This window comes from Streptomyces sp. NPDC047072 (assembly GCF_040643855.1).
In the GTDB taxonomy this organism is placed as follows: Bacteria; Actinomycetota; Actinomycetes; order Streptomycetales; family Streptomycetaceae; genus Streptomyces.
In genome coordinates, this window is the sequence record NZ_JBEYVC010000085.1 from 1 (window position 1) to 42,424 (window position 42,424).

Here is a 42,424-nt window from a genome sequence, read left to right on the forward strand (position 1 = left end):
CATAGCTCTTCCTCCGCAGGCTTCGCGAGCGGCAGCCGGAGCCGGACCTCGTCGGGCGCGCTCGTGGTGGACACGGTGCCTCTCATGTCTCAGATCCCGCGACGCGGACCGGGCGGCAGCGCCGCCGGGACGTGGTGCATCCCGGTGTGCTGCTGCCCGATGTGGCCCACCCGCTGCCACTGCGACTGCTGGCGGCCGCTGAACGCCCCCGCGCTGTAGGCGCTGTACGAGCTGCTGAACGAGCCCGAGCCGTGCGGAATGTTCCCGAAGGCGGTGAAGCCCAGCTCCTCCTCGCCGCTGCGGTCACCCGGCAGCGACCGGAAGGTCTTGACGTACTCGGAGTAGAGCGCGTCGTAGATCGGCGTGGCCGATGGTCCGCCGGGGAACCGGCGCGGAGCGTCGTATGTGTGCACGTCTGTCCAAACGACACCGGGACTTCAGGGATGCGGGTGCGCCCTCACGTCCCCGCGAGGGGCATCGCGGCCGCGACCAGCTTGCCATTGGCCGCCGCCTTGTCCAGCGCGTCCCGCAGCAGGTCCTCGCGGGGCTGGCGGCCGATCGAGCCCACCGGCGCGGCGAACATCAGCACCTGCTGGTGCTTGTTCGCGGCCGCCCGCCAGCTCTCCGTGACCTGGAGCGGCTGGTGCGCCTGCCACCAGGCCACCGGCTGCCCGCCGTTCGCCGAGGGCTGGAGCACGGCGTGCAGCTGGCCGACCGCGAGCAGCACCGACCAGCCGTGCAGCACCGACGGCACCTCGGTCAGCTCGGTGACCGGCATGAAGCCCTGCTCGATCAGCAGCGGCAAGAAGTCGTCGCCGGCTCCCGTCGCCCCGGGGCGCGCGATCGGCCCGGTCGGCTCGACGACCAACGCCGGGTGCAACTCCCCGGCGATCAGCACGAGTCCGCTGGTCACACCGAGCACCGCCTGCTCGGGTACGGACTTCTCCGACTCCAGATCGGCGGAGTCGCCGGTGATGGACTTGACCGCGCCCTGGAGCTGCTCCTCGGTGACCTGGACGACCTGCGAGGGCAGACAGGTGGCGTGGGCGAAGGCCAGCACGGCCGTCTCGTCGCCGATGAACAGGACGGTGCTGGTGCGCTCCTGCCCGGAGTCGCCCGGCGTGCGGCAGGACGTGCAGTCGTAACTGCCGGGGGCGTTGTCTCCGGCGAGCAGCCGGTCGGCTTCTTCGTCGCCGATCTCGGCGCGTACGTCGTCGCTGACGTCGAGCATGCGCGGCACGGGTGGCTCCCTCGGGATGTGGCGCCCGGGTGGGTCCCGGGCTCATGAAGGACTCAACGGCCGATCTGTGGCGGGAGTCACGCCCGACGGCGAACGGAATCGAACCATCCACAGCGCAGGGTCACAGGTGGTGCGGAATCGGGCACTCACCGTCAATTACTGGGAAATCCAAGGAAGTTGGTTGCGTGAAGTGAGTCACAGGCCGAGCCGGGCCGAGGTCGACAAATCAGGAAATCAGCGAATGAAGTGGGTGGCCGGATTTCGCCGCTACCTGCGGTAATGGCGAACTGGCCTGGAATGACAAGGAGTTGGTTGATGACGACCGGACGCCCTCTCTAGATTCCTCCGCCGTGTGCAACGAGCACCGCTCGGGTACGTCCGCCGGCCGCACCAGCCAGCAGCACCGCACCACTGCGGCGGACGGGGCGGAGCGCGACGACCCTGCCCCTGTGCGGGGAGCGCGCCCCGCCTTGGGGGACCCCGGGTGTTCCGAGAGGGAATCACATGTCCGAATGTGCCGATACCACGCGCGACACCGCTCGTAAGACCCGTACCACCGCGGCCCTCGCCGGGGCCGCCCTGCTCGCTCCGCTCGGACTGCTGGCCGCGGCCGGCAACGCGGCGGCCGCGGACAGCGGAGTGTGGGACCGCATCGCCCAGTGCGAGAGCGGCGGGAACTGGCACATCAACACCGGCAACGGCTACTACGGCGGACTGCAGTTCTCCGCCGGCACCTGGCGCGCCTACGGCGGCGGGGCCTACGCGGCCACCGCGGACCAGGCGTCCAAGTCCCAGCAGATCGCCGTCGCGGCGAAGGTCCAGCGCGCCCAGGGGTGGGGTGCGTGGCCGACCTGCTCGGCGCGGGCCGGGGCCTACGGGAGCGCTCCCGGCGCGTCGTCCGGCGCCGCCGCCTCCTCCGGCTCGGCCACCACCAAGTCCTCAAAGGCGCCGGTTCGTTCACCGGAGCGCACGGACCGCAGCGCGTCCCGTGGCGACTACACCGTCCGCACGGGCGACACGCTGGGCGAGATCGCCGCCCGGAACGGGACCACCTGGCAGAAGCTCTACGCCGCCAACAAGGCCGTCATCGGCGGCGATCCCGACCTGATCGTGCCCGGACAGCGCCTCGAGATCTGAGAGCTCCCCCGGTTCCGGGCACCGGGCCCCGCCTGCTTCGGCTCACCTTCGCCGAACGGGCGGGGCCCCGCCGCGTCAAGGGCTTCTCCTACGGCGGTCCCGGGCCGTTTCCGCGCGGAGTTCGGTCGCCTCGCCGCTGAACACGACCTCGCCGCGGCGCAGTTCGTACACCAGGGTGCGGCGGTCGGGGAGCGCGGGCGGCAGGCGTTGCTCGGCCACGATCACGCAGGCGTCGAGGGCGCCGAGGAGTCCGTACGTGCGGGTCGCGACCGGCGGTGACATGCCCTGCGTGGGCTCGTCGACGAGGACCACGCGCGCGCGTGCCAGCAGGGCGCGGGAGAGGGCGAGCATGCGCTGCTCGCCGCCGGAGAGGGTGCCGGCGCGGCGTTCCAGGAGGCGCTTCAGCTCGGGATAGGCGTCCAGGGCGGGATCGGGGCTCCCGGCTGTGAGTTCGAGGTTCTCGCGGACGGTGAGGGAGCCGAAGACCGCCTGGCGTTCGGGGACCAGGCACAGGCCCCTGCGGGCGCGTTCGTGGGCGGGCACGCGGGTCACGTCCTCGCCGTCCCACACGACCGTGCCCGCGGACAGGTTCGCCGTTCCGGCGAGGGCGCGCAGTGTCGTCGTACGGCCTGATCCGTTGCGGCCCAGCAGGACGGTCAGGCCGGGGGACGGGGCGGCGAGGGTGATGCCGTGCAGGGCCTCCAACGGGCCGTGGCGCACGCGCGCGTTGCGCAGGGCGATGACGGGGGTCATACGGCGGGTTCCCGGGCGGCGAGTGTGTCCAGTACGTGGTCCGGTGGGCCGGAGGCGATGATCCGGCCGGCGGACATGACGTGCACGACGTCGGCGAGGTCGGCGACCAGGTCCAGGTCGTGCTCCACGACGAGCAGTGCGGTGCCGGTCTCTGCGAGGGCCTTGAGGACGTGGGTCAGGGTCTCGATTTCCTTGGTGTCCAGGCCTGCCGCGGGTTCGTCCAGGAGGAGGACGTGGGGGGATCCGGCGACTGCTCTTGCGAGTTCGACGCGTCTGAGGGTGCCGGTGGGGAGGTCTGCGGCGGGGAGGTCTTGTTGCGCGTCGTCCAGGGCTAGGAGTTTCAGGGCTCGGGCTGTGGCTGTGGGGTCTTTGAGTCTGCCCTGTTCTGCGCCGAGTTGGACGTTCTCCTTGATGGTCAGGGTGGGGAAGACGGCGAGTTGCTGGAAGGTGCGGGTCAGGCCGAGGCGGGTTCTTGTGTGGGTGGGGAGGTGGGTGATGTCTCTGGTGCCCAGGCGGACTTGGCCGGTTGTGGGGCGGTGGGTGCCGGCGAGGCAGTGGAACAGAGTGGTCTTGCCTGCGCCGTTGGGGCCGATGATCGCTGTGATGCGGCCGGGGGTGAGGGTGAGGTCGATGCCGTCGAGGACGGTGAAGGTCTCGTAGCGGGCTGTCAGGTTGTGGGTGGTGAGACCGACCCGGCCTCCGGCCGGGTCGTTGTTCCCACCCGGACCGCCCGTGCTGCTTTCGTGGTCGGGTGCGGGTGGCCCCTGTGGGGCGTATTCGCCATCGGCGGCCGCGGGGTTGTGGGGGTGCGGCGGGGGTGTGCGGGGTTCCGTGGCGAGTGCGGGTGGCCCTGGTGGGGGTTCGGCGCCGTCGGCGGCCGCAGGGGCAACGCCGTGGGCGCGCCGGGTGTTCGGTGCGGGTTTCAGCGGGGGTGCTTGGGGTGGTTTCCGCTTCTGGGCTGTCTGGTCGGCCAGTTGACGCAGGCGCCTTCGTGCACTCTTCCCCCTCTCCGTCAGCGTCGGCCTTCGGCGCATGCTCCCCGTCGCCCTGCGCAGCGCCTCGTAAGGGCCCCCGGGGAACCGGCCCACCAGCACCGCCAGTACGCCGATCAGGGCCGCCGCCACACCGCCCCGGGCTCCCGCGTCCAGGCCCACCAGGAGGGCCGCCGCGGTCAGGGCGCCCAGGGTGCTGTCGGCGCCCAGGACGACCGCCGCGGCGAACCAGAGGAGGCTGCGGACGGGGTCGTAGGACGTGGGGTCGAAGGCGCGCAGGCCCATCGTCAGCATGCCGCCGCCGAGGGCGGCGAGGGCCGCTCCCGTCACGAAGGCCAGGAGTTTGAGGGACGGGACACGGACGCCGGAGGCCGCCGCTCCCTGTTCGTGGTCGCGCATGGCCGCCAGGGCGCGGCCGAGGCGGCCGGTGCGCAGGCCGTGGGTGAGGAGGAGCGCCGCTGTCAGGAGGGCCAGTTCCAGGACGTAGTACGCGCGGTCGCCGTCGAAGCCCGCCGGGCGCGTCACGGTCAGGCCCGATGTCGCGTACGGCTGGGCGAAGACGAAGCGGCTCACGCCGACGCCCACCGCGAAGGTCGCGAGGGCGAGGGCCAGGCCCCGGCGGGTGATCGCGGGCCAGCCGGTCAGCAGGCCCAGGGGCGCCACCAGCAGCACCGCCACCGCGAGGGCCGCCAGTTCCGGCAGGCGCGGGACGCCCGGGAAGCGGCCTGCCGACAGCAGCGCCGTGAACAGGGCGCCCAGGCCCGCGTACGCCGCCTGCCCGAGCGAGATCTGGCCACCCCGGCCGGTCACGACGACCAGGGAGAGGAGGACGACCCCCAGCGCGGGCACCTGCACGGAGGTGTGCAGGTCCGAGCCCGCGAAGCCGAGCGGCAGCAGGAACAGCACTCCCGCCACGATCCAGGCGCCCGGAGGCGTCGGCACGCGCGCGGTGGCCGTGCGCGGCAGCGCGTCCCGGGCGCCGACGCGGGGCAGGGCGAGGGCCGCGACCAGCAGCGCCACGACGAACAGGTTCGCGCCGACCGCCTGGAGCAGCGGTTCCGCCCAGCCGGACGGGTGCAGCCGGGTCAGCTGGCTCTGGGCGACCCCGATCGCCAGCGCGGTCACCACGGCCACCGGCAGGCTCCGCATCCGCGCGGCCACCGCCACCGCGACCACCTCCATGACGAGCAGCGGGAGGCCGTACGGGTCGAGGCGGACGTAAGGGGCCAGCAGGACGCCCGTCAGGCCCGCCGTGAACGAGCCGAACGCCCAGCCGGCCGCCGCCACCCGGTCCGCGTCGATCCCGCCCAGCACGGCCAGCCCGCGGTCGTCCACGACCGCCCGCAGCTCCCGGCCGAAGCGCGTCCAGCGGGTCACCGCGCCCACGCAGAGGGCCAGGAGAAGCACCACGGCCAGCTGTCCCCACGGATCCGCCGACAGCAGTTCGGGTACGTCGTCCCGCGCGCCCTGCCCCCACAGCAGCGCCGCCCCGCCCACCAGCAGCACGAACACCCCGATGGAGGCCACCAGGGTCTGCGCCGGATCGCCGCCGAGGACGGACAGCGGACGGAAGACGAAACGCTCCAGCACCACGCCCAGCGCCGGTGCCAGGACCAGCAGGGTCGCCGCCGCCCCGGCCCACAGCGGCCAGCCCCACTCGACCACGCACTGCCGCAGCACGTACGCGCACACCATCGCGACCGCGCCGTGCGCGAAGTTGAGGACCCCGGTCGCGCGGTACGTCACGATCAGGCCGATTCCGGTGAGCGCGGCGGCGCTGCCGACCGACAGCCCCGCGAGGGTGAGGTCCCAGGTCAGCGAGGACATCAGTCGGTTTCCTCGACGGGGTCGCAGATCGGGCAGGGACCCAGGTCGCCGCCGGTCAGCAGCTTGGTGTCCACCGGCACCGCCTCCACCTTCCCGGCGACCAGCGGGCAGTCCGCCCGGTGCCAGAGCGTGCCGCCCGGCACCATCAGCAGGTCCCCGCTGACCGCGAACGGGATGGTGGGGGCGGGCTGCGACTCCTCCGCGTCGGCGGGCTCGGCGGCGACCAGCAGGCCGTACAGCTCCTCCACGCGCGCGGCCGCGAGCGCGCTGCGGCCGTGGGTGAGCAGGATCGTCCCGGCCACGATCAGCGCGGCCCCGGGCACCGTGCAGGAGGCCAGGTAGGGCAGCTGGCGCTCGGCCCAGCGCTCACCGGAGACGCCGTACCAGCCCAGGACGCACAGGACCGCGCCGGCGGCCAGCGCGGCCCACCCGGCCCAGACGACGGGGTGCACGGTCCGAGGTGTCCGCATTTATGGCTCCCCATGTCGCGTGCCTGTGCATGTCAGCCAATCGCTTGCACTATGCCTTCTTGAAGCTGACCCTGAAAGCACCGGGCACCCGTGGCCCGGACCGACACCCGGTGGTGAGCCAGATGGTTCTCGGGAGCGACCGCACGTGGGGGAACGGCAGCCGGGGGCTGGTGGCGGCGGCGGTGTTCGTCCTCGCCTCGGCACTCACGGCATGCAGCGACGACAGCGGCGGCGGCAGCGACAGCCCGCCTCCCACACCCTCGGTGGAACAGCCCTCCACTCAAGCGCCCTCCAGCCCCGCGGCGAGCGGACCGGCCGACGAGGCGGCCGCCAGGAAGCAGATCGAGCAGAACTGGGAGAAGTTCTTCGACCCGAAGGTCCCCGCCAAGCAGAAGCAGGCCGTCCTGGAGGACGGTGACGCGATGGGACCGGTGCTCCAGGCCTTCAGCGGCGACCAGCGCGGCGGACAGGTCAAGGCGGAGGTCACCAAGGTGGAGTTCACCAAGCCGAAGGCGGCGACCGTGACGTACACCCTGCTGCTGAACGGCGCCACCGCCCTGCCGGACGCCAAGGGCACCGCGGTCGACGAGGGCGGCACCTGGAAGGTGTCCGTCACCACGCTGTGCGCGCTGGTCCAGCTGAGCGGCAATGCCACGGCCTCGGCGCTGCCGGGCTGCTGAGGCCGCCGCCGCGGTCCTGCTGCTCGCGGCGGTCACGGCGTGCGGCAGCCGGCTGCCGGAGAGCGACTTCGAGCACCGGGAGCGGACCACCGCCCCCGCGAGGGACGGCACCCCGATCCGGGTCGGCATCGTCACCAGCGCCACCAGCCCGGTCGGCGGCGACGCCTTCACCGGCCCCCGCGACGGCGCAAAGGCCTTCTTCGACCGGCTCAACGCGCGCGGGGGCATCGACGGACGCCGTATCGAGGTGCGGGAGTGCGACGACGGCGGCAGCGGTGTCGGCAACAACACCTGTGTGCATCAACTGATCGACGAGGACGAGGTGGTCGCCCTGGTCGCGACCACCTCCCTCGACTACGCGGGCGCCTCCCGGGTCTCCCACGCGCGCGTGCCCGACATCGGCGGCCAGCCCATCGGCGCCGCATACGATACCTGGCCGCACCTGTACGGCGTCTACGGCAGCCTCGCGCCCCGCGACGGCACCACCGGCTGGGACGGGCGGCAGATCGGCGGCACCGAGGTCTACCGGTACTTCAAGCGCGAGCAGGGGGCCCGTACGGCCGCCGTCGTGTCGTACAACCAGGCCGCGTCCGCCGCCTACGGGCGGCTCGTCGAGCGGGGTCTGAAGGCCGAGGGGTACCGGGTGGTCACCGAGCAGGTCGACTTCGCGCTGCCCAACTTCCGTGCGGTGGCGGCCGATCTGAAGCAACAGGGCGTCGACCTGGTCTTCGACGCCATCGACAGCCATGGCAACGCCCAGCTGTGCGAGGCGATGGACCGGGCGGGCGTCCGGGTGACCGCCAAGGTCACCAACGTGCAGAACTGGACGTCCGCCGTCCCGGACGACTACAAGGACGCCCCGCGCTGCCGCAACGCCCTGTGGGCGACCGGATCCAGCCGGAACTACGAGGACACGGACCACAAGGCCGTACGGGAGTTCCGGGACGCCACCAAGGGCCTCAAGACGCACTCCCAGTGGCAGCTGGAGGGCTGGGCGGCCGCCATGTGGTTCACGGACGCGGCGCAGTCGTGCACGAAAGCGGCGGAGGGCATCACGCGCGCGTGCGTCGACGCCTACATGAACCGCAGCGAGGGGTTCACCGCGGACGGTCTACTGGTCCCGGTCCGGTTCGAACGGCTGGCCGAGCCGCCCGCCTCCCGCCGGACCTGTCTGTCCGTGGCCCGCTGGGAGGACGGCCGGGGCTGGGTGACCCAGGGGGACATGGACGGCACCTGTTTCGACGTGCCGCAGCTGCCGTATCAGCAATGACATCCGGGAGAGAGGCAACCAAAAGACTCTTACCGTGGTCTAACCGGACACCAGGAACCACGGGAGGACCATGCCCGCCGTGCGCGACGTACCGCTGCGCGCCGACTGCGTCGCCGACTCCGCGGGCGGACTGACCTTCGACGTCACCGCCGGAGGGGCGAGCAGCACGGCCCACCTGGTGCTGCGCCGGCGCGAGGGGCACGAGGAGGTCGGCCTGCCGCTGGCCCCCGTCGCCGACGGACGCCTGCGGGCCGCCCTGCCGAGCACCGTCGCCCTCCCGGAGGGCCGCTGGGACGCGTACGCGCGCGTGACCGACGACGAACCGCTGCGCCTCGCACCCGGCACCACCGACCTGCGCGCGCTCACCGCCCGCACCCCGAGCGGCTCCCTGGGCCATGTCGCCGTCCGCATTCCCTACGCGACCCGCAAGGGCGCCCTCGCCGTCCGCAGCTGGCTGCGCGCCCCGCACGCCGAGGCGGGCGAGCTGTGCGTCGAGGACGCCGGACTGACCGTCCGGGGGCGGCTGTACGGCACCTGCTTCGCGCCGGACGCCTGCGCCGAGGTGCGCTCCCGGCACTCCCCGGGCCCCGCCCGCCGTACCGCGGTCGCCGTCGACCAGGCGGAGTTCGGCTTCTCGGTGGCGTACGCGCACCTCGGACCCGGTGTCTGGGACCTGTGGCTCAGGCCGCACGGCGAGAGCGGGCCGCGCGTGCGGATCGCGCGGCTGCTCGACGACGTGGCCGACAAGAACCCGGTGTTCACCTACCCACGCGCGCGCGTGGAGACGGCGTACGGCCCGGTGGAGGCCGGGCCGTACTACACGCGGGACAACGACCTGTCGGTGGCCGTCACCGCGACGGGCTGAAGAACTCCCGTACGTCGGCGGCGAGCAGCTCGGGGACCTCCAGGGCCGCGAAGTGGCCGCCGCGGTCGAACTCCGTCCAGCGCGCGATGGTGTTGGCCCGCTCGGCCCAGCGCCGGATCGCCACGTCCTCGCCGAAGTTGGCCACCGCGGTCGGCACCCCGGAGCTCGCCGTCGGGAACCAGTCCGGGACATGGCTGTTCTCGTAGTACATCCGGGCCGCGGAACCTGCCGTGCCGGTCAGCCAGTACAGCATCACGTTGGTGAGCAGGGTGTCCCGGTCGACCGCGTCCTCCGGCAGCGCGGCCGAGGAGTGCGTCCACGCCTGGAACTTCTCCATGATCCAGGCGAGTTGACCGACGGGGGAGTCGGTGAGGCCGTAGGAGAGGGTCTGCGGGCGGGTCGACTGGAGGAGGTTGTAGCCGAAGCCGTCCGTGGTGAACTCGGCGATGTCCGCGAGGCTCCGCAGCTCGCGCTCGTCGAGTCCCTCCCGCTCCTCCTCGGAGACCGGGCCCAGCGGGATGAAGCCGACCGACGCGGCGTTCACATGGACACCGACGACGGCCTCGGGGGCGATCCGGGCCAGCGCGGGGGAGATCAGCGCGCCGAGGTCGCCGCCCTGGGCGCCGTAGCGCTCGTAGCCGAGCCTGCGCATCAGCTCCGCCCACGCGCGGGCGACCCGGTTGACGTTCCAGCCCTTGTCGCGGGTGGGGCCGGAGAAGCCGAAGCCGGGGATCGACGGGATCACCAGGTGGAAGTCCCTGAGCAGGTCGATCACACCGAGGAACTCCACGACCGAGCCCGGCCAGCCGTGGGTGAGGATCAGCGGCAGGGCGTCCGGGCGGTCGGAGCGGAGGTGCAGGAAGTGCACCCGGGCGCCGTCGATCTTGGTGACGTACTGCGGGAGTTCGTTGAGGGCGGCCTCGTGCTTTCGCCAGTCGTAGCCGCCCCGCCAGTAGCCGGCCAGGTCGCGGAGATACGGCAGGGAGGCGCCGTACTCCCAGCCCGCGTCCGGGAGTTCGTCCGGCCAGCGGGTGAGGTCCAGGCGGGTGTGCAGGTCGTCGAGGTGCGCCTGCGGGATGTCGATCCGGTGGCTGTGCACGCTGTTGTCTGCCATGAGCCCAAGGTAGGAGGACTTGCGGACAGCTACTGTCCGCGATGACTGGCAGACTCGGCATCATGTTGGAGACCTCGGCACGACTCCTGCGCCTGCTCTCGCTCCTCCAGGCCCACCGCGACTGGTCCGGCGCCGACCTCGCCGACCGCCTCGGCGTCACCCCGCGCACCGTGCGCCGGGACGTGGACCGGCTGCGGGAGCTGGGCTACCCCGTCAACGCCAGCCCCGGCACCGGCGGCGGCTACCAGCTGGGTGCGGGCGCCGAGCTGCCCCCGCTGCTCCTGGACGACGACGAGGCCGTCGCGGTCGCCGTCGGGCTGCGCACGGCCGCGGGACAGGGCGTCGAGGGCATCGGCGAGACCTCGGTACGGGCCCTCGCCAAGCTGGAGCAGGTCCTGCCGAGCCGGCTGCGCCGCCGGGTGGGCGCCCTGAACGCCTTCACCGTGCCGATGCTGCGCGGGCCGCAGCCGGACGCCGTCGACCCGGCCGTCCTGACCGAACTGGCCAACCTCTGCCGGGACGGCGAGCGCCTGCGCTTCGAGTACAGCGACCACGGGGGCGCCACGAGCCGCCGTATCGTCGAACCGCACCGCCTGGTGTGCAGCGAGCGGCGCTGGTACCTGGTCGCCTGGGACCTCGACCGCGACGACTGGCGCACCTTCCGCGCCGACCGGATCACCCCCAGGCCGCCCCACGGGCCCCGGTTCGCGCCGCGCACCCCGCCCGCCGAGGATCTCGCCGCCTACGTCTCGCGAGGCGTCTCCACGCGCGCGTACGCCTCGCACGCGGTCGTCCGGCTGCTGGTGCCCGTCCACGAGGCGGCCGAGCGGATCTCCCCGTCGGCGGGCACCCTCGAACCGGACGGCGAGGCGGCCTGCATCCTGCGTACCGGCGCCGCCAGCCTGGACGTGATGGTGATCCACGTGATGATGACGGGCTTCGAGTTCGAGGTGCTGGAGCCCGCCGAGCTGACCGAGGCGATCAGGACGGCCCGCGACCGGCTTGCTCGCTCCTTGGCTCGGGCTGCGGAGCCAGCGCCGCGTACTCCGGATGGTGCAGGTCGAACGCCGGGGACTCGGAGCGGATCCGCGGCAGCGTCGTGAAGTTGTGCCGCGGCGGCGGGCAGGAGGTCGCCCACTCCAGCGAGCGGCCGAAGCCCCACGGGTCGTCGGTGTCGACCGGCACGCCGTACTTGGCGGTCTTCCAGACGTTGTAGAGGAACGGCAGTGTCGAGGCGCCGAGAAGGAAGGCGCCGATCGTGGAGATGGTGTTGAGCGCGGTGAAGCCGTCCGCGGCCAGGTAGTCGGCGTACCGGCGGGGCATGCCCTCGGCGCCCAGCCAGTGCTGCACCAGGAACGTCGTGTGGAAGCCGACGAACAGCGTCCAGAACTGGATCTTGCCGAGCCGCTCGTCGAGCATCTTCCCGGTGAACTTCGGCCACCAGAAGTACAGCCCGCCGAAGATCGCGAAGACGACCGTGCCGAAGACGACGTAGTGGAAGTGCGCCACCACGAAATAGGTGTCCGACACATGGAAGTCAAGCGGCGGCGACGCCAGCAGCACCCCGGTCAGACCGCCGAACAGGAAGGTCACCAGGAATCCCGTCGCCCACAGCATCGGCGTCTCGAAGGAGAGCGAGCCCTTGAGCATCGTCCCGGTCCAGTTGAAGAACTTCACTCCGGTCGGCACGGCGATCAGGAAGCTCATGAACGAGAAGTACGGCAGCAACACCGCGCCGGTGACGAACATGTGGTGCGCCCACACCACCACGGAGAGGCCGGTGATCGACATCGTCGCCGCGACCAGCGTCAGATAGCCGAAGATCGGCTTGCGGCTGAAGACCGGGATGATCTCCGTGATGATGCCGAAGAACGGCAGCGCGATGATGTAGACCTCGGGATGGCCGAAGAACCAGAACAGGTGCTGCCACAGGATCGCCCCGCCGTTGTCCGCGTCGAAGACCTGTGAGCCGAAGCGCCGGTCCGCCTCCAGGACCAGCAGGGCCGCCGCGAGGACCGGGAACGCCAGCAGGATCAGGATCGACGTGAAGAGCGTGTTCCAGGTGAAGATCGGCATCCGGAACATCGTCATGCCGGGCGCGCGCATCCCGATGATCGTGGTGATGAAGTTGACCGCGCCGAGGATCGTGCCGAAGCCGGCCAGCGCGAGCCCCATGATCCACAGGTCGGGGCCGATGCCGGGAGAGTGCACCGAGTCGTTGAGCGGGGCGTAGGCGAACCAGCCGAAGGCCGCGGGACCGGACGGCACCAGCAGCGAGCCCAGCACGATCAGGCCGCCGAAGAGGAAGAACCAGTACGACAGCATGTTCAGCCGCGGGAAGGCCACATCAGGGGCGCCGATCTGGAGCGGCATCAGCTCGTTGGCGAAGCCCGCGAAGCTCGGGGTCGCGAAGAGCAGCAGCATGATCGTGCCGTGCATCGTGAACAGCTGGTTGAACTGCTGGTTGTCCACGATCTGGAGCCCCGGCCGGGCGAGCTCGGCGCGCATCAGCAGCGCCATCACCCCGCCGACCAGGAAGAACAGGAAGGACGTGATCAGGTAGAGATGGCCGATCTTCTTGTGGTCCGTGGTGGTCAGCCAGTCGACGACCAGACGTCCGTGCCGGTTGGTCCGCACCGGTCGCGCTGTCGGCTGAACGGTCTGCGTCCCCATCGCTCGCCCGCCCCTTCGCTCGGCTCACGCCATGATGCTCGCGCCATGTGCACGGCGACAGAGGGCGTACGGGGGTTGTGTGTCGGAAGCGTGCATTTCCTATGCGGTGTCAGCTTCCGTGGTACCGCCAGGAATCGGCCGGAGAAAGGCGCGGACGGCGGTTCCCGGGGAACTCTCTCGCGGCGCATTGCGGGCGGAGGGGCGACACGCGGGAATTGCGTTCGAATACCCGCGGAAGGGCTGGAGAACCGCCCGTCCGTGTGACGGAGTGCAGCCAAAACCGGTGTCTTGATCCTGTGACAGAAGTGTGACCGGAGGCGTACCGGAGACCGACTTCCCCCGGCTGTGGGACAGCGCCTAGCGTGGGCCGTATGGCACCCATTCCGACACCGTCCGCCGAACCCGACGACAGCCCCGACACCTATGTCGGCCTCGACTCCGCCGCGGCCGAACGGCTCGCGCGCGAGCGGGGCTGGACGACGGTGCGCTCGCTGCCGCCGGGGGCGATCATCACCATGGAGTACCGCAGCGGCCGCCTGAACTTCGAGGTCAAGGACGGCCTCGTGGCGCGCGCCTGGAAAGGCTGAGCGGCGCACTTGTACGACGACGAAGGCCCCGGTTCCCTCGCGGAACCGGGGCCTTCGTGCGGGCGGTGTACGTCAGCCGCCGGCCAGGGGGCGGGTGGCCGGGGCGGGCGTGCCGCGCACGATGCGCTCCGTCTGCGGCGGGCGGCGGCTGCCGGTCGGGGTGACCGGGGTGCGCTCCGAGCGGCTGGTGTGCGGGCCCGGGGCGAGGTGGAGGGGCGTCCGGCCGCCGCGGGTCGGCCCGATGGCCTCGCGGGCCGCCGTCTCGTTCTGCGGGGCCGTGAGCGGTTTGAGGCGGGCGGGGGCCGGGACCGGGGTGACCGGCGCCGGAGCCTTGGCCGAGGCGCCCTCGCGGGACCGCCAGCGGTCGCGCAGCGAGAAGGCGTAGGCCTCGGTACGGGCGATCAGCGTCTCGAACCAGGGGAGCGCGAGCAGGATCAGCAGACCCGCGGTCCAGCCCAGCAGGACGTCGCTCAGCCAGTGCGTGCCGAGGTAGACGGTGGCCATGCCGACGCCCAGGGAGGTCACCGCGGAGACCGCGGACAGCCAGCGGCGGGCGCGCGGGGTGGAGGCCAGATAGGCCAGGATTCCCCAGGTCACCACGGCGTTCGCGGTGTGGCCGCTGGGAAATATATCGCCGCCCATGCCCATCTCGTTCGAGCCGATGACGGTCGCGTAGTGCGGGCCGAGCCGGCCCATGCCGTACTTGGCCGCGCCGACCGTGATGTTCAGCAGCAGCAGGGCGGTGGCCAGGGTCAGCAGCGGGCGGACGGTGTGCTGGCGCCAGGAACGCCAGCCCAGCCAGGCCGCCACCATCACGGCGGTCGGGCCACGCTGGCCCAGCACGACGTAGTAGTCCACGAACCAGTGGATCGAGGCCCACTGCTGGTACGGCCGGAAGAACATGACCTGCCAGTCGAGGCGGACCAGCCAGGAGGTGGTCACCACGAGCCACACGATCGCCAGGTAGAACGCCAGAGCGCCGCTGAACAGCGCGATCCGGTGCCGGCTCATCCTCGGCACGTTGAGATGAGCCGGTCGTTCCGGCTCACGGTCCAGCCTGGCGAACACCCGGTCCAGACGGGTGGGCTCTCGTTCGGTACGCACCCAATCGACGTTACAGCGAGTGAGCTCTGTTCCCTGTCGAATCAGCGGCTTTGTGATGACGATGTGATGTGGGATTGCTCTCAGGAGGGGGTTTATTCCGAGGAATCCGCAAAGTCGGACCGCCGCGTCCTTCAATTCCTTTGATCATTCCGGGTTCTGGTTTATTGGCCCTTATGAATTCGTTCACCGAATCATGGGGTGGAATTCTCCGGACGGTCAGGGCGGGCCCGAGCCGTTCAGCCAGAACGCGCCGTAGACGGCGGACGCCACGGCGATCACCGTGACGACGGTCGCCGACCTGGAGGTACGTGCCCTGGCCAGCGCGAGGGCGAGCGGCAGCAGCAGGGGGAAGGCCGGCATCAGCAGGCGCGGTTTCGAGCCGAAGTAGCTCGACGCGCACAGGGCGAGCGCGGTCACGACACCCGCGTACACCAGGAGGGGCGCCGGCTGGCCCTGCCGGACGCAGACGACGTACAGCCACACCACCAGCCCGACCCCGACGATCAGCCCGACGCCGGCCAGGGCCCCCGGGAACGACGTGAACTTGTCCCCGACGAACCGGACGAACGCGTAGCCCCCGTCGAAGCCGTTGCGCCACCCGGCCTGGACGTCGAGATAGCCGAAGGGGCCCTTGCCGGTGCGGTGGCCGACCCACAGGACGTAGGCGGCGGCGCCGAGGGGGGCGAGGGCCATGGCCAGGGCGAGGCGGAGACGGGCGGTGTGCGGGTGCTCGGCGTTCGCGCCGGGGGCGTGTGTCGGCTCGGGGGCGCTGTCCGGACCGCCGGTGCGCCCGGTGCGGAGAGGGGGCGGGGCGTGTTCCTCGGACTGGGCGCCGTCCGCCCCGGGCGCGCTTCGGGTTCGTGCGAACGAGATGATCGCCGCCGTCCAGACCGCCGCGACCACCGCCAGGCCGACCGGGCGGGTCAGGCCGGCCAGGGCGGCGAGGAGGCCCGCGGTCAGCCAGCGGCCGGTCAGGACGGCGTAGAGGGACCAGGCCGCGAGCGCCGTGAAGAGCGACTCGCTGTACGCCATCGACTGCACGATCCCGACGGGCAGCACGGCCCACAACAGCACGGCGCAGACGCCCGCGCGGCGGCCGTACACATGGTCCGTCACCGCGAAGACGCCCCACGCCGCCGCGAGCGAGGCGAGGAGGGAGACGGTGAAGCCGGCGTCGGCGTAGGACAGAGGCGTGAGCGCGGACAGCAGGCGCTCCAGCCACGGCAGCAGGGGGAAGAACGCCAGGTTGGAGTGGACGTCGCCGTTCGGGAGGCGGACCTCGTAGCCGTATCCCAGCTCCGCGACCCGCGTGTACCAGAGCGCGTCCCAGCGTGCCGTCAGCAAGGTGTACGCGTCCTTGTCGCGCGCCGCGCTCCACGCGGCCAGCACGACCAGGCCCAGGGCGCGTACGGCCGCGTACCCGAGAAGAGCCGGGGCCGCCCGGCGCGCGTGCTGTCCAAGATCGGTCACGGCCCGATTATCGACGGCGCGCCGAACCGGCAGGCCCTCGGGGGCGTGGGAAGAGACAGGGGGAGTGGTGTACGCCACACGTGTTCCGGCACGAGTGTGAGAGGTCCGCCACTGGGCCCGCGCCCGAACTCGCGTACGCTGACGTGTCACCCGCCGTTCGCTGCGCGGGCCGGAGACAGCCGCTCCTCTCCGGCCGAGATCACGGGGAGTCCCCACCCCGTGTGCCCGCCGAACGCCAGGGAACATCTGGGAGGTACGTACATGTCCGGGACGACCACGGCCGCCGCAGCGCTGCGCCGCCGGGCGGCCGGGGCCGGTGCCAACCGCTGGGTCGTCCTCGTCGTCCTCTGTGTCAGCCTGCTCCTGGTCGCCCTCGACGCGACGGTGCTGCACGTGGCGGTGCCCGCCGTCACCGAGGACCTCAAGCCCGGCGCGATAGAGCTGCTCTGGATCGTCGACGTCTATCCCCTGGTCTGCGCCTCGCTGCTGATCCTCTTCGGCACGCTCGGCGACCGCGTCGGCCGCAGACGCGTCCTGCTCCTCGGCTACGGCCTCTTCGGCGTCGCCTCCGGTCTCGCCGCCCTCGCGCAGAGCGCCGAGGTGTTGATCCTGGCGCGGGCGCTGCTCGGCGTCGGCGGCGCGATGATCATGCCCGCCACGCTCTCGATCCTGCGCCAGGTCTTCCCCGACCGGCGCGAACGCGCGCTCGCGATCGGCATCTGGAGCGCGGTCGCCGCGGTCGGCGCGGCGGTCGGCCCGCTGCTCGGCGGGTTCCTCCTGGAGCACTTCTGGTGGGGGTCGGTCTTCCTCGTCAACATCCCGCTGATGCTGGTGAGTCTGCCCGTGGGCCGGCTGCTGCTGCCCGAGTCGAAGGGCGCCGTGCACGGTGCCTGGGACGTCGTCGGCGCGCTGATGGCGGCGGGCGGGCTGTTCGGTCTCGTCCTCGGCGTGAAGCGGCTGGGGGGCGGGGAACTGGACGTCTTCACCGCGGTGCCGCTGGCCGTGGGCGGGGTGCTGCTGGTGCTCTTCGTACGACGGCAGCGGCGGCTCGCGCATCCCCTGGTGGACCTGCGGATGTTCGCCCGCCCCGCGTTCAGCACCTCGGTGTGCTGCATCGTGCTGGCGATGCTCGCCCTGGTCGGCCTGGAGCTGATCGCCGCACAGTATCTGCAACTGGTCCTCGGGCTCTCGCCGTTGGAGACGGGGCTACGGCTGCTGCCGCTGACGGTCGCCGCGATGGCGGCGGGGCTCGCGGGGGCGCGGCTGCTGCGCCGGTTCGGACCGCGCCGGATGGTCAGCGCCGGGTTCTGCCTCACCGCGGCCGCCGTGCTGCTGCTCGGTGTGATGGGCGAGTCGGACAACGCCATGCTGCTCCTTGTCGGGTTCGTACTGCTCGGGTTCGGGCTGGAGACGACGCTCTTCGGGGCGTACGAGTCGATGCTCAGCGAGGCGCCGCCGGAACAGGCGGGCGGGGCCGCGGCGATCGGCGAGACCTCGTACCAGCTGGGCGCGGGGATCGGGATCGCGCTCCTCGGCAGTGTGATGAACGCGGCGTACGCGCCCGGCCTGTCGTCGGTGCCGGGCGTCCCGGCCTCCGCGTCCGCGGCGGCGGGGCACTCGCTGGGCGAGGCGTACGAGGTCGCCGGGCGCCTTGGTGGTTCGGCGGGGGAGGTGCTGCGGCGGACGGCCCGGGACTGCTTCGTGCACGGGCTGCATGTGACGCTGCTGGTGAGCGCGGGGTTGCTGCTGCTGGGCGCGGTGATGGCGCTGCGGCTGCCGCGGACGATGCAGTGCGGGGAGTCGCCGACGGAGGCGGTGGAACTGCCCTCACCTCGGGAAGTCGCCGAGTCCCGGGTGTCGGCGGCACGTCTGGACGTGCGGGAGACTGCGTCGTAACGTCGGCCGGAGAGCCGTAACTAGCGGTGCTAGTTTTCAGATGCCCTCGGAGGATGCGCCCATGCCCCCGTTCGACCCCACCGACCCCCTCGGTATCGACGACCTGCTCGACCCCGAGGACCTGGCGATCCGGGACACCGTGCGGACGTGGGCCGCGGACCGGGTGCTGCCGTACGTCGCCGAGTGGTACGAGTCGGGGGAACTGCCCGTCATCCGGGAACTCGCCCGGGAACTCGGGGAGATCGGCGCCCTCGGGATGTCGCTCAGCGGCTACGGGTGCGCCGGGGCCTCCGCCGTGCAGTACGGCCTCGCCTGTCTGGAGCTGGAGGCCGCCGACTCCGGGATCCGGTCACTGGTCTCCGTGCAGGGCTCGCTCGCGATGTACGCCATGCACCGCTTCGGGAGCGAGGAGCAGAAGCAGGCCTGGCTGCCCCGCATGGCCGCCGGCGAGGTCATCGGCTGCTTCGGGCTCACCGAGCCCGACCACGGCTCCGACCCCGCCGGCATGCGGACGTACGCCAAGAAGGACGGCACCGACTGGGTGCTGAACGGCCGCAAGATGTGGATCACCAACGGCTCGGTCGCCGGGGTCGCCGTGGTGTGGGCGCAGACCGACGACGGGATCCGCGGCTTCGTGGTGCCGACCGACACGCCCGGGTTCAGCGCGCCCGAGATCAAGCACAAGTGGTCGCTGCGGGCCAGCGTCACCAGCGAGCTGGTCCTCGACGACGTACGGCTGCCCGCGGACGCCGTCCTGCCGGAGGTCGTCGGGCTCAAGGGGCCGCTCAGCTGTCTCACCCACGCCCGCTACGGGATCGTGTGGGGATCGATGGGCGCGGCCCGGTCCTCGTTCGAGGCGGCCGTGGACTACGCGAAGACGCGGGAGCAGTTCGGGCGGCCGATCGGGGGCTTCCAGCTCACCCAGGCCAAACTCGCCGACATGGCGGTCGAACTGCACAAGGGGATTCTGCTCGCCCACCATCTGGGGCGGCGCATGGACGCCGGCCGCCTGCGTCCCGAGCAGGTCAGCTTCGGCAAGCTCAACAACGTCCGCGAGGCCATCGAGATCTGCCGTACCGCGCGGACGATCCTCGGTGCCAACGGGATCTCCCTCGAATACCCCGTCATGCGGCACGCGACGAACCTCGAGTCGGTGCTGACGTACGAGGGCACCGTCGAGATGCACCAGCTGGTGCTGGGCAAGGCGCTCACCGGGCTGGATGCCTTCCGGTGAACCCTGCTGGGGGCAGGGCCGGCGAGCGGCCCTGCCTCAGCTCTGGTTGAAGAAGCCGTCCGTGCGGTGCTGCGCCGGGTCGCCGTTCACGATCTCCGTGTTGGCGGGGGTCAGCAGGAACACCCGGGTGGACACACGCTCGATCGAACCGCGCAGTCCGAAGATCAGCCCGGCCGCGAAGTCGACGACCCGCTTGGCGTCGGCGGCCTCCATGGCGGTGAGGTTCATGATGACCGGGACGCCCTCCCGGAACAGCTCGCCGATGGCGCGTGCGTCCCGGAAGCTGTCCGGGGTGACCGTGCCGATCCGGCGGCCCTTCTCCTCGGCGACGTCCGAGGCCACCTTGACCCGGGGGTCGGTGACCCAGGCATCCCCGGGCTCGGTCCCTTCGGAGTATCCGTCGTCGTCGTAGTAACGCTCGTCATCGTTGTCGTCAACGAGGCCCAGCCAGGCACTCGCCTTGCGCACCGATCCCATGGACGCCTCCTCTCACTGCGGTCTGACTTGCTGTCGTATCCCTATGGTCATCCATGATGCGGATCGCGTGCCATGTGGATAGGCGCCGCGCGGGGGGTTTGTGACGGTACTGGTGCACAGCGAATTCGTCGAGAGCCCGCGTTTCCCAAGGGTCGTGTCCCAAACGGCTGCTGACTGTGAGTGAAATATGATTCTTCATGGCGTATGGGTGAGGGCTGGGGCGTACGGGTGAACGGGGGATCAAGGTGTTCGGAATCGTCAGGCCGTGCCGCCATCGGCTCGGGGAAAGCCTCGGGGCCCAGTGGCTGGCCCACTTGTGCGGGCTGTGTCTCGCGCTCCGGGGGGACCACGGCCAGTTCGCGCGGGTGGTGACCAACTACGACGGCTTGCTGATATCGGTTCTGACGGAGGCTCAGGCCGGCCGCACCGAGGAAGGCAGGCGTACGGCGGGCCCGTGCCCGTTGCGTCGTATGCGCACCGCGTCCGTCGCCCGGGGTGAGGGGGCGCGGCTCGCGGCCGCCGTCTCGCTGGTCCTCGCCGCGGCGAAGATGCGTGACCATGTCGCAGACGGGGACGGGCTGCTGGCGCGCAGGCCGGTGGCCCTCGCGGCACGCCGGGTCGCGGCCGGCTGGGGGCGGGCCGGGCAACGGACCGGCTCCGCCGTCGGGTTCGACACCGGCGTGCTCCTTGACGCGGTGGAGCGGCAGCCCGGCGTGGAGGCGCTCGCCGGGCCCGGGACGCCGATCCTCACGGTCACGGAGCCCACCGAGACCGCGACGGCCGCGGCCTTCTCCTATACGGCGGTGCTGGCGGGCCGGCCCGCGAACGCCGAACCGCTCGCCGAGGCGGGGCGGCTGTTCGGGCGGCTCGCGCATCTGCTGGACGCCGTGGAGGACCGGCACGCCGACGCCGAGAACGGGGCGTGGAACCCGCTCACCGCCACCGGGACCTCGCTCCAGGAGGCGCGGCGGCTCGCCGACGACGTGGTGCACGGCGTGCGGCTCGCGCTGCGCGAGGTCGACTTCGCCGACCCGAAGCTCGTCCACGTCCTGCTGGCGCACGAACTGCGCACCTCCGTGGAACGGGCGTTCAGCGCGCCGCCCGAGCCACCCCGGCAGGACCGGCGGGGACTGCTCGCGGGGTGCGCGGTGTGGACGGGGCTGGCCTGTACGGGACAGCTGTGCTGCGGCGAGTACGAGGACCCCTGGAGCCGGGAGCGACGCCAGGCGGGATGCGACTGCGGAGACTGCGGGGATTGCTGTGACTGCTGCAGCTGCTGCGGTGACGGGTGCGACTGCTGCGACTGCGGGTGCGACTGCTGAGCACTTGCCGAGGGGAGGGCGCGTGTGAAGGCGAAGAACGGAAAAACGCGAGAAGGCCCCGGTCAGCAGGGCGCAGTGGGTCGGCTCAACAGGAAGAGGACCACACGCGACCGAAGTCGATGTGGGAGCGCTTGACCAGCCACTGCTGTGGATGCATGGGGTAAGTGGAACAGGCATCCGGTTGTGCGTCAACCGACATGAGACGTAGCGCTCACAGTGTGGACAGCCTTGACAGCGAGGGGAAACAGCCCCGTAGTCTCGACGGACGGCCGTGCTGAGGGGCTCGGCCGTGACGTGTGAAGGCATCACCGTGTTCGACTGACGCCACGGAGCCTTCCCATGCCCTCCCTCTCCGGTAGTTCCGCCGCCTCCAGGCGCTCGATGGTGATCGTCGGGGCCGGGCCGCGCGGGACCGGTCTGATCGAGCGGATCGCCGCCAACGCCTCCGAGCTGTACGACGGTTCCGGTCTCGACATCCATCTCGTCGACCCGCATCCGCCCGGCGCCGGACGGATCTGGCGGGCGGCCCAGTCGCCGCTGCTGTGGATGAACTCGCACGCCGAGGACGTCACCATGTTCACGGACGAGAGCGTGCAGATGGAGGGGCCCGTCCGCCCCGGCCCCACCCTGCACGAGTGGGCCGGCATCGACGGCACCACCTTCGCCGACCGCCGGCTCCAGGGCGCCTATCTGCGCTGGGTGCACGAGGAGGCGGTGGCCGCGCTGCCCCCGGGCGTGACCGTCCACCACCACCCGCGCCGGGCGCTGCGGGTCGGCGGGCCGCCCGGGGGCCGCCAGCAGGTCTGGCTGGAGGGCCGGCCGCGCCCGCTCCTCGCCGACCTCGTGGTCCTCGCCCTCGGCCACCTCGACGCCGAACTCGACGACGAACAGCGGGGGTTGGCGGAGTACGCCCGCACCCACGGCCTGGTCCACCTGCCACCCGACTTCACCGCCGACAGCGACCTGTCCGCCCTCGCTCCCGGCGAGCCGGTCCTGGTGCGCGGGTTCGGGCTCGCCTTCGTCGACCTGATGGTGCTGCTCACCGAGGGCCGGGGCGGGCGCTACGACGGCGACACCTACCTGCCGTCGGGGCGGGAACCGGTGCTGTACGTCGGATCGCGCCGCGGAGTGCCGTACCACTCGAAGATCGGCTACGACTGGACGGGCGAGCGGCCGCCGCTGCCCCGGTTCCTCGGGCCCGCCGAGATCGACGGACTGCTCGCCCGGCCCGGGGGCTTCGACTTCTGGCGGGACGTGTGGCCGCTGATCGTCAAGGAGCTCGGATTCGCGCACTACCACCGGCTGTTCACCGTGCACCCGGAGCGGACGGCGATGGCATGGGCCGACTTCGAGTCGCGGTACGCGGCGGGCGACGAGGAGGAGCGGGCCGCCCTGGTCGCGTCCGCCGTGCCCGATCCGGGCGACCGGCTCGATCTCGCCGCGCTGGACCGGCCGTTGGAGGGGGTGCGGTTCGGGACGCACGAGGAGTTCCAGGAAGGGCTGCGGGCCTATGTCGAAGGCGATCTGAGCCGTCGTCACGATCCGTCGCACAGCCCCGACTTGGCCGTCTTCCTCGGACTCCTCTCCGTCTACGGGCAGTTGGTGCGGCTCGGGGACATCGGGTCGTGGTGGCACGGGTTCTTCAGCTATCTCGCGTCCGGGCCGCCCGGGCCCAGACTCCGGCAGCTGCTCGCGCTGTCCCGGGCCGGAGTGCTCAGGTTCGTCGGGGCGGACATGGCGGTGCGGGCCGAGGACGGGATGTTCCGGGCGTCGAGCCCGACCGTGCCGGGGCATGTGGTCGAGGCGCGGGCGCTGGTCGAGGCCCGGCTGCCCGAGCCGACCGTCCGGCGGGCCCGGGACCCGCTGCTGCGGGCGCTGCACGCCGAGGGCGTCGCCGAGAGCCCGGACGGGCTGTTGCGCGTCGACCGCGCCGACGGACGGGTCCTGGACCGGGCCGGGCGGCCGCACCCACGGCGCTTCGCGCTCGGACCGCACACCGACGGCCGGACACCGGGCGCCTTCACCCGGCCGCGCACCGGCGGTCCCGCGTTCCGGCAGAACGACGCCACCGCACGGTCCGTCCTGCTGTTCCTGAGCGCGCTCTCCGACCGCGCGGCCGCCTGACGCCCCTGATTCCACAAGGAGTTCGCCGATGACCTTGTTTCCGAAGGTGCCGTGATGCTGCATCTGTCCGCCGCCGTCGACCAGCCCTCCGCCTACGACGCCGACTCCTACGTGGCCCTCGTGCGGCTCGCCGAGCGCGGCGGGCTCGACTTCGTCACGCTGGACGACGGCTTCGCCCGGCCCGGCCCCGACGCCCTCGCCGTGCTCTCTCGCGTCGCGCCCGCCACCACCAGGATCGGCCTGGTGCCCACCGTCACCACCACCCACACCGAGCCCTTCCACGTCCAGGCGGCTGTCGCCACCCTCGACTGGGTCAGCCGGGGCCGGGCCGGCTGGCGGATCGACGTGTCGGCCACCGAGGGCGAGGCCCGTCTCTTCGGCCGCCGACACGCGGCCCCCGCCGACGCGCTGTGGCGGGAGGCCGGTGAAGTCGCCGACGTGGCCGCGCGGTTGTGGGACAGCTGGGAGGACGACGCCGAGATCCGGGACGAGGAGACCGGGCGCTTCATCGACCGGGACAAGCTGCACTACGTCGACTTCGCGGGCGCGTCCTTCTCCGTCAAGGGCCCCTCGATCGTGCCGCGGCCGCCGCAGGGCCACCCGGTCCGGGTCGTCGACGCCACCGACGGACACGCCAGGCGCACCGCCGCCCGGTACGCCGACGTGGCCCTGGTGCGGGCCGCGAGCGCCGCGCAGGCCGCCGCCGTACGGGAACAACTGCGGGCGGAGGCCGCCGGGTTCGGGCGGGACCCCGACGAACTGCGGGTCTTCGCCAGTCTGTTGGTCGACCTCGGGGACGGGGAGCACGCGGCCGAGCCGGGGCACGGCGGGGGCGGGCCCCGGCAGACCGCGCAGGGGCCGCTGTACCGGGGAGGTCCCGTCGACCTCGCCGAGCTGATCGCCGGCTGGTACACCGAGGGGACCGTCGACGGCTTCCACCTCACCCCCACCGAACCGTTCCGTGACCTGGAGCGGCTGGTCAACGGCACGGTGGCGCTGCTCCAGCACCGCGGGCTGTTCCGCACCTTCTATCCGGGCAGCACGCTCAGGGAGCACCTCGGGCTCGCCCGGCCCGCCAACCGGTACGCCGTGACAGGGGGCGCGTCATGAGCCGTCGACAGATGCATCTGGCGGCCCACTTCCCGGGCGTCAACAACACCACCGTGTGGGCCGATCCGCGCTCCCGGTCGCAGATCGAGTTCTCGTCCTTCGAGCATCTGGCGCGCACCGCCGAGCGGGGGCTCTTCGACTTCTTCTTCCTCGCCGAGGGGCTCCGGCTGCGTGAACACAAGGGCCGTATCCACGACTTGGACGTGGTCGGGCGACCCGAGTCGATCACCGTACTGAACGCGCTCGCGGCCGTCACCGAGCGGCTCGGGCTCGCCGCCACCGTCAACGCGACCTTCAACGAGCCCTACGAACTCGCCCGCAGATTCGCCACCTTGGACCATCTCAGCGGTGGCCGGGCCGCGTGGAACGTGGTGACCTCCTCCGACGCCTTCACCGGGGAGAACTTCCGGCGCGGCGGCTTCCTGGACCGGGCCGACCGGTACACGCGGGCCGCCGAATTCCTCTCCGTGACACGGGAGTTGTGGGACTCCTGGACGCCGGAAGGGGTCTCGCGGCCGTTCGCGCACCAGGGGAAGCACTTCGACATCGCGGGCGAGTTCACCGTGCCGCGCTCACCGCAGGGGCACCCCGTCGTCATCCAGGCCGGGGACTCCGACGAGGGACGGGAGTTCGCCGCGTCGAGCGCCGACGTGGTCTTCACCCGGCAGAGTTCGCTGGAGGCGGGGCGTGCCTTCTACGCCGATGTGAAGCGGCGGCTCGCGAAGTACGGCCGTGCGCCCGGGGACTTGAAGATCATGCCGGGCGTCGGGGTCGTCCTCGGCGACACCGCGGCCGAGGCGCAGGAGAGGGCCGCCGAGATCCGGCGGCAGCAGACCTCCCCACAGACCGCGCTCCTCACGCTGGAGCAGATCTGGGGCGTCGACCTGTCCGGCTACGACCCGGACGGCCCGCTGCCCGACATCGACCCGGTGGCCGAGCCGACGCTCACCCGGGGGCGCACCCGGCGCGGCGACACCGTCGCGATCGCCGAGAAGTGGCGGGCGCTGTCCCGGGAGAAGGGGCTGTCCATCCGGCAGACCGTGATCGAGGCGGGCGGGCGGCAGTTCTTCGTCGGCACCCCGGAGGCGGTCGCCACCGAACTCGACGAGTTCGTCCAGCGCGAGGCCGCCGACGGCTTCATCCTCGTCCCCCATCTCACCCCGGGCGGGCTCGACGCGTTCGTGGACCGGGTGGTGCCGCTCCTCCAGGAGCGCGGCGCGTTCCGCACGGAGTACCGGGGGACCACCCTGCGCTCCCATCTGGGGCTCGTCGAACCGGTGTCGAAGGGCTGAGCGGAGGGTCGATTTTCGGCGATGCCCTGACGGAGTGCGGGGACTGGCGTTTCCGCAGGGCGACGTGATCCGAGCGAGGCGGGTTCCACCGGAACCGCAAAGGAGTTTCAAAGGTTGACGGCCGAAAGGCGCCCTTGCGGCGACCGGTCGTTCGGCCGAATACTCCCCCTCAGCGCTTGTCAGGGGCACGGCGTGTTCGAAATCCGGACGCCCGGACCACTGACTGCGCCTCACGGGCCCCGACCCCACGCGGGCCCCCGAATTCCCCTGGGAGGGAACGAAACGTGAGGATCAAGCGCACCACCCCCCGCAGTGGCATCACGAGACGGACGCGGCTGATCGCCGGTACCACCGGCCTCGTGGCCGCGGCGGCGATCGCGATCCCCAGCGCCAACGCGACCGCCGCGACCCCGTTCAGCACCGCCGAGCTCAAGAGCGCCAGCGGCTCGGTGCTCAAGGCCGACATCCCGGGCACCGCCTGGGCCGTCGACAGCAAGACCAACCGTGTCGTCGTCACCGTCGACAGCACGGTCTCGCAGGCCGAGATCGCGAAGATCAAGGAGCAGGCGGGCAGCAACGCCGGCGCGCTCACGATCAAGCGGACCCCGGGCACGTTCAACAAGCTGATCTCCGGCGGCGACGCCATCTATGCGAGTAGCTGGCGCTGCTCCCTCGGCTTCAACGTCCACAGCGGGAGCACCTACTACTTCCTGACCGCCGGTCACTGCACCGACGGCGCGGGCACCTGGTGGTCCAACTCCGGCCACACCACGACGCTCGGTTCGACGGCCGGGTCCAGCTTCCCGACCAACGACTACGGCATCGTGCGGTACTCCACCAGCTACCCGGTGTCCTCGATCTCCGGCACCGTCGGCAGCGTCGACATCACCAGCGCCGCCACCCCCTCCGTGGGCACGACGGTCTACCGCCGCGGCTCCACCACCGGCATCCACAGCGGCCGGGTCACCGCGCTGAACGCGACCGTCAACTACGGCGGCGGCGACGTCGTCTACGGCATGATCCAGACCACGGTCTGCGCCGAGCCCGGCGACTCCGGCGGTCCGCTCTACTCCAACAGCGGTATCGCCTACGGTCTGACCTCCGGCGGCAGCGGCAACTGCTCCTCCGGCGGCACGACCTTCTTCCAGCCGGTCACCGAGGCCCTGAGCGCCTACGGCGTCAGCGTCTTCTAGACCGGCCCGGAACAGGTCGCCCAGGAGCCGGTCCGCACCGCCGGCCACCCCCCCACGTCATATCCGCAGCCGGCAGCACACGAGCCCCCGTACGCGTCCGTCGTACGGGGGTTCGCCGTCGTCGGCGTCAACACGGGGGAGGGGAACGGCTGTTGACCGGGTGTCACGACGCGGCGGACGCCGGCTTCGCGCACAGCCAGTCCAGTACGGCGGGCAGGGCCTCCAGCGCGCCGAAGTGGCCGGCTTCCGGCTCCAGGACCGGGCGGACGCGGGGGATGCGGCCGGCCAGCCAGGTGAAGTGGCCGACCGGGGAGAAGGCGTCCAGCGCGCCGTGCCAGAGCAGCACCGGGCGGGTGACGGCCGCCGGGTCGAAGCCCCAGCTGCTCAGCAGCGCGAGGTCGTCGTCCAGCCAGCCGTACGCCGACGTCCTGAGCGCCTCACGGTAGGCGCGCAGCAGCCTCTCGCCGACGGCGGGGACGGCGAGGGTCCGCCGGTCGGCGTCGGTGAGGCCGTCGCGGAGGGAGACCAGCAGCTGGGCCGGGTCGCTGCGGACGGCGGCGGCGCGGCCGGCCAGGCGCTCGGCGAAGGCGAGCGGGTCGGTGAGCGCCAGGGTGAAGTCCTCGACCTGGGACGCGGCCATCCCCTCGAACCAGCGCAGGTCCCGGGCGTCCGGCGGCGCGGGCGAGGCCAGTACCGCCACCCGGCGGACCCGGGAGGGCAGCAGTGCGGCGCAGGCCAGGGCGTGCGGGGCGCCGCCCGAGTGGCCCAGCACGGAGAACCGGTCGAGCCCGAGGGCGTCGGCCAGGTCCGCCACGTCCCGGGCGGCGTCGGCCACCCGGCTTCCCGGGTGCCGGTCCGAGTCGCCGTAGCCGGGACGGTCGTAGGCGAGGAAGCGCACCCCGGGGTGGCCCCGTACGACGTCCTCGGGTACGACGCCGAAGCGGCAGCCCGGGGTGTCGTGCAGCAGGACCACCGGGGTGCCGTCCCGGTCGCCGTACTCCTCGGCCGCCAGCCAGCGGCCGTCGCGTGTGCGTATACCGTCGACCACCCGTGTCATCCGTCTCCCCATCGTGTACATCCCGGAGTTACCGTCGAAGTACACACCTTGAGCGCCCACTTCGGACCCTGGGGGCCGTGATGGTCGAGGAGCTGGTGGCGGCGGGAGCGACCCTCGTGTCCGCCGGAGCGGTGTACGTGATGGCGGCCGCGCGGGTCGTCAAGCAGTACGAGCGGGGCGTGGTCTTCCGGCTGGGCAGGCTCCGGCCGGAGGTGCGCGGGCCGGGCTTCACCATGATCGTTCCGGGTGTCGACAAGCTCCGGAAGGTCAACATGCAGATCGTGACCATGCCGGTGCCGGGGCAGGAGGGCATTACCCGGGACAACGTCACGGTGCGGGTGGACGCCGTCGTGTACTTCAAGGTGACCTCGCCGGCCGAGGCGGTCGTCCGGGTCGAGGACTACCGGTTCGCGGTCGCGCAGATGGCGCAGACCTCGCTGCGGTCGATCATCGGCAAGAGCGAGCTGGACGATCTGCTGTCCAACCGCGAAAAGCTCAACCAGGGGCTGGAGTTGATGATCGACAGTCCCGCGGTGGAGTGGGGGGTGACCATTGACCGCGTCGAGATCAAGGACGTTTCCCTGCCCGAGACCATGAAGCGGTCCATGGCCCGGCAGGCCGAGGCGGACCGGGAGCGGCGGGCCCGGGTCATCAACGCGGACGCGGAGCTCCAGGCGTCGAAGAAGCTGGCCGAGGCGGCCAAGGAGATGTCCGAGCAGCCGGCCGCGCTGCAACTGCGGCTGCTCCAGACGGTGGTGGCGGTGGCCGCGGAGAAGAACTCCACGCTGGTGCTGCCGTTCCCGGTGGAGTTGCTGCGGTTCCTGGAGAAGGCGCAGCAGGGGGTGGGAGCGGCGCCCGGGGTGGTGCCCGCGCAACCTGCGCCCGCGCCACCTGCGCCCGCGCAACCGGTGTCCGCGCCGTCGGCGCAGGAGCAACTCGCTTCGCCCCGGCCCCGGTTGGACGCGGCCGGTGAGGGGGCGGGTCAGGAGTAGAGCCTGTTCCGTTGCCGCCGGGTTGCCGCCGAGGGCGGGTGGGGGCCGCGTGCCAGAATGGCGAAGTCCGCTGTCCGCCCCGCTCCGTCGAGGTCTCCTCCGTGTCCCAGTCCGTCGGCCGTGTGCCCCAGCGTCGCAACGCACGGTCCAACCGGGCACGCATCCTCGCCACCGCGCGCCAGGAGTTCGGCCGGAATCCCGACGTCACCCTGGAGGAGCTGGCCCGCGCCGCAGGGGTCGTACGGCGGACACTGTTCGGGCATTTTCCCGGGCGGGCGGCGCTGCTGGACGCGCTGGCCGAGGAGGCCGCCGAGGCGCTGCAGGCCGCCGTGGCGGCGGACGCCGGGACGGACGAGCCGGCCGAACTGGCGCTCGCGCGCTTCTCGTTGTCGCTCTGGCCCCTGGGCGACCGGTACCGCATGCTGCTGGCGCTGGCCCGGCGGGACCTCGGCGCGGAGCGTGTCGCCGGGATCCTGGCGCCCGCGCGGATCAGGGTCACGGTCGTCCTGGAGCGGGGGCAGCGGGACGGCGTCTTCCACTCCCATCTGCCGGCCGCGGTGCTGAGCGCGGGTCTGGAGGCGATGACCGTCGCCCTGCTGGAAGAGGTCAACTCCGGGGCGCTGGAGGACGACGGGACCCGGGTGGCCGTGACCACGCTCATCGCGGCCGGGGTGCCGGAGGGGCGGGCGCGGGCCGTGGTCGACGAGGTGGCCGCTGACGGCTGAGGCCGTCGCCCCCCACGACGAGAAAAAGAGACGGTGCCGGGTGTCTCCTCCCGGCACCGTCCGGGGCCGTGTGCCGCTCAAGGCACGGCCCGTTCTCGGGTGGTGGAGGCCGGAATTGGGGTTCCGGCCTCCGGTGTACGGGGCTCAGGCGTCCACGGTCTCGGTCTGCCGGGCGGTCTCCCCGTGGACCTGTGCCGGGGTGTGCTTGCGGCCGGGCAGGACGGCGATGACGATCAGTGTTCCGGCGGCCATGATGATGCCGCCGACGAGGCTGGTGTGGGCGATGGCGTGGGCGAAGGATTCGTGCACCGCGTCCAGCAGGGTCTGGGCCTGTGCGGTGCCGCCCTGGGGGTTCTTGGCGACCTGCTCGGCGACCGCGACGCCGCCGCCGACGCCCAGTTCGTCCTCGGGGAAGGAGCCCATGATGGTCCCCGACGAGATCCTCGAAGTGCCGGGCATCCCGCACACCCGCACCGGCAAGAAACTGGAGGTCCCGGTCAAACGCCTGCTCCAGGGCGCCCGGGTCGAGCTGATCGACCACTACGCCCGGCTGGGCGAGGAGCGCCGGAAGGGGAGGGGCGGCGCGTGAGAGCCGTGCCGTCTCTACAAGGCCGGTCCTACTCTGTCGGTTCCCGGTGGCCGTAGAGGACTTCGTCGAGCGTGCGCAACTCGTCGGGGCGCAGCGCGAGTTGGGCAGCGGCGGCCGAGTCCGTCGCCGTCTCCGGGCGGCCGGCGCCGCTGATCGGCAGGAGGGCGGGGGAGCGGTGGAGCATCCAGGCGAGCAGCAACCGCTGAGGTGAGACGCGTCGACGGGCAGCGATGTCCAGGAGACGGGGCGAAGTCTTTCCCGCGTCCCAACCCTGCAGCGGCGAGTAGGCCATGAACGGAATTCCCTGGCGTTCGCACTCCCGAAGGAGCGTGTCGTCGCCGCCGTTGGCCGCGGAGTACGGATTCTGCACCGCGTCGACCGACGTGACCGCGCGTGCGGCGGCGAAGAGGACCGGGTCGACGTTGGATACGCCGACGGCGCGGATCTTGCCTTCCGTGCGCAACTCGCCGAGGGCACCGACGCTTTCGGCGAACGGCACGTCGTCGTCCGGCCAGTGCAGGAAGTACAGATCGATCGTCTCGCGCCGCAACGCCCGCAGACTCCTTTCCACGTCCGCTCTCAACGAGGCGGGCCGGGCGTCGTTCTTCCACTCCGCCGGTCCGGCGCGGAAGTGGCCACCCTTGGTCGCGACCATCACGGCGCTCCCGTCCTGGCGGGAGGCCAGTACCTCGCCGATGAGGCGCTCGTTGTGCGATTCCTCGTCGGCGGTCGTGTAGGCGCGAGCGGTGTCGACGAGATCGACTCCGCCGTCGATCGCCGCATGGATCGTCGCGACCGCCGTCTCCCGCAGCAGATCGGAGCGGAGCGACAGCGCGGCGCCGCCGAGAGCGATTGGCCGGACTCGGCGCCCTGCCACCGTTCTCATCGCCGGGAGGGCGTGAGGGTCGGCCGATTGAGCATCGTCCATCGCATGCTTCCTTTCCCGTTCCGGTCGTCGACGGAGCTGAGACCGCACTCCACTTCGGGTCGGCCAGTACCGTACTTCGCCCGGGGCGCGTTCCGGCCGGGGGGACCGGGGCTGCGACCGATACCCACCGGGTACCGCTGCGATACCGGGACCGTCATTGTTCCCGCAGGTGAACGGTGTTCGACTCGACGCATGAACCAGCTCGACAACAAGGTCGCGGTCATCACCGGCGGCAGTTCAGGCATCGGTCTCGCCACCGCACGACGATTCGTCGAAGAGGGCGCGGTGGTCTACGTGACCGGCCGCAGGGAGGAGGAGCTGGCGGCCGCCGCGTCGAAGGCGGGCGCGATCGCCGTCCCGGGCGACGTGTCGGACCCCGCGGATCTCGACCGGCTGTACGACACCGTACGGAGTGACGGCCGCCGGATCGACGTGCTGGTCACGAACGTCGGGACCGGCGGAGCCGCACGGCTCGAAGACGTCACCGACGAGCTCATCGACAGGATCTTCGACGTCAACGTCAAAGGCACGCTGAAGACCGTCCAGAAGGCGCTTCCCCTGCTCAACGACGGCGCGTCGATCGTGCTGGTCGGCTCGGTGTCGGGAAGCACCTCGGCGCCGGGGTTCAGCGTCTACGGCGCCTCGAAGGCGGCGGTCCGCTCCTTCGCCCGGGGATGGGCCAACGAACTCAAGGGACGGAACATCCGGGTCAACACGGTGGCCCCTGGCACCACGGACACGCCCGGCATCGGGGCCGGAGCCGACGCCGACACCCGGCGCGCGTTCATGGCGAACCTTGAGGCGCGGGTCCCGCTGGGCCGGTGGGGGCGGCCGGAGGAACAGGCCGACGCGATCCTCTTCCTCGCCTCCGACCAGAGCAGCTACATCACGGGCTTCGAGCTGGTCGTCGACGGTGGCGCCACCCAGCTCGGTCCCTTCGTCTGAGGAACCCGCACTCCGGTCGCCTGACGAACCCGCGCTCCGGTCTCCCGAGGAGTCCACACTCCTTCCGCCACGCTCTGGGCGGTCCGCACGAACGCCTCACGCGTCGCGGCCGGGACGCCCCCGCGCCAGCTCAGCACGAGCCGGGTCGGGGGCGCGTCGAGGACGGGAACGGCCACGACTGCGGATCCGATGCGATCGGTGGCGCTCACGCCCATCATCACGATCAGTTCACCCATCGCGACCCTGTCGATGATCTCGTCGACCGCGATCGTCGGTGCGTCCGCCGGCTCAAGTCGCCGGAACAGCTCGTCCTTCACGACATCGGCGACCGAAACGGCCGGTTCATCCGCGAGGAGATGATCCGCCGGCAGCAAGACGACTGTCTGCGCCTCGGTGAACTCGGAGAATTCCAGTCCGTCCGGTCCGTCCAGACCGCCGCGGCCGCCGTGGCCGCACATCAACGCGACGTCCGCCGCACCGTTGCGCACCAGCCCGGCCTGGTCCCGGGTGAACACGACCTCGATCTCGGGAGCACCGGGCCGACGGCGATACGCCCGCCGCACCCCGGCCAGCAGCTCCGCCCCGGTGCCCCGCCGCGCGGCCACCACCAACTTGTGCGGGCGGCCGCTGCGTTGGGCGCGCGACACCGCGATGTCCACCGCGGTGAGCGCCTTCCGGCTCTCGGTCAGGAAGACGGCGCCGGCCGCCGTGAGATCGACACGGCGACTGGTGCGCCTGAGCAGTTGAACGCCCATCCGGCGCTCCAGCCTGCCGATCGCCCTGGACAGCGGCGGCTGCGCGATTCCGAGCCGTTCGGCCGCCCGCCCGAAGTGGAGTTCCTCGGCGACCGCGACGAAGTATTCGAGCTCGCGCGTCTCCAGCCGTCCCATGGCTCGGCCTGCCGGCCGCCCCAGGTCGGCACCTTCGTCCCTCACGATTCCGACTCCGGAACCTCGGCTCCCGCAGAAGCGGGACGAAGCATCGCCCGGTAGAGGGCGTCGTGCTCGGGTGAGGCGGGCAGGAGGCCGCGGGCCGGGGTCTCGAAGGACTGCACCAGCAGGGCGACGACACGTCGCCAGGCGTCGGGAGCGGCGCCGGCGGTCGCGTTCACGACGCCGGCGTTGGCCATGTGGATCAGCACCAGGTCCGAGGGGTCGAAGTCCTCGCGCAGACGGCCGGTGGCCTTGGCGCGGCCGATGAGCTCGACCATGCTCTCGTAGGCCTCGTTGCGGCGGCGCTCCAGCGCCTTGGCGGCGGGGAACGTCGTGGTGAGTACGTCGGCGAAGCCGTAGTCGGCGGCCTGCATCGCGCAGGCGCTCTCGATGTAGCCGACGAAGCCGTGCCAGGGGTCGGGGTCGGCGAGAGCGGTGGCGACCGCGTCGGCATAGGCGTCCATGCGGTCGATGAAGACGGCGTCGACCAGTTCCGCCTTGGTGGGGAACCGCCGGAACATGGTGGCGATCCCCACTCCTGCCTCACGGGCCACCGAGGCCATGGAGGCGTTCAGACCGTCCCGCGCGAAGACCGTGCGGGCGGCGGCGATGATCCGCTCCCGGTTGCGCTCGGCGTCACTGCGCAGGGACGGCGCGGTGGGGACGTCAAAGTGCTGGTCACCAGGGGTCATGCAAGGGAGTGTAGCAATCGGATCGCCCTATCCATTTTTGGTGGTACGGTGGATCCGGAGAAACGGAAAGGCCTATCCGTCTCCATGAAACGGATAGGCCTTACCGGATACTGCCCCGCCCTTCGTTCGACCACCGCAAAGGATCGTCATGAGCAGCATCGCCATCATCGGAGCCGGCCCCCAGCTCGGCCTCGCCATAGCCCGCACCTTCGGTTCCCAGGGTTTCGACGTCGCCCTGGTCTCCCGCAACCGGGACAACCTCGACGGTCTCGTCGGCAAGCTCGCCGCGGAGGGCATCACCGCCGCGGCATTCCCCGCGGACGTCCTCGACCGCGACGCACTCGAGAAGGCGCTCCACGACGCCGCCGCGCGGTTCGGCGGCATCGACGTCCTGGAGTACTCCCCGGTGGGGACGTTCGGCGCCACCGCGTTGACCACCCCCACGGAGACCGAGCCGGCGGACGTCCAGCTCCAGATCGAGTTCCAGCTCTACGGCGCCATCGCCGCGACCCAGGCGGTACTGCCCGCGATGCGCGAGGCCGGGGCGGGCACCCTGCTCTACACCACCGGCGCGGGCTCCCTCGACCCCGTGCCGCAGGTCGGCAACGTCAACGCCGCCGCGGCGGCGCTGCGCAACTGGGCGATCAACCTGCACAAGGAACTGGACGGCACCGACATCCAGGCGGCCCACATCGGCATCGACGTCTCCATCGGCACCCCGGCCGTGCCCGGCTTCCCGACGGCCCAGCCGGAGGAGATCTCCCCGGTGTACTGGGACCTGCACACCACCAAGCGCGACCAGGCCGAACTCGTCTTCAGCCTCTGAGCCCGCGCCGGCCTCGCCCCGTCCGACGAGGTGACTTCATGACCTACTCGTACGACCCAGAGATCACGCCCTGGCTCGAGATGCTCCCCAACGGGCCGTTCGCGGACTTCCGTGAGCTGCGCGCCATCGGCGAGGCGGCGGTCCGCAACGGACTGCCGTCCTACGAGCCGGACATCCCGGTCAGCACCCGCGATGTCACCGTCCCCGGACCCGACGACGCACCCGACGTCATGGTCCGCGTCTACATGCCCGCCGAGCGGGACGGCCCGCTGCCGGGCCTGCTGTACATCCACGGCGGCGGCTTCATCATGGGCGGCGTCGAGCAGTTCGACGCCCAGGCCACCCGCATCGCCGCCGAGGTCGGCACGGTGGTGGTCTCCGTCGAGTACCGCCTCGCCCCGGAGAACCCCTTCCCCGCCGGCCTGGAGGACTGCTACGCGGCTCTCACCTGGATCGCCAAGTCGGCGAGCGAACTGGGCATCGACCCTGACCGGCTCGGCATCGCGGGGGAGAGCGCGGGAGGCGGTCTCGCCGCCGCGGTGACCCTCCTCGCGCGCGACCGCGGCGGGCCCGCGCTCTGCTTCCAGTACCTGGGGGTCGCCGAACTCGACGACCGCCTCGGGACGCCGTCGATGTGTGACTACGACGACGTCCCGCTGTGGAACAGCCGTGCCAGTCGGGTCAGTTGGGACTGCTACCTCGGCGGGGGCCGCCGGGGCGCCGCCGACGTGTCCCCCTACGCCGCGCCCGCCCGCGCCCAGGACCTGTCCGGACTGCCGCCCGCGTTCGTCACCGCCTGCCAATACGACCCGTTCCGCGACGAGGACATCGACTACGCCCGACGCCTCGCCCATGCCGACGTCCCCACCGAACTCGCCCTCTATCCCGGCGTTTTGCACGGAGGGATCATTCCGGGGTCCGCGACGGGTGAACGCGTCCTCACGGACACGCTCGCGGCACTGCGCCGCGGCCTCGGCGCCCACGCCACCTCAAGGTGAACCGGAGTGGTCTATCCGGATCGAAACGGATAGACCACTCCGATTGGTTATCCCCATGGAAGGACTCCCATGACCAGCATGTCGTTCGCCGAGGCGGCACGCGTGTGCCTCACCGGCAAGTACGCCACGTTCTCCGGTCGCGCACGACGCGCGGAGTACTGGTGGTTCTCACTGCTCTACGTGATCGCGGCCGCCGTGGTCCTCGGGATCGGCCTCGCCGTCGAGGCCCCGCTGCTCGGGGTCCTCCTGCTGCCGTTCATCGTGCCCATGCTGAGCGTCTCCGTACGCCGACTGCACGACACCGGCAGGTCGGGCTGGCGGCTGCTCATCGCCCTGATCCCCCTTGCCGGCCCGATCATCTACCTCGTGGGCATGACCGTGGACAGCGTCCCGGCCGCCAATCAGTACGGCCCCTCGCCCAAGGCCGAGGGTCACCTCGTCGGCTGAGCCGCAGGAGGCGCTGGAGGCGACGCCGACATCAGCAAGGGCATGAGGACGGCATCCACGATCTCCGCGATGTCGTCGCCGGCGATCTGCCGGCCGCGGACGAGGTGCCAGTGGAGCAGGAGCGCGAGGGCCGCGGAGACCGCGGTCGAGTGACCTTCTGACGGGGCGGTCCGGCGCGGGGGCAGATCGCCGCGTTCCGCCGCGTGCGCCAGTACGCCCTCGACGGCCCGATGCAGGGAGTCGACGTAGCGCTGTCGGACGAGGCCGCACAGCTCGGGCTCCTGGCGGGCGGTGTCGAGAAGCGCCGAGAGCAGATCGACCCGGGAGGTGTCCTGACTGCCGAGGGAGCGGGTCATCGTCGCGATGAGTTCCTCGCGGAGTCGGCCGGGCCCGATCGTGACCGGCACCAAGTCGTCGGTGAGACCGGCGTGATCGAGCGCCTCCGCGGCCAGCTCCGCCCGGGACTTCCAGCGCCGGTACACGGTCGCCTTGCCCACCCCGGCCTGGGCCGCGGCCTTGTCCATGGTCAGCGCCGGATAGCCGCCCTCGACGAGCAACTCCGTGGCCGCACGCAGGATCTGGGCGTCCCGGGCGGGATCGCGTGGCGGGCCGGAGGCGCCGGGGGGACGCCGCAGTCGCGCGCGGGGTTCGGACATGCCGGCTCTCTTCTCGGACTGGGACCACTTTGTATCGAGTCTAGCCGGACTGCTACCGTCCACCGTGAACCCGGAACAAATATGTATCGGGTTCTGTCGACTCTGGATGTGAGGTGGCGTGGTGAAGGCCGTGGGTTTCACCGGATTCGGCGGGCCGGAGGTCATGCGGATACTGGACCTTCCGGAACCGCACGCGGGACCGGGACAGGTGCGGATCAGGGTGACCGCCGCCGCCGTACACCCGTCCGATGTCAACGCACGGCTAGGGGTCATGGCCGAGCACAGCCCCGACAGGTTCCCGCCCGCCGAGGTGTACGTCGTGGGATGGGACGCGGCCGGTGTGATCGACGAGGTCGGCGAGGGGGTGCGTGCCGAACTGGCGGTCGGCGCCGAGGCGATCGCCCTGCTGGAACCGAAGCTGGCGCTGGGGGCGCAGGCGGAGTACGTGGTGGCACCCGCCGATTCGGTGGTCCGCGCACCGCGGGGGGTCGACCTGGCGTCGGCCTCGACCCTGCTGATGAACGCGCTGACCGCCCGGATGGCGCTGGACGCCCTCGAACTGCCGCCAGGGGCGACGGTCGCGGTGACCGGTGCGGCCGGTGCGGTCGGCGGGTACGCGGTGCAGCTGGCCAAGGCCGCCGGGCTGACGGTGATCGCCGACGCGGCGGAGAAGGACCGGGACCTCGTCACCGACCTCGGCGCCGATCACGTACGTCCCCGCGGGGACGGATTCGCCGAACGGGTCCGGGAGCTGTGTCCCGATGGTGCGGACGGGGTCGTCGACGGCGCGGTGATGAACGAAGCGGTGGCCGCGGCGGTCCGCGACGGCGGAGGCATCGCGACCGTGCAGGGGTTCGCCGGGGCCACGGACCGCGGTGTGCGCTGGCACCCCGTGTTCGTCTACGACCGACTCCGGGACACCACGGCCCTGACGGAACTGCGCGACCACGCCGAGTCCGGGACCCTCACCCTCCGCGTCGCGGCGACGTATCCGGCCGAACGGGCGGGAGAGGCCCAGCGACTCTTCGAAGTGGGCGGAGTGCGGGGGCGCCCCGTGTTGCTCTTCTGACCTGGATCACCCCTGGCGCGCGAGGCCGACCGCTCGGGAGATGACCGTGTCGTAGGCGCGGTCCGGCAGGATCCGGCGGAGAGTGATGAGCGGGCGGGCGCCGAAGCCCTTGACGTAGCGGGTCCTGGGGCGGCGGGCGGTGACCGCCTTGCCGATGGCATCGGCGATGACGGAGGGCGGGGAGTTGCGCTTGGCGTTGGCCTCGGAGCGCAGGGAGGAGGCGACGGCGGTGGCCTGGGCGGCGTAGGCGCCGTCGGTGGAGGACTTCTCCAGCTTGTCGGCGGCGATGCCACCCCATTCGGTGGCGATGCCGCCGGGCTCGATGACGACGACGTCGATGCCGAAGGGCTTGGCCTCCAGGCGCAGACAGTCGCTGAGGGCTTCGAGGGCGAACTTGGTGCCGTGGTACCAGCCGCCGAGCGGGGTGTAGATCCTGCCGCCCATCGAGGTGATGTTCACGACGGTGCCGGAGCGCTGGGCGCGCATGTGGGGCAGGGCGAGTTGGGTCAGGCGGATCGCGCCGAAGACGTTGACCTCGAACTGGTAGCGGGCCTCGTCCAGCGGGACGTCCTCGAGAGCGCCGTAGGAGCCGTAACCGGCGTTGTTCACGAGCACGTCGATACGGCCGGTCTCGGCGATGATCTTCTCCACGCCGGCCTGCATGGAGGCGTCGTCGGTGACGTCCATGGCCAGGGGGCGTACGCCGCGGTCGGCGAGCTTGCCCAGGCGGTCGGTGCGGCGGGCGGCCCCATAGACGGTGTAGCCCAGTTCCTGGAGCTTGAGGGCGGTGGCTTCGCCGATGCCGGAGGAGGCACCGGTGACGAGGGCGGTCTTGACTGGCATGGCGCGTTCCTCCACGAGTAAACTGAACTCCGGTTCACCATCTATCGTGAACCATGGTTCATGTTGATGCAAGTGGAGAGGTGGACGATCCCGTGGCCCAGGCCAGGGCGCCGCGCGCCGACGCGGTCCGCAACCGGAAGAAGATCCTGACCGCGGCCGGCGAGCAGATCGCCGTGCACGGGCCCGAGGCGGGGATGGACGAGATCGCCGCCGCGGCGGGCGTCGCGGTCGGCACGCTGTACCGGCACTTCCCCACGAAGACCGACCTGGTCGCCGCCGTCGTCGCCGAGTACGTCACGAGGGTGGCCGACGACGCGGAGGCCACGTACGCCCGTGTCGACGCCGGGGCGCGCGCACTGGACGAGCTGACCGCGTTCCTCGGCCGTGTCGTCGAGGCGTCGGTGACCGATCGCGCCGTCAAGGCCGCCGCGCAGACCCTGGGGGCGGAGCCCGGCGACCGCACCGACGAGGACCGCGCCGGTACGGCCGTCGCGTCCCTGATCCGTGCCGGGCAGGCGGCCGGTGACATCCATCCCGACGTCACCGTCGACGACATCTACCTGCTGTTCTCCACCGCCCCCACCGACCAGCCCGCACCCGCCCGCGCCCGCTGGCTCACCCTCGTCACCCCGGGACTCACCACCGCAAGACCCGCCGCGGCTGCCGGGTGACGGCCGCCGCCCGACAGCACACGGCGAGGGGTGGTCAGCCGGTGGCGGGGGACATGAGGATGCGGGCGGTGCGGTGGGTGATGGTCCAGCGGCCGTTCTCGGCGCGGTAGTGGTCGTCGAGTTCGACGACGTGGCCGGAGTTCGTCAGCGGGTACAGGGCCGGGCCTTCGTCGACGGGGGTGGGGCCGCCGTGGCCGATCAGGAGGATGGTGCCCTGAGCGGTGTCGTCCCCGATGATGTGGAAGTGCTGGTTGGCGATGAGGTGGCGGATCGTCACCTCGGGACCCGGGCGGGCGTTGAGCGCCTCCAGGATCTCGGCATGACCGCGCAGCTTCTGGCCGCGGACGTCGTAGTGGGCGTCAGGGGCGAACAGGGTGAGCGCCTCCTCGTACTCCCGGCGGTCGTAGTGGTGGAAGAAGGCGGTGTTCAGCCGGGCCAGCGCCCAGGCGGTGGCGTCCTCGGAGGTCATGCCGTCACGCCTTCGCGGGCGCGGTGTCGGGGCTGGTGCGGCTCTTGAGCACGAAGTCGAACTCCATGGTCCGGTACGGGACTTCGAAGCCGGCCTCCGCGATGTCCTTCGGGTCCTCGTGCAGCGTGGTGTCCGCCTGGAGGGCGGGATGGGCCAGCTTCGCGCCGACGAAATCGACGGGGATGACCGGGTCGCCCTTGAAGTAGATCTCGCCGCGCCAGGGGGTGACCAGGTCGGAGTGGTGGACCTCGTAGTGGATGTGGGCGGGGCGGAAGAGGCTGCGGCCCAGCGCGGCGGTGGCCTCGACGGCCTCGTCGATGGCCATGACATTGGCGTCGGCGTAGGCGACGGGGGTGATGGTGGTGAAGGAGTAGCGGCCCTCGTCGTCGGTGAACTGGTGGCCGCGCAGGTTGAACTTGGGCACTCCGTCGTCGTACATGCCGGAGTAGTCGCCGTTGTTGGCCGCGTGGTAGATCTCCACCTTGGCGCCCGCGAGCGGCCGGCCGTTGCCGTCGAGGACGCGGCCGGTGACGATCAGCGGGGTGCCGGGCTCGTCGTCCCGCATGGGCAGGGTGCCGGGGTTGCCGATGCGCGGGGATCCGGCGAAGAACGTGGGGCTGTTGACCTCCTCGCCGGGGGTGTAGCCGTCCTGGCCTCCTTGGAAGATCTCGCTGTACATCGGCATGGCGACCAGCGCGAGGGGCGCGCCGGTGGCCGTCTGGATCCGCTGGAGGACGTCGGCGGCCGCGTTGAGGTCGTCGAAGGTCAGGCCCTCCTCGTCACGCAGCCGCGCCAAGGCGTCCTTGAACGCCTCGACCAGCCGTATGGCACGCGGGTTGACCAGTGCGGGATCGACGTAGGACGGATCGGTGGTCGTCGTGGTCATGTCCGGTCTGCTCCTCGAATGGGTGGGGGGGATTGCTATTCGGTCGGCGACAGGGTGAGGGCCGGCGGGGGTCGGCACCGCGGGGTGGGCCTTCGGAGCCGGGCGTCGGTGACCCGGGCGGAAGCGAGCGCGCGGGAGGTCATGAGTCCGCCAGGTGCTTGCCGAAGAACGCCTCGATCCGGCGCCAGGCGTCGGCGGCGGACTCCGGCTCGGGCCCGATCCCCGCGATGCGGGTGAGGGGGCGGAGCGGGCGCGGCGCGTTCTCGGCGTCGTTGAGGAAGGAGTGCCCGGCGGCCGGATACTCCTTCACGTCATGCGGTACGCCGACTGCCGTCAGGGCGGCCTCCAGCCGGGCCGCGGCCCCTCTGAGCAGGCGGTCGCGACCGCCGTAACTGGCCACCACCGGGCAGGACTTGGCGAGGGCGTGCTCGGTTTCCTTGGGTACGAGGCCGTAGTTGACGGAGGCCGCGTCGAACGCGCCCTGTCCCGCGGCGATCAGCGCGAAGCTTCCGCCCATGCAGAAGCCGATGACACCGACCCGTCCGGTGCAGTCCGGGTGCCCGGCCAGTGTCCGGCGCGCGGCCTCCAGATCGGCCCAGGCGCGGCCGCGGCCCGAGGTGGCCGCACGCATCGTCGGCACTAGGCAGCGCCGGGCGCCGCCGTCGGCGAACAGGTCGGGCATCAGCGTCAAGTAACCGGCCTGCGCGAGCCGTTCGGTCTGCCGCAGCATGACGTCGTCCACGCCCAGGGCCTCGTGGACTACCACGACTCCGGGCCAGGGGCCGTCACCCTCGGGCCGGGCGAGATGGCCGCGCAGCCGACGGGAGCCGCCGAGAGAGGTGCCGAGGGCAGTGAGATCGACCGATTCGGGAGGGGGCATCGGGTCCTCTGGCTGGGGGGTGAGAGCGGGGGGTGATGGCTCGCTAACCGGGCCGGGCGTTCCATTTTTTGAATACGCAGCTCTGAGGGGCCTGTTGCGGCTGCGCGCCAGGTGGCGAAGGATTCAGTGAATAACGTTTACTAACTTGGTGAACACTGTAAACCAAGAGTGTGGGGAGCGGAACCCGCGACAGTGGGCCCGATCAGTTTTTCGACAGGCCGACGTGGGGCCTGGAGACTGTCCCCGACCACTGATCAGGAAGGGTGGGGTGCCGATGAGCGCGTCGCAGGGCGCGGCGAAACGCGTGCCGAACCGCTGGGGCGAGGGCGGGCGGCTCCGTGAGGAGATCCTGTGCGCGGCCTCCCACCTGCTGGAGGAGGCCGGAAGCCCGGAGAACATCTCGCTGCGCGCCATCGCCCGCGAGGCGGGGGTGACCGCGCCCGCGATCTACAAGCACTTCCAGGACAAGGCCGAGCTGATGTGGACGCTGCTCGACACCGTCTACGCCACCATGGCCGAAAGAATGCGGGCCGCACGACAGTCCGCGCCCGCCGGGGACGCCTGGGCCGGCCTGCGTGCCGTCGTCGACGCCTACTACGGCTTCGCCTTCGACGAGCCGCGCCGGTACGAACTCCTCTTCCGCGTCGGCCCGTTGCTCCCCTCGCGGCCCGAGTCCATCCCGCACCCCATGGAACACGTGCTGGACGCCTGGCGCGAGGCCGTCGCGCCCTATCTGCGCGAGACGGAGGGGATGAGTGTCACGGACGACGAGCAGGTGGCCAAGCTGCTGTGGAGCGCGCTGCACGGCCAGTTCGGGCTGTGGTGGAACGTGTCGGACATCGCGCGGCCCAACGCACTCGCGGACGCGCGGGAGACCCTGCTGCTCGCTGTCTTCGGCCGCCTGTGACGCGACGCCTGTCCGCGAGGGACTTCTCGAAGCGGTTGATCTCGTCGTAGCGGCGCTCGATCTCCTCGGGCGGGGCCAGCTC

At 71.6% G+C, this 42,424-nt stretch carries 41 protein-coding genes and 2 pseudogenes; 23 read left to right on the top strand and 20 right to left on the bottom strand.

The genetic code is table 11. The features are described 5' to 3' along the window. Positions 1–89 precede the first annotated feature (89 nt). Together ABZ896_RS30195 and ABZ896_RS30200 are read right to left on the bottom strand one after the other, a co-directional pair. Positions 90–413: a hypothetical protein gene (locus ABZ896_RS30195; RefSeq protein ID WP_360936030.1), complete on the bottom strand. Its 324-nt coding sequence runs from the start codon at positions 411–413 to the stop codon at positions 90–92. Between the two features lie 44 nt (positions 414–457). Continuing rightward, positions 458–1,240 carry a hypothetical protein gene (locus ABZ896_RS30200; protein ID WP_360936032.1) on the bottom strand — a complete coding sequence of 261 codons (783 nt, stop codon included), beginning with the start codon at positions 1,238–1,240 and terminating at the stop codon, positions 458–460. Positions 1,241–1,744: 504 nt separating this feature from the next. On the opposite strand from ABZ896_RS30200, the gene ABZ896_RS30205 reads away from it, so the two are divergent. After that, complete coding sequence (locus tag ABZ896_RS30205; RefSeq protein WP_360936034.1) at positions 1,745–2,377, top strand: transglycosylase family protein; 633 nt, start codon at positions 1,745–1,747, stop codon at positions 2,375–2,377. A 75-nt stretch (positions 2,378–2,452) separates the two neighbouring features. On the opposite strand, the gene ABZ896_RS30210 is transcribed toward ABZ896_RS30205, so the two are convergent. From ABZ896_RS30210 to ABZ896_RS30220, 3 genes are read right to left on the bottom strand one after another with little or no spacing between them, the layout of a single operon-like run. Next, positions 2,453–3,130 (bottom strand): ATP-binding cassette domain-containing protein, encoded by a 678-nt coding sequence (locus ABZ896_RS30210; RefSeq protein WP_360936036.1) that lies wholly within the window; start codon positions 3,128–3,130, stop codon positions 2,453–2,455. Then, the gene (locus ABZ896_RS30215; protein ID WP_360936038.1) at positions 3,127–5,949 is read right to left on the bottom strand and encodes an ATP-binding cassette domain-containing protein; all 2,823 of its coding nucleotides are present in this window, start codon (positions 5,947–5,949) and stop codon (positions 3,127–3,129) included. Before ABZ896_RS30215 ends, ABZ896_RS30210 begins: the two co-directional genes overlap by 4 nt. Beyond that, complete coding sequence (locus ABZ896_RS30220; protein ID WP_360936040.1) at positions 5,949–6,419, bottom strand: hypothetical protein; 471 nt, start codon at positions 6,417–6,419, stop codon at positions 5,949–5,951. Before ABZ896_RS30220 ends, ABZ896_RS30215 begins: the two co-directional genes overlap by 1 nt. 110 nt (positions 6,420–6,529) lie before the next feature. Here ABZ896_RS30220 and ABZ896_RS30225 point away from each other — a divergent pair, with 110 nt between their 5' ends. From ABZ896_RS30225 to ABZ896_RS30235, 3 genes are all read left to right on the top strand, one after another. Further along, positions 6,530–7,099 carry a hypothetical protein gene (locus tag ABZ896_RS30225; RefSeq protein WP_360936102.1) on the top strand — a complete coding sequence of 190 codons (570 nt, stop codon included), beginning with the start codon at positions 6,530–6,532 and terminating at the stop codon, positions 7,097–7,099. Next, on the top strand, positions 7,068–8,369 hold the full coding sequence (locus ABZ896_RS30230) for an ABC transporter substrate-binding protein (protein WP_360936042.1): 1,302 nt from the start codon (positions 7,068–7,070) through the stop codon (positions 8,367–8,369). Before ABZ896_RS30225 ends, ABZ896_RS30230 begins: the two co-directional genes overlap by 32 nt. 70 nt (positions 8,370–8,439) lie before the next feature. Then, positions 8,440–9,234 carry a hypothetical protein gene (locus tag ABZ896_RS30235; protein WP_360936044.1) on the top strand — a complete coding sequence of 265 codons (795 nt, stop codon included), beginning with the start codon at positions 8,440–8,442 and terminating at the stop codon, positions 9,232–9,234. Here the strand turns inward: ABZ896_RS30235 and ABZ896_RS30240 are convergent. Beyond that, entirely contained in the window at positions 9,218–10,348 is a 1,131-nt protein-coding gene (locus ABZ896_RS30240) for an epoxide hydrolase family protein (RefSeq protein WP_360936046.1), read from the bottom strand. The genes ABZ896_RS30235 and ABZ896_RS30240 overlap by 17 nt on opposite strands. 62 nt (positions 10,349–10,410) lie before the next feature. Between ABZ896_RS30240 and ABZ896_RS30245 the strand changes: the two genes are divergently transcribed. Next, positions 10,411–11,451 carry a YafY family protein gene (locus ABZ896_RS30245; RefSeq protein ID WP_360936048.1) on the top strand — a complete coding sequence of 347 codons (1,041 nt, stop codon included), beginning with the start codon at positions 10,411–10,413 and terminating at the stop codon, positions 11,449–11,451. A gap of 43 nt (positions 11,452–11,494) precedes the next feature. On the opposite strand, the pseudogene ctaD reads toward ABZ896_RS30245, so the two are convergent. Further along, positions 11,495–13,021: pseudogene (gene ctaD, locus ABZ896_RS30250) on the bottom strand (cytochrome c oxidase subunit I); the annotation flags it as partial. Between the two features lie 371 nt (positions 13,022–13,392). On the opposite strand from ctaD, the gene ABZ896_RS30255 reads away from it, so the two are divergent. After that, entirely contained in the window at positions 13,393–13,608 is a 216-nt protein-coding gene (locus ABZ896_RS30255) for an I78 family peptidase inhibitor (RefSeq protein WP_360936050.1), read from the top strand. Positions 13,609–13,680: 72 nt separating this feature from the next. On the opposite strand, the gene ABZ896_RS30260 is transcribed toward ABZ896_RS30255, so the two are convergent. Together ABZ896_RS30260 and ABZ896_RS30265 are read right to left on the bottom strand one after the other, a co-directional pair. Further along, positions 13,681–14,712, bottom strand: a complete 1,032-nt coding sequence (locus ABZ896_RS30260) for a phosphatase PAP2 family protein (protein ID WP_360936052.1) — start codon at positions 14,710–14,712, stop codon at positions 13,681–13,683. Positions 14,713–14,928: 216 nt separating this feature from the next. After that, on the bottom strand, positions 14,929–16,182 hold the full coding sequence (locus tag ABZ896_RS30265) for a mannosyltransferase family protein (RefSeq protein ID WP_360936054.1): 1,254 nt from the start codon (positions 16,180–16,182) through the stop codon (positions 14,929–14,931). A gap of 261 nt (positions 16,183–16,443) precedes the next feature. Between ABZ896_RS30265 and ABZ896_RS30270 the strand changes: the two genes are divergently transcribed. Both ABZ896_RS30270 and ABZ896_RS30275 read left to right on the top strand, forming a co-directional pair. Then, entirely contained in the window at positions 16,444–18,078 is a 1,635-nt protein-coding gene (locus tag ABZ896_RS30270; protein ID WP_360936056.1) for an MFS transporter, read from the top strand. 61 nt (positions 18,079–18,139) lie between these two features. After that, a complete protein-coding gene (locus ABZ896_RS30275) occupies positions 18,140–19,312 on the top strand; it encodes an acyl-CoA dehydrogenase family protein (protein ID WP_360936058.1) in 1,173 nt (390 codons plus the stop codon). 36 nt (positions 19,313–19,348) lie between these two features. Here ABZ896_RS30275 and ABZ896_RS30280 read toward each other — a convergent pair whose 3' ends face one another. Continuing rightward, entirely contained in the window at positions 19,349–19,789 is a 441-nt protein-coding gene (locus tag ABZ896_RS30280) for a cell division protein SepF (protein ID WP_360936060.1), read from the bottom strand. Positions 19,790–20,034: 245 nt separating this feature from the next. On the opposite strand from ABZ896_RS30280, the gene ABZ896_RS30285 reads away from it, so the two are divergent. The 5 genes from ABZ896_RS30285 to ABZ896_RS30305 all read left to right on the top strand — a co-directional run bounded on the left by ABZ896_RS30285 (position 20,035) and on the right by ABZ896_RS30305 (position 26,830). After that, entirely contained in the window at positions 20,035–21,111 is a 1,077-nt protein-coding gene (locus tag ABZ896_RS30285) for a DUF5685 family protein (protein WP_360936062.1), read from the top strand. Between the two features lie 339 nt (positions 21,112–21,450). Continuing rightward, the gene (locus ABZ896_RS30290; RefSeq protein WP_360936064.1) at positions 21,451–23,235 is read left to right on the top strand and encodes an FAD/NAD(P)-binding protein; all 1,785 of its coding nucleotides are present in this window, start codon (positions 21,451–21,453) and stop codon (positions 23,233–23,235) included. 54 nt (positions 23,236–23,289) lie between these two features. Further along, positions 23,290–24,345, top strand: coding sequence for an LLM class flavin-dependent oxidoreductase (locus tag ABZ896_RS30295; RefSeq protein WP_360936066.1), 1,056 nt, complete (start codon positions 23,290–23,292; stop codon positions 24,343–24,345). Next, positions 24,342–25,637, top strand: coding sequence for an NtaA/DmoA family FMN-dependent monooxygenase (locus ABZ896_RS30300; RefSeq protein WP_360936068.1), 1,296 nt, complete (start codon positions 24,342–24,344; stop codon positions 25,635–25,637). Before ABZ896_RS30295 ends, ABZ896_RS30300 begins: the two co-directional genes overlap by 4 nt. Positions 25,638–25,921: 284 nt before the next feature. Then, positions 25,922–26,830, top strand: coding sequence for a S1 family peptidase (locus tag ABZ896_RS30305; RefSeq protein ID WP_360936070.1), 909 nt, complete (start codon positions 25,922–25,924; stop codon positions 26,828–26,830). Between the two features lie 163 nt (positions 26,831–26,993). Here the strand turns inward: ABZ896_RS30305 and ABZ896_RS30310 are convergent, their stop codons facing one another. Then, a complete protein-coding gene (locus ABZ896_RS30310) occupies positions 26,994–27,878 on the bottom strand; it encodes an alpha/beta fold hydrolase (protein ID WP_360936103.1) in 885 nt (294 codons plus the stop codon). A gap of 89 nt (positions 27,879–27,967) precedes the next feature. On the opposite strand from ABZ896_RS30310, the gene ABZ896_RS30315 reads away from it, so the two are divergent. Together ABZ896_RS30315 and ABZ896_RS30320 are read left to right on the top strand one after the other, a co-directional pair. After that, positions 27,968–28,879: a slipin family protein gene (locus ABZ896_RS30315; protein WP_360936105.1), complete on the top strand. Its 912-nt coding sequence runs from the start codon at positions 27,968–27,970 to the stop codon at positions 28,877–28,879. A 101-nt stretch (positions 28,880–28,980) separates the two neighbouring features. After that, a complete protein-coding gene (locus tag ABZ896_RS30320) occupies positions 28,981–29,604 on the top strand; it encodes a helix-turn-helix domain-containing protein (protein ID WP_360936072.1) in 624 nt (207 codons plus the stop codon). Between the two features lie 144 nt (positions 29,605–29,748). Here ABZ896_RS30320 and ABZ896_RS30325 read toward each other — a convergent pair. After that, positions 29,749–30,045 (bottom strand): annotated as a pseudogene (locus tag ABZ896_RS30325) (MFS transporter); the annotation flags it as partial. Between ABZ896_RS30325 and ABZ896_RS30330 the strand changes: the two are divergent. Then, positions 30,026–30,193: a hypothetical protein gene (locus ABZ896_RS30330; protein ID WP_360936107.1), complete on the top strand. Its 168-nt coding sequence runs from the start codon at positions 30,026–30,028 to the stop codon at positions 30,191–30,193. The pseudogene ABZ896_RS30325 and the gene ABZ896_RS30330 sit on opposite strands and share 20 nt — an antisense overlap. Before the next feature lie 28 nt (positions 30,194–30,221). Here ABZ896_RS30330 and ABZ896_RS30335 read toward each other — a convergent pair whose 3' ends face one another. Beyond that, the gene (locus ABZ896_RS30335; protein ID WP_360936073.1) at positions 30,222–31,121 is read right to left on the bottom strand and encodes an aldo/keto reductase; all 900 of its coding nucleotides are present in this window, start codon (positions 31,119–31,121) and stop codon (positions 30,222–30,224) included. A gap of 192 nt (positions 31,122–31,313) precedes the next feature. On the opposite strand from ABZ896_RS30335, the gene ABZ896_RS30340 reads away from it, so the two are divergent. Then, positions 31,314–32,066 (top strand): SDR family oxidoreductase, encoded by a 753-nt coding sequence (locus tag ABZ896_RS30340; RefSeq protein ID WP_360936075.1) that lies wholly within the window; start codon positions 31,314–31,316, stop codon positions 32,064–32,066. Here ABZ896_RS30340 and ABZ896_RS30345 read toward each other — a convergent pair. Together ABZ896_RS30345 and ABZ896_RS30350 are read right to left on the bottom strand one after the other, a co-directional pair. Then, positions 32,003–33,001, bottom strand: coding sequence for a LysR family transcriptional regulator (locus tag ABZ896_RS30345; RefSeq protein WP_360936077.1), 999 nt, complete (start codon positions 32,999–33,001; stop codon positions 32,003–32,005). The two genes, ABZ896_RS30340 and ABZ896_RS30345, sit on opposite strands and share 64 nt — an antisense overlap. Then, positions 32,998–33,690 (bottom strand): helix-turn-helix domain-containing protein, encoded by a 693-nt coding sequence (locus ABZ896_RS30350; RefSeq protein ID WP_360936079.1) that lies wholly within the window; start codon positions 33,688–33,690, stop codon positions 32,998–33,000. The genes ABZ896_RS30345 and ABZ896_RS30350 overlap by 4 nt, the downstream gene beginning before the upstream one ends. A 148-nt stretch (positions 33,691–33,838) precedes the next feature. On the opposite strand from ABZ896_RS30350, the gene ABZ896_RS30355 reads away from it, so the two are divergent. The 3 genes from ABZ896_RS30355 to ABZ896_RS30365 all read left to right on the top strand — a co-directional run bounded on the left by ABZ896_RS30355 (position 33,839) and on the right by ABZ896_RS30365 (position 35,961). After that, on the top strand, positions 33,839–34,516 hold the full coding sequence (locus tag ABZ896_RS30355) for an SDR family NAD(P)-dependent oxidoreductase (protein WP_360936081.1): 678 nt from the start codon (positions 33,839–33,841) through the stop codon (positions 34,514–34,516). Positions 34,517–34,554: 38 nt separating this feature from the next. Then, positions 34,555–35,514 (top strand): alpha/beta hydrolase, encoded by a 960-nt coding sequence (locus tag ABZ896_RS30360; protein ID WP_360936083.1) that lies wholly within the window; start codon positions 34,555–34,557, stop codon positions 35,512–35,514. 69 nt (positions 35,515–35,583) lie between these two features. Next, positions 35,584–35,961, top strand: coding sequence for a DUF805 domain-containing protein (locus ABZ896_RS30365; protein WP_360936085.1), 378 nt, complete (start codon positions 35,584–35,586; stop codon positions 35,959–35,961). Here ABZ896_RS30365 and ABZ896_RS30370 read toward each other — a convergent pair. After that, positions 35,946–36,617 (bottom strand): TetR/AcrR family transcriptional regulator, encoded by a 672-nt coding sequence (locus ABZ896_RS30370; RefSeq protein WP_360936087.1) that lies wholly within the window; start codon positions 36,615–36,617, stop codon positions 35,946–35,948. The genes ABZ896_RS30365 and ABZ896_RS30370 overlap by 16 nt on opposite strands. Positions 36,618–36,738: 121 nt before the next feature. Here ABZ896_RS30370 and ABZ896_RS30375 point away from each other — a divergent pair, with 121 nt between their 5' ends. Beyond that, positions 36,739–37,686 (top strand): NADP-dependent oxidoreductase, encoded by a 948-nt coding sequence (locus ABZ896_RS30375; RefSeq protein ID WP_360936089.1) that lies wholly within the window; start codon positions 36,739–36,741, stop codon positions 37,684–37,686. 6 nt (positions 37,687–37,692) lie between these two features. Here ABZ896_RS30375 and ABZ896_RS30380 read toward each other — a convergent pair whose 3' ends face one another. Then, positions 37,693–38,529 (bottom strand): oxidoreductase, encoded by an 837-nt coding sequence (locus ABZ896_RS30380; protein ID WP_360936091.1) that lies wholly within the window; start codon positions 38,527–38,529, stop codon positions 37,693–37,695. An 80-nt stretch (positions 38,530–38,609) separates the two neighbouring features. On the opposite strand from ABZ896_RS30380, the gene ABZ896_RS30385 reads away from it, so the two are divergent. After that, positions 38,610–39,200 (top strand): TetR/AcrR family transcriptional regulator, encoded by a 591-nt coding sequence (locus tag ABZ896_RS30385; RefSeq protein WP_360936093.1) that lies wholly within the window; start codon positions 38,610–38,612, stop codon positions 39,198–39,200. Positions 39,201–39,234: 34 nt separating this feature from the next. Here the strand turns inward: ABZ896_RS30385 and ABZ896_RS30390 are convergent, their stop codons facing one another. The 3 genes from ABZ896_RS30390 to ABZ896_RS30400 form a co-directional block, all read right to left on the bottom strand. Then, positions 39,235–39,669, bottom strand: a complete 435-nt coding sequence (locus ABZ896_RS30390) for a nuclear transport factor 2 family protein (protein WP_360936094.1) — start codon at positions 39,667–39,669, stop codon at positions 39,235–39,237. Between the two features lie 4 nt (positions 39,670–39,673). After that, positions 39,674–40,555, bottom strand: coding sequence for a hypothetical protein (locus tag ABZ896_RS30395; RefSeq protein WP_360936096.1), 882 nt, complete (start codon positions 40,553–40,555; stop codon positions 39,674–39,676). Positions 40,556–40,694: 139 nt separating this feature from the next. Beyond that, on the bottom strand, positions 40,695–41,435 hold the full coding sequence (locus ABZ896_RS30400; RefSeq protein WP_360936098.1) for a dienelactone hydrolase family protein: 741 nt from the start codon (positions 41,433–41,435) through the stop codon (positions 40,695–40,697). A gap of 274 nt (positions 41,436–41,709) precedes the next feature. Here ABZ896_RS30400 and ABZ896_RS30405 point away from each other — a divergent pair, with 274 nt between their 5' ends. After that, on the top strand, positions 41,710–42,342 hold the full coding sequence (locus ABZ896_RS30405) for a TetR/AcrR family transcriptional regulator (RefSeq protein WP_360936100.1): 633 nt from the start codon (positions 41,710–41,712) through the stop codon (positions 42,340–42,342). Positions 42,343–42,424: the final 82 nt, after the last annotated feature.

Excerpts from the sequence above, each read along its gene's own strand:
- ABZ896_RS30315 (WP_360936105.1), top strand. The coding sequence starts at position 27,968 with ATGGTCGAGGAGCTGGTGGCGGCGGGAGCGACCCTCGTGTCCGCCGGA.
- ABZ896_RS30400 (WP_360936098.1), bottom strand. The coding sequence starts at position 41,435 with ATGCCCCCTCCCGAATCGGTCGATCTCACTGCCCTCGGCACCTCTCTC.
- ABZ896_RS30245 (WP_360936048.1), top strand. The coding sequence starts at position 10,411 with ATGTTGGAGACCTCGGCACGACTCCTGCGCCTGCTCTCGCTCCTCCAG.
- ABZ896_RS30220 (WP_360936040.1), bottom strand. The coding sequence starts at position 6,419 with ATGCGGACACCTCGGACCGTGCACCCCGTCGTCTGGGCCGGGTGGGCC.
- ABZ896_RS30275 (WP_360936058.1), top strand. The coding sequence starts at position 18,140 with ATGCCCCCGTTCGACCCCACCGACCCCCTCGGTATCGACGACCTGCTC.
- ABZ896_RS30395 (WP_360936096.1), bottom strand. The coding sequence starts at position 40,555 with ATGACCACGACGACCACCGATCCGTCCTACGTCGATCCCGCACTGGTC.
- ABZ896_RS30215 (WP_360936038.1), bottom strand. The coding sequence starts at position 5,949 with ATGTCCTCGCTGACCTGGGACCTCACCCTCGCGGGGCTGTCGGTCGGC.
- ABZ896_RS30290 (WP_360936064.1), top strand. The coding sequence starts at position 21,451 with ATGCCCTCCCTCTCCGGTAGTTCCGCCGCCTCCAGGCGCTCGATGGTG.
- ABZ896_RS30340 (WP_360936075.1), top strand. The coding sequence starts at position 31,314 with ATGAACCAGCTCGACAACAAGGTCGCGGTCATCACCGGCGGCAGTTCA.
- ABZ896_RS30405 (WP_360936100.1), top strand. The coding sequence starts at position 41,710 with ATGAGCGCGTCGCAGGGCGCGGCGAAACGCGTGCCGAACCGCTGGGGC.
- ABZ896_RS30295 (WP_360936066.1), top strand. The coding sequence starts at position 23,290 with ATGCTGCATCTGTCCGCCGCCGTCGACCAGCCCTCCGCCTACGACGCC.
- ABZ896_RS30330 (WP_360936107.1), top strand. The coding sequence starts at position 30,026 with ATGATGGTCCCCGACGAGATCCTCGAAGTGCCGGGCATCCCGCACACC.
- ABZ896_RS30210 (WP_360936036.1), bottom strand. The coding sequence starts at position 3,130 with ATGACCCCCGTCATCGCCCTGCGCAACGCGCGCGTGCGCCACGGCCCG.
- ABZ896_RS30360 (WP_360936083.1), top strand. The coding sequence starts at position 34,555 with ATGACCTACTCGTACGACCCAGAGATCACGCCCTGGCTCGAGATGCTC.
- ABZ896_RS30300 (WP_360936068.1), top strand. The coding sequence starts at position 24,342 with ATGAGCCGTCGACAGATGCATCTGGCGGCCCACTTCCCGGGCGTCAAC.
- ABZ896_RS30270 (WP_360936056.1), top strand. The coding sequence starts at position 16,444 with ATGTCCGGGACGACCACGGCCGCCGCAGCGCTGCGCCGCCGGGCGGCC.
- ABZ896_RS30355 (WP_360936081.1), top strand. The coding sequence starts at position 33,839 with ATGAGCAGCATCGCCATCATCGGAGCCGGCCCCCAGCTCGGCCTCGCC.
- ABZ896_RS30365 (WP_360936085.1), top strand. The coding sequence starts at position 35,584 with ATGACCAGCATGTCGTTCGCCGAGGCGGCACGCGTGTGCCTCACCGGC.
- ABZ896_RS30280 (WP_360936060.1), bottom strand. The coding sequence starts at position 19,789 with ATGGGATCGGTGCGCAAGGCGAGTGCCTGGCTGGGCCTCGTTGACGAC.
- ABZ896_RS30205 (WP_360936034.1), top strand. The coding sequence starts at position 1,745 with ATGTCCGAATGTGCCGATACCACGCGCGACACCGCTCGTAAGACCCGT.
- ABZ896_RS30370 (WP_360936087.1), bottom strand. The coding sequence starts at position 36,617 with ATGTCCGAACCCCGCGCGCGACTGCGGCGTCCCCCCGGCGCCTCCGGC.
- ABZ896_RS30335 (WP_360936073.1), bottom strand. The coding sequence starts at position 31,121 with ATGGACGATGCTCAATCGGCCGACCCTCACGCCCTCCCGGCGATGAGA.
- ABZ896_RS30235 (WP_360936044.1), top strand. The coding sequence starts at position 8,440 with ATGCCCGCCGTGCGCGACGTACCGCTGCGCGCCGACTGCGTCGCCGAC.
- ABZ896_RS30390 (WP_360936094.1), bottom strand. The coding sequence starts at position 39,669 with ATGACCTCCGAGGACGCCACCGCCTGGGCGCTGGCCCGGCTGAACACC.
- ABZ896_RS30350 (WP_360936079.1), bottom strand. The coding sequence starts at position 33,690 with ATGACCCCTGGTGACCAGCACTTTGACGTCCCCACCGCGCCGTCCCTG.
- ABZ896_RS30240 (WP_360936046.1), bottom strand. The coding sequence starts at position 10,348 with ATGGCAGACAACAGCGTGCACAGCCACCGGATCGACATCCCGCAGGCG.
- ABZ896_RS30230 (WP_360936042.1), top strand. The coding sequence starts at position 7,068 with ATGCCACGGCCTCGGCGCTGCCGGGCTGCTGAGGCCGCCGCCGCGGTC.
- ABZ896_RS30255 (WP_360936050.1), top strand. The coding sequence starts at position 13,393 with ATGGCACCCATTCCGACACCGTCCGCCGAACCCGACGACAGCCCCGAC.
- ABZ896_RS30380 (WP_360936091.1), bottom strand. The coding sequence starts at position 38,529 with ATGCCAGTCAAGACCGCCCTCGTCACCGGTGCCTCCTCCGGCATCGGC.